General features: G+C 61.6%; 43 protein-coding genes (1 of these 43 running past the window's edge). 19 read left to right on the top strand and 24 right to left on the bottom strand.

Features of this window, described 5'->3' with window-relative positions; all coding sequences use genetic code 11:
• The 5 genes from dxs to CXQ93_RS16995 form a co-directional block, all read right to left on the bottom strand.
• Positions 1 to 246, bottom strand: the 5' end (the start) of a protein-coding gene (gene dxs, locus CXQ93_RS17015) for a 1-deoxy-D-xylulose-5-phosphate synthase (RefSeq protein ID WP_104111616.1). The gene continues 1,746 nt to the left of window position 1, outside the view; the window shows 246 of its 1,992 coding nt (coding positions 1-246); its start codon is at positions 244 to 246; its stop codon lies off the left edge, out of view.
• 393 nt (positions 247 to 639) lie between these two features.
• On the bottom strand, positions 640 to 3,468 hold the full coding sequence (locus CXQ93_RS17010; RefSeq protein ID WP_104111615.1) for an aconitate hydratase: 2,829 nt from the start codon (positions 3,466 to 3,468) through the stop codon (positions 640 to 642).
• A 68-nt stretch (positions 3,469 to 3,536) separates the two neighbouring features.
• Positions 3,537 to 6,110 (bottom strand): cation-translocating P-type ATPase, encoded by a 2,574-nt coding sequence (locus tag CXQ93_RS17005; protein ID WP_258069088.1) that lies wholly within the window; start codon positions 6,108 to 6,110, stop codon positions 3,537 to 3,539.
• 8 nt (positions 6,111 to 6,118) lie between these two features.
• The gene (locus CXQ93_RS17000) at positions 6,119 to 7,552 is read right to left on the bottom strand and encodes a class I SAM-dependent RNA methyltransferase (protein WP_104111614.1); all 1,434 of its coding nucleotides are present in this window, start codon (positions 7,550 to 7,552) and stop codon (positions 6,119 to 6,121) included.
• A gap of 5 nt (positions 7,553 to 7,557) precedes the next feature.
• On the bottom strand, positions 7,558 to 9,528 hold the full coding sequence (locus tag CXQ93_RS16995) for an APC family permease (protein ID WP_104111613.1): 1,971 nt from the start codon (positions 9,526 to 9,528) through the stop codon (positions 7,558 to 7,560).
• Positions 9,529 to 9,822: 294 nt separating this feature from the next.
• Here CXQ93_RS16995 and CXQ93_RS16990 point away from each other — a divergent pair, with 294 nt between their 5' ends.
• Positions 9,823 to 10,494 (top strand): TrkA family potassium uptake protein, encoded by a 672-nt coding sequence (locus CXQ93_RS16990; RefSeq protein WP_104111612.1) that lies wholly within the window; start codon positions 9,823 to 9,825, stop codon positions 10,492 to 10,494.
• 2 nt (positions 10,495 to 10,496) lie between these two features.
• Complete coding sequence (locus CXQ93_RS16985) at positions 10,497 to 11,153, top strand: TrkA family potassium uptake protein (protein ID WP_062290079.1); 657 nt, start codon at positions 10,497 to 10,499, stop codon at positions 11,151 to 11,153.
• Here CXQ93_RS16985 and CXQ93_RS16980 read toward each other — a convergent pair.
• The 4 genes from CXQ93_RS16980 to dut are packed head-to-tail and all read right to left on the bottom strand — an operon-like array spanning position 11,150 to position 13,617.
• Positions 11,150 to 11,920, bottom strand: coding sequence for a DUF3159 domain-containing protein (locus CXQ93_RS16980; RefSeq protein WP_256939865.1), 771 nt, complete (start codon positions 11,918 to 11,920; stop codon positions 11,150 to 11,152). The two genes, CXQ93_RS16985 and CXQ93_RS16980, sit on opposite strands and share 4 nt — an antisense overlap.
• Positions 11,921 to 12,259 (bottom strand): OB-fold nucleic acid binding domain-containing protein, encoded by a 339-nt coding sequence (locus tag CXQ93_RS16975; RefSeq protein WP_104111611.1) that lies wholly within the window; start codon positions 12,257 to 12,259, stop codon positions 11,921 to 11,923.
• Between the two features lie 2 nt (positions 12,260 to 12,261).
• Positions 12,262 to 13,053 (bottom strand): DUF3710 domain-containing protein, encoded by a 792-nt coding sequence (locus CXQ93_RS16970; protein ID WP_104111610.1) that lies wholly within the window; start codon positions 13,051 to 13,053, stop codon positions 12,262 to 12,264.
• A 45-nt stretch (positions 13,054 to 13,098) separates the two neighbouring features.
• Positions 13,099 to 13,617, bottom strand: coding sequence for a dUTP diphosphatase (gene dut, locus CXQ93_RS16965; RefSeq protein ID WP_258069087.1), 519 nt, complete (start codon positions 13,615 to 13,617; stop codon positions 13,099 to 13,101).
• A 117-nt stretch (positions 13,618 to 13,734) separates the two neighbouring features.
• Between dut and CXQ93_RS16960 the strand changes: the two genes are divergently transcribed.
• The gene (locus CXQ93_RS16960) at positions 13,735 to 14,217 is read left to right on the top strand and encodes a DUF3093 domain-containing protein (protein WP_104111608.1); all 483 of its coding nucleotides are present in this window, start codon (positions 13,735 to 13,737) and stop codon (positions 14,215 to 14,217) included.
• Between the two features lie 137 nt (positions 14,218 to 14,354).
• On the opposite strand, the gene CXQ93_RS16955 is transcribed toward CXQ93_RS16960, so the two are convergent.
• Positions 14,355 to 14,651 carry a DUF4193 family protein gene (locus CXQ93_RS16955; protein ID WP_104111607.1) on the bottom strand — a complete coding sequence of 99 codons (297 nt, stop codon included), beginning with the start codon at positions 14,649 to 14,651 and terminating at the stop codon, positions 14,355 to 14,357.
• 307 nt (positions 14,652 to 14,958) lie between these two features.
• Here CXQ93_RS16955 and sepH point away from each other — a divergent pair, with 307 nt between their 5' ends.
• Positions 14,959 to 16,293, top strand: a complete 1,335-nt coding sequence (gene sepH, locus CXQ93_RS16950) for a septation protein SepH (protein ID WP_104111657.1) — start codon at positions 14,959 to 14,961, stop codon at positions 16,291 to 16,293.
• 36 nt (positions 16,294 to 16,329) lie between these two features.
• On the opposite strand, the gene CXQ93_RS16945 is transcribed toward sepH, so the two are convergent.
• The 3 genes from CXQ93_RS16945 to CXQ93_RS16935 form a co-directional block, all read right to left on the bottom strand.
• Positions 16,330 to 17,664: an alkaline phosphatase family protein gene (locus tag CXQ93_RS16945; RefSeq protein ID WP_104111606.1), complete on the bottom strand. Its 1,335-nt coding sequence runs from the start codon at positions 17,662 to 17,664 to the stop codon at positions 16,330 to 16,332.
• Positions 17,600 to 18,289, bottom strand: coding sequence for a DUF5998 family protein (locus CXQ93_RS16940; RefSeq protein WP_062290100.1), 690 nt, complete (start codon positions 18,287 to 18,289; stop codon positions 17,600 to 17,602). Before CXQ93_RS16940 ends, CXQ93_RS16945 begins: the two co-directional genes overlap by 65 nt.
• Positions 18,290 to 18,378: 89 nt before the next feature.
• Positions 18,379 to 21,054, bottom strand: a complete 2,676-nt coding sequence (locus tag CXQ93_RS16935; protein ID WP_104111605.1) for a GNAT family N-acetyltransferase — start codon at positions 21,052 to 21,054, stop codon at positions 18,379 to 18,381.
• An 81-nt stretch (positions 21,055 to 21,135) separates the two neighbouring features.
• Here CXQ93_RS16935 and CXQ93_RS16930 point away from each other — a divergent pair, with 81 nt between their 5' ends.
• Entirely contained in the window at positions 21,136 to 23,796 is a 2,661-nt protein-coding gene (locus CXQ93_RS16930) for a DNA topoisomerase (ATP-hydrolyzing) subunit A (protein ID WP_104111604.1), read from the top strand.
• Between the two features lie 123 nt (positions 23,797 to 23,919).
• Complete coding sequence (locus CXQ93_RS16925) at positions 23,920 to 24,438, top strand: DinB family protein (RefSeq protein ID WP_104111603.1); 519 nt, start codon at positions 23,920 to 23,922, stop codon at positions 24,436 to 24,438.
• 5 nt (positions 24,439 to 24,443) lie between these two features.
• On the opposite strand, the gene CXQ93_RS16920 is transcribed toward CXQ93_RS16925, so the two are convergent.
• Positions 24,444 to 25,433: a GNAT family N-acetyltransferase gene (locus tag CXQ93_RS16920; protein ID WP_258069086.1), complete on the bottom strand. Its 990-nt coding sequence runs from the start codon at positions 25,431 to 25,433 to the stop codon at positions 24,444 to 24,446.
• Between the two features lie 32 nt (positions 25,434 to 25,465).
• Positions 25,466 to 26,212 (bottom strand): GntR family transcriptional regulator, encoded by a 747-nt coding sequence (locus tag CXQ93_RS16915; protein WP_104111602.1) that lies wholly within the window; start codon positions 26,210 to 26,212, stop codon positions 25,466 to 25,468.
• A 106-nt stretch (positions 26,213 to 26,318) separates the two neighbouring features.
• On the opposite strand from CXQ93_RS16915, the gene CXQ93_RS16910 reads away from it, so the two are divergent.
• The 4 genes from CXQ93_RS16910 to CXQ93_RS16895 are packed head-to-tail and all read left to right on the top strand — an operon-like array spanning position 26,319 to position 31,964.
• Positions 26,319 to 27,077 (top strand): LamB/YcsF family protein, encoded by a 759-nt coding sequence (locus CXQ93_RS16910; protein ID WP_181036198.1) that lies wholly within the window; start codon positions 26,319 to 26,321, stop codon positions 27,075 to 27,077.
• Between the two features lie 58 nt (positions 27,078 to 27,135).
• Positions 27,136 to 28,488, top strand: a complete 1,353-nt coding sequence (locus tag CXQ93_RS16905) for an MFS transporter (protein ID WP_104111601.1) — start codon at positions 27,136 to 27,138, stop codon at positions 28,486 to 28,488.
• 2 nt (positions 28,489 to 28,490) lie between these two features.
• Positions 28,491 to 30,197, top strand: coding sequence for a carboxyltransferase domain-containing protein (locus CXQ93_RS16900; protein WP_104111654.1), 1,707 nt, complete (start codon positions 28,491 to 28,493; stop codon positions 30,195 to 30,197).
• A gap of 3 nt (positions 30,198 to 30,200) precedes the next feature.
• Complete coding sequence (locus tag CXQ93_RS16895) at positions 30,201 to 31,964, top strand: biotin carboxylase N-terminal domain-containing protein (protein WP_104111600.1); 1,764 nt, start codon at positions 30,201 to 30,203, stop codon at positions 31,962 to 31,964.
• A gap of 399 nt (positions 31,965 to 32,363) precedes the next feature.
• Here the strand turns inward: CXQ93_RS16895 and cydC are convergent, their stop codons facing one another.
• The 3 genes from cydC to CXQ93_RS16880 all read right to left on the bottom strand — a co-directional run bounded on the left by cydC (position 32,364) and on the right by CXQ93_RS16880 (position 38,510).
• On the bottom strand, positions 32,364 to 35,747 hold the full coding sequence (gene cydC / locus CXQ93_RS16890) for a thiol reductant ABC exporter subunit CydC (RefSeq protein ID WP_181036197.1): 3,384 nt from the start codon (positions 35,745 to 35,747) through the stop codon (positions 32,364 to 32,366).
• 7 nt (positions 35,748 to 35,754) lie between these two features.
• A complete protein-coding gene (cydB, locus tag CXQ93_RS16885; protein ID WP_104111598.1) occupies positions 35,755 to 36,855 on the bottom strand; it encodes a cytochrome d ubiquinol oxidase subunit II in 1,101 nt (366 codons plus the stop codon).
• Between the two features lie 68 nt (positions 36,856 to 36,923).
• Positions 36,924 to 38,510: a cytochrome ubiquinol oxidase subunit I gene (locus tag CXQ93_RS16880; RefSeq protein WP_104111653.1), complete on the bottom strand. Its 1,587-nt coding sequence runs from the start codon at positions 38,508 to 38,510 to the stop codon at positions 36,924 to 36,926.
• A 199-nt stretch (positions 38,511 to 38,709) separates the two neighbouring features.
• Here CXQ93_RS16880 and CXQ93_RS16875 point away from each other — a divergent pair, with 199 nt between their 5' ends.
• Together CXQ93_RS16875 and CXQ93_RS16870 are read left to right on the top strand one after the other, a co-directional pair.
• A complete protein-coding gene (locus CXQ93_RS16875) occupies positions 38,710 to 39,084 on the top strand; it encodes a BlaI/MecI/CopY family transcriptional regulator (protein WP_062290118.1) in 375 nt (124 codons plus the stop codon).
• 53 nt (positions 39,085 to 39,137) lie between these two features.
• Complete coding sequence (locus CXQ93_RS16870; RefSeq protein ID WP_104111597.1) at positions 39,138 to 40,088, top strand: M56 family metallopeptidase; 951 nt, start codon at positions 39,138 to 39,140, stop codon at positions 40,086 to 40,088.
• Positions 40,089 to 40,147: 59 nt separating this feature from the next.
• Here CXQ93_RS16870 and CXQ93_RS16865 read toward each other — a convergent pair whose 3' ends face one another.
• The gene (locus tag CXQ93_RS16865; protein WP_104111596.1) at positions 40,148 to 42,268 is read right to left on the bottom strand and encodes a type IIA DNA topoisomerase subunit B; all 2,121 of its coding nucleotides are present in this window, start codon (positions 42,266 to 42,268) and stop codon (positions 40,148 to 40,150) included.
• A gap of 192 nt (positions 42,269 to 42,460) precedes the next feature.
• Between CXQ93_RS16865 and CXQ93_RS16860 the strand changes: the two genes are divergently transcribed.
• Entirely contained in the window at positions 42,461 to 42,685 is a 225-nt protein-coding gene (locus CXQ93_RS16860) for a hypothetical protein (RefSeq protein ID WP_062290121.1), read from the top strand.
• 305 nt (positions 42,686 to 42,990) lie between these two features.
• Here the strand turns inward: CXQ93_RS16860 and CXQ93_RS16855 are convergent, their stop codons facing one another.
• The 4 genes from CXQ93_RS16855 to CXQ93_RS16840 form a co-directional block, all read right to left on the bottom strand.
• Positions 42,991 to 44,250, bottom strand: coding sequence for an RNA polymerase sigma factor (locus tag CXQ93_RS16855; RefSeq protein ID WP_104111595.1), 1,260 nt, complete (start codon positions 44,248 to 44,250; stop codon positions 42,991 to 42,993).
• Positions 44,251 to 44,552: 302 nt separating this feature from the next.
• Positions 44,553 to 45,839 carry a DUF4192 domain-containing protein gene (locus tag CXQ93_RS16850; RefSeq protein WP_104111594.1) on the bottom strand — a complete coding sequence of 429 codons (1,287 nt, stop codon included), beginning with the start codon at positions 45,837 to 45,839 and terminating at the stop codon, positions 44,553 to 44,555.
• 145 nt (positions 45,840 to 45,984) lie between these two features.
• Positions 45,985 to 47,343 carry a nitrate/nitrite transporter gene (locus CXQ93_RS16845; RefSeq protein ID WP_104111593.1) on the bottom strand — a complete coding sequence of 453 codons (1,359 nt, stop codon included), beginning with the start codon at positions 47,341 to 47,343 and terminating at the stop codon, positions 45,985 to 45,987.
• A gap of 4 nt (positions 47,344 to 47,347) precedes the next feature.
• Positions 47,348 to 48,337, bottom strand: coding sequence for a proteasome assembly chaperone family protein (locus CXQ93_RS16840; RefSeq protein ID WP_104111592.1), 990 nt, complete (start codon positions 48,335 to 48,337; stop codon positions 47,348 to 47,350).
• 226 nt (positions 48,338 to 48,563) lie between these two features.
• Here CXQ93_RS16840 and CXQ93_RS16835 point away from each other — a divergent pair, with 226 nt between their 5' ends.
• The 5 genes from CXQ93_RS16835 to CXQ93_RS16815 all read left to right on the top strand — a co-directional run bounded on the left by CXQ93_RS16835 (position 48,564) and on the right by CXQ93_RS16815 (position 54,731).
• Complete coding sequence (locus CXQ93_RS16835) at positions 48,564 to 50,087, top strand: leucyl aminopeptidase (RefSeq protein ID WP_258069085.1); 1,524 nt, start codon at positions 48,564 to 48,566, stop codon at positions 50,085 to 50,087.
• Between the two features lie 241 nt (positions 50,088 to 50,328).
• Positions 50,329 to 51,711: a dihydrolipoyl dehydrogenase gene (gene lpdA, locus CXQ93_RS16830; RefSeq protein ID WP_104111590.1), complete on the top strand. Its 1,383-nt coding sequence runs from the start codon at positions 50,329 to 50,331 to the stop codon at positions 51,709 to 51,711.
• Between the two features lie 141 nt (positions 51,712 to 51,852).
• Positions 51,853 to 53,586, top strand: a complete 1,734-nt coding sequence (gene sucB, locus CXQ93_RS16825) for a 2-oxoglutarate dehydrogenase, E2 component, dihydrolipoamide succinyltransferase (protein WP_104111589.1) — start codon at positions 51,853 to 51,855, stop codon at positions 53,584 to 53,586.
• 155 nt (positions 53,587 to 53,741) lie between these two features.
• Positions 53,742 to 54,095: a hypothetical protein gene (locus tag CXQ93_RS16820; protein ID WP_104111588.1), complete on the top strand. Its 354-nt coding sequence runs from the start codon at positions 53,742 to 53,744 to the stop codon at positions 54,093 to 54,095.
• 207 nt (positions 54,096 to 54,302) lie between these two features.
• Positions 54,303 to 54,731: an OsmC family peroxiredoxin gene (locus CXQ93_RS16815; RefSeq protein ID WP_104111587.1), complete on the top strand. Its 429-nt coding sequence runs from the start codon at positions 54,303 to 54,305 to the stop codon at positions 54,729 to 54,731.
• A gap of 118 nt (positions 54,732 to 54,849) precedes the next feature.
• Here the strand turns inward: CXQ93_RS16815 and CXQ93_RS16810 are convergent, their stop codons facing one another.
• Complete coding sequence (locus CXQ93_RS16810) at positions 54,850 to 56,784, bottom strand: protein kinase (protein ID WP_104111586.1); 1,935 nt, start codon at positions 56,782 to 56,784, stop codon at positions 54,850 to 54,852.
• Positions 56,785 to 56,845: 61 nt separating this feature from the next.
• Here CXQ93_RS16810 and lipB point away from each other — a divergent pair, with 61 nt between their 5' ends.
• Positions 56,846 to 57,613 (top strand): lipoyl(octanoyl) transferase LipB, encoded by a 768-nt coding sequence (lipB, locus tag CXQ93_RS16805; RefSeq protein WP_104111585.1) that lies wholly within the window; start codon positions 56,846 to 56,848, stop codon positions 57,611 to 57,613.
• Positions 57,614 to 57,671 lie beyond the last annotated feature (58 nt).

Genomic DNA, 57,671 nt, shown 5'->3' with positions numbered 1-57,671 from the left:
AGTCACCAGCTTGTGAACGTAGGACTGGTGTCCGGTGTCAAAAACGATGCTGTCCCGCGGAGAATCAAAGATTCGGTGGATGGCCAGAGTCAGTTCAACAACGCCCAGGTTTGGGCCCAAATGGCCACCGGTCTGGGACACGTTAGCGATGAGGAAGTCCCTGATTTCTTGGGCCAGCTCCTCCATTTGTTGCTCACTGAGCCGGCTCAGGTCACGCGGGTGCGTGATGGATTCTAAAAGTCCCATGGGTTACCTCCTGGGTGCACGGTCAACGTCTAACAATATCGCGTCCGCGGCTCTTCGCGAGGACACTTTTGACGAGAAATGCCGCCGTTTCTGGTTTTCGCTAGGGAACAAACCCTAGCGAAAACCAGAAACGGCGGCATTTCTCACTTACAACCTGCTCCACAGTGATGAACCGCACGCGCCGGAACGAGCCGAACACGTTGGTCCCACACTCTGATCTCGCCGGAAACGTTGGGCCCACGCGCCGAATCTAACCGACCACGTTGGGCCCACACGCCCGAGGGCCCTAACTCAAGACGCGCCAGCGGCTTGAGTTAGGGAGGGCGTGGGTGGGCCCACGCCCGCCAGGTTCCCAAAAATCGCGTCAGCGATTTTCGGGCCGGCGGATGGGGACTAGTTCCCTGCGGAGATCTGGCGCAGTACGTACTGCAGGATGCCACCGTTACGGTAGTAGTCTGCTTCACCGGGGGTGTCGATGCGCAGAACGGCATCGAAGCTCACGGTGGTGCCGTCTTCTGCAACTGCTGTGACCTTGAGCGTCTTGGGCGTGGTGCCGTTGTTCAGCTCGGTGACGCCTTCGACGGAGAACGTCTCGGTGCCGGTGAGACCCAGTGATTCGGCATTGGCGCCGGCCGGGTACTGCAGGGGCAAGACGCCCATGCCGATGAGGTTGGAGCGGTGGATGCGCTCGTAGCTCTCGGCGACAACTGCCTTCACACCCAGCAATGCGGTGCCCTTGGCAGCCCAGTCGCGTGATGAGCCGGAGCCGTATTCCTTACCAGCCAGAACTACCAGCGGAGTGCCAGCAGCCTGGTAGTTGACGGATGCATCGTAGATGTACGCCTGCGGTCCGTCAGCCTGGGTGAAGTCGCGGGTGAAGCCACCTTCAACGTTGTCCAGGATCTGGTTGCGGATACGGATGTTCGCGAAGGTTCCGCGAATCATGACCTCGTGGTTTCCACGGCGTGAACCGTAGGAGTTGAAGTCCTTGCGCTCCACACCGTTAGCCAACAGGTACTGTCCGGCCGGGGTTTCCGACTTGAAGGAACCTGCAGGGCTGATGTGGTCGGTGGTGACCGAGTCGCCGAGCTTGAGCAGGACGCGCGCGCCGGCGATGTCCTGAACCGGATCAGCTTCTGCCTTCATACCCTCGAAGTACGGGGGCTTACGGACGTAGGTGGACTTGGGATCCCACTCGAAGACGTTGCCTTCGGGAGTTTCCAGAGCCTTCCAGCGATCGTCGCCATCGAAGATGGTGGCGTAGGAGTTGGTGAACATCTCGCGGTCAATCGAGGCGTCCATGACTTCCTGGACCTCAACCGGGTTCGGCCAAATGTCAGCAAGGAAAACATCGTTGCCATCGGCATCCTGGCCAAGTGCATCGGTGTCGAAATCGAAGTCCATGGAACCGGCCAGGGCGTAGGCGATGACCAGCGGCGGTGAGGCCAGGTAGTTCATCTTGACGTCCGGGTTGATGCGGCCTTCGAAGTTACGGTTACCGGAGAGAACAGCTGTCACGGACAGGTCGTTTTCAGCGATGGCTGCTGAAACTTCGGTGTCCAAGGGACCGGAGTTACCGATGCACGTGGCGCAGCCGTAACCAACAGTGTAGAAGCCCAGCTTTTCCAGGAACGGAACAAGCCCTGACTTCTCGTAGTAGTCAGTGACAACCTTGGAGCCCGGAGCCACGGAGGTCTTGACCCACGGCTTGGACAACAGACCCTTGTTGACGGCGTTGCGAGCCAGAACGGCTGCAGCGAGCATCACCGAAGGGTTGGAGGTGTTGGTGCAAGAGGTGATCGAGGCGATCGAGACTGCACCGTGGTCCAGCTCGAACTCAACGCCTGATTCGTTCTTCACATGGATCGGAGCTGACACACGGCCATTGGCACCGGCGGCAGCGGAAACCACTGTGCGCTCGGTGTCATGGGTGTGAGCACCCGGGTGAGTGAACGACGGGGCGTCGGAGGCCGGGAAGGATTCTTCCAAGGACTCGTCAACCGTGTTGCCGTCAGCGTCTGCGTCAGCGGCAACGTAGTTGTTCAGATCGGAACGGAACTGGGCCTTGGAGTTGCTCAGTTCAATGCGGTCCTGCGGGCGCTTCGGGCCTGAGATGGAGGGAACCACCGTGGACAGGTCCAGCTCGAGGTACTCGGAGAACTTGATCTCTACCGAAGGATCGTGCCAGAGGCCCTGCTCCTTGGCGTAAGCCTCAACCAGTGCCAGCTGCTCTTCCGAGCGGCCGGTCAGACGCAAGTAGTCAACCGTGACGGAGTCGATCGGGAACATGGCAGCCGTGGAGCCGAACTCCGGGCTCATGTTTCCGATGGTGGCGCGGTTAGCCAACGGAACCCCGGCAACACCTTCACCGTAGAACTCCACGAACTTACCGACGACGCCGTGCTTACGCAGCTGCTCGGTGATGGTCAAAACCACATCGGTTGCGGTTGCGCCGGCCGGGATGGACCCGGTCAGCTTGAAGCCGACAACGCGCGGAATCAACATGGAAACCGGCTGGCCCAACATGGCTGCTTCAGCTTCGATGCCGCCAACGCCCCAACCCAACACGCCCAGGCCGTTGACCATGGTGGTGTGGGAGTCGGTGCCAACCAGGGTGTCCGGGTAGGCGCGCAATACGCCGTCGACCTCGCGGGTCATGACGGTGCGGGCCAAGTACTCAATGTTTACCTGGTGCACAATACCCATGCCCGGGGGAACAACCTTGAAGTCTTCAAAGGCAGTCTGTCCCCAGCGCAGGAACTGGTAACGCTCGCCGTTGCGCTGGTACTCAATGTCCATGTTGCGCTCGACGGCGTCGGAGTTGCCAAAAACGTCAATCTGCACGGAGTGGTCAATAACCATTTCGGCAGGAGCCAAGGGGTTCACTCGGGTGGGGTCGCCACCGAGTTCCTTGACAGCTTCACGCATGGTAGCCAGGTCAACGATGCAAGGAACTCCAGTGAAGTCCTGCATGATGACACGGGCCGGGGTGAACTGAATTTCGGTGTCGGGCTCCGAATTCGGGTCCCAACCTGCCAATGCACGTACGTGATCGGCTGTGATGTTCGCACCATCTTCGGTACGCAACAGGTTCTCTAGCAAAACCTTGAGGCTGAACGGAAGGCTCTTGGCGCCTTCTACCGAGTTCAGTCGGAAAATCTCGTAATCGGTTCCGGCTACATTAAGTACGCCTTTGGAACCGAAACTGTCCACATTAGTCATCGATGGACTCCTCTCGCCACTACTTTTATCTTTGTCAAGCACGGGACCGCACGCCAGTTAGGCACGCCTTACTCACGCTCAGAAACTGCTCCGCGCTTCTTCAAGAAACGGTAGAGGAGCTCAATTGCGATGCACCCTGCTGCAGTTACCGCAATAGTAGCCGCTAACAGTCCCCCGCTGGGTATATCGAGGGCAAAGAACTTCCGGGCAAACGGCACGGCCATGACAAGAACCAATCCCAGGACCATGGCAGCGACCAACAGGGCCCGCCACTTGTCAAAAGGCCGCGCCAACGTACCCAAGACCCAGAGGGCCACCAACAAAACTGTCATGGTGACAGCCGTCTGCGCCTCACGGATCAGCAGCTCACCACTCAAAGCTGGGTTCGGGAACGCTCGGGCGAACGCGTACACAGCCATGATGCAAGCGGCCACAATAGTTCCAGACGGGATGGCGAACATGAGTGTTCGGCGAAGGAATCCAGGCTGGTATCTGCGCGCATTCGGCAGCAACGCAAGGAAGAAGGCCGGGATGCCAATTGTCATGGAGCTCACAATGGACAGCTGGCGTGGCAGGAACGGGTAGCGCCACATCAGCACGCCAATGACCACTGAAATGATGATGGCGTACGTGGTTTTTGTCAGGAACAAGTTAGCTACTCGCTCCACGTTGGCGATCACCCGACGCCCTTCAGCCACCACCGAGGGCAGGTGGGAGAACTGTCCGTCGAGCAGCACCAGCCGCGAAACCGCTTTGGTGGCAGCCGCGCCGCTGCCCATGGCGATACCAATGTCGGCATGCTTGAGAGCCAGCGCGTCATTGACGCCGTCTCCGGTCATGGCCACCACGTGATCGCGGCTCTGCAAGGCCAGCACGATGGACTTTTTCTGCTCCGGCGTGACCCGGCCCAGGACGCTTTCTCGCTCCAGCACATCGGCCAGCGCTTCAAGGTCATCTGGCAGTTCCCGCGCGTCATATCCGTCTCCGTCGAAGATAAAGCCGACATCGCGGGCCACGGCGGCCACTGTCCGGGGGTTGTCACCGGAGATGATTTTCAGTTCCACGCCCTGTTCGCGGAAGTAGGCCAAGGTGGCACCGGCGTCCGGGCGGACCCGTTCGCGGAACACCAATAGGGCCACGGGAGCCAGACCCGCCAAGCTAAATTCTTCCTCCGCGGCAAGACCCTCCGATGACGGCTTGCCCGCCTGTTCCTGCACGGTGCGGTGCGCGAGAATTACGGCGCGCAAGCCCTTGCCAGCGGCGTCGTATGAGGCCGCTAATGCTTCAGGGTGAGCCCCGGCGCCAAGCACTACTTCCGGGGCGCCCAGCACCCAGTCCCCGGCCGCAGGCCCGTGCCCAAAAGAGACGGCACTGTACTTGCGCGCACTACTGAAGTGAACTTCGGCAGTAGCCAACTCAGCAGTGGCCTGCGTGTAGGACGCGGAAAGGGCGGCAGCGGTGGCATTCGCATTGGGATGAGCACCCTGCCAAGCCAGCACCGATTCCCATCCCGGAACCGGCGTAAAGACTGTGGTGTCAGCCAATTCCATGCGGCCTTCTGTCAGCGTGCCGGTCTTGTCCAGGCAGACCATGTCCACACGAGCCAGACCTTCAACAGCTGGCAGTTCCTGAACCAGAACCTGCTTGCGAGCCAAGGATACCGCCGCCATACCGAAGGAGATGCTCGTCAGCAGCACCAGCCCTTCGGGAATCATGGCGACAATGCTGGCCACGGCACTGACCACCGCAATGCGCCACTGCCCCGAGGCAATAGCCGCAGCCCAGCCACCGTGCGCACTCATCTGGCCGTTGATGACCAACACAATGATGGGGATCAGCGCCCAGGCAATGTACAAGATGATGCGGTTGATCGAGTTGCGAATCTCGGAATTGACAAGCGAGAACCGTCGCGCCTCGGCGGTGAGCCCGGACGCGTAGGATTCGGCCCCCACAGCGTGAACTCGAGCGCTGCCATAACCGGCCACCACAGCAGAACCAGACAAGGCAGCATCACCGGGAGCCTTACTGACGGGGTCGGACTCCCCCGTTAGCAAGGATTCGTCAATCTCCAACGCCTCAGAGGACAAAAGCGTGGCATCAGCCGGAACTTGATCGCCGGTGCGCAGCAGCAGGACGTCGTCATGAACCACCTCGGCCACGGCAATGTCGGATTCCACTCCGTCTCGGAGCACCCGGGCTCGCGGTGCATGCAGCACCGCGAGCTTGTCCAAGGTGCGCTTAGCGCGGTACTCCTGCACCACACCAATGGCGGCGTTGGCCACCACAATGAAACCAAACAGCGCATCACGGGGATCCCCCACCACCAGCACCAACACCAGGCAGCACCCCAGCACCGTGTTGAACAAGGTGAAGACGTTGGCCCGCACAATGGCCCAAATACTGCGGCTGCTTTCATGCGCCACCGCATTGGTCAGTTCCGCGGCACGGCGTTCGTGAAGCTGTCCGGCGTCGAGCCCGGTCTCCGCCAAAGCGACGGCGTCCACCGGGGCCAGTGCCGCGCGAGCCGCGGCCATGGCGGCACGGCGGTGTTCCTCACGCCGCTCTGCCAAGAGGGTGCTCTTGGGCTTGTTACGCGTGAGATCTCGCCGGGGCGGCCGCTGTTTCGCTGCGCTCTGGTTCACGGAACGCCCTAGTCGGTGGTGCTGGCTTTTGCCGTTACTGGGACAAGGAGCGCCACTGTTTCCACGTGGTGCGTGTGCGGGTACAGATCGAAGGCGCGCAGCTTCTCGATCTTCCAACCGGAGTTGGCAAAGTACTTGACGTCGCGGGCAAAGGCTGCCGGATCGCAGGAAACGTAGGCAATGGCCTTGGGTGCGGTGGCAACCAGGGCCCTGACAACAGCCTTGCCGGCACCTGCGCGCGGCGGATCAAGGACGACGGCGTCAAAGTGGCGCCGCTGTCCGGCCTCAGTGTGTGATGCTCGGGATTGGGTACCGAGGATCTTCTCCACGCGGCCCTGCAGGATTTCTACCTGCTCGCTGGCGTGCAGGTTCTTGCGGGCGTCACGGCTGGTACCTGGGGAGCCTTCCACGGAGAGGACGCTGCCATCGGAACCTACTGCGTCAGCTAGCGGGGCGGTGAACAGGCCGGCGCCTGCGTAAAGGTCTGCCACATCGGCGCCGTCGTTCAGGTAGCCGCCCTGCAACAGGTAGCCGAGTGCAGCGTCCGTCAAGACCTTGGGGGCCATGCGGTGAATCTGCCAGAAGCCGTCACCGGTGACACGGAACTCGTGGTCATCAGTGGTTTCCTTGACCCAGCCACGGCCGCTGACCACTTCAATGGCACTATTTTCCGGGTTCCAGCGGGCAACCGAGGGAGGGGTGGGAAGTGCTGCCAGCGAGCGGGCGATCCGCTTGACGGCACTGCCGGCAGCCTTGTCGCTGAGTCCATGAACCGGTGCCAGCAGCACCAGAACGCCGGAGCCATTGGCGGGTGCTGCAACCTCAACACGATCAATGCCTGTGAAGTCCAAGTCCCACAGGCGCAGCTCGTCAACAGCCGGAATGGCCAGGGGCATTTCCTGGATGGGAAGAATGGTGTGCGAGCGGTGTGCGTGCATGCCCAATTTGCCGGACGGAGTGACTGCAAAACCAACACGGGTTCGCCACCCCAGGCCAGCCTGCTGATCGGCATTGCCCTTCGCATCCACATCTTCAACACCTGCACTGAACAAGGCATCCACTGAGTCGGCGGACAGGCCGCCCAAGCGTTCGAGCTGTTCCCGCACCACTGCGCTCTTCAGTTCCAGCTGTCCCTTGCGGGAGATGTGACCGAATTCGGCTCCACCGATGGGTGAGCCATGGCGGGCGGCGGCGCGCAGGGCGTCGGCCTCGGGCCAGAAGTGCTCCACGCGTTCGGGCGAGGCTTCCACAACGCGAGTGACATCCGCGCGCCAAAACTTGGCGTCGTCGTCGTTCTCGGTCAGGGCGATCTCCACCGTCTCGCCGGGAATGGCGTGGCGCACAAAGATCACGCGGCCCTCATGCCGGGCAACGCAATGGCCGCCATGGGCCACGGGACCTACTGTAACGGTGAGGCGGGTGGTACTGGTGGGCTCGCTCATAAGTTCTATTCCTGATATTTCTTTGCGTCGGTGGAGGACTTCAGCTGCCACGGCACGCTGGCAACCACTACTCCTGGTTCAAAATGCAATCGCGTCTTAATGCGCAGGGCCGTCTGGTTGTGAACCAGCTGCTCCCACCATTTGCCCACCACGTATTCCGGGATGTATACCACTATCAGATCACGCGGTGAATCCTGGCGCATGGCCTTAATATGGTCGATCAGCGGCGTCAACGTTTCCCGATAAGGACTCGCCAACACAGTCAACGGTACCGGGATGGACAGCCGCTCCCAATCCGCGATGGTGGCCTCGGTCTCCGCAGAATCCAAATCAACTGTGATTGCCTCCAGCGTGGAAGGCCTTGATGCGCGGGCAAAGGCGATCGCCCGCATGACCGGCTTACGCACGTGAGAGACCAAGATCACCGCGTGAATCCGGGCTGGCAGCGCCTTGATCGCCGAATCCGTCTCCACGGCCAGTTCCTTGGCCACGTTGTCGTAGTGTTCGCGGATGCTCCACATGATCACGAACAGCACGGCCATCGCCAAGAGCGCAATCCAAGCGCCCTGTTCGAATTTCGTCACCAGCACAATGAGCAGCACGGTCAGCGTCATGGAGAAACCGATCGTATTGATCACCCGCGACCGCTTCATGCGGAACCGGATGGCCTTGTCTTTGACAGTGAGCAGCTCCCGGCCCCAATGGCGCATCATGCCCAGCTGGCTGGCGGTGAAGGAGATGAACACACCCACAATGTAGAGCTGAATCAGGCGGGTGACATCGGCATTGAAGGCCACAATCAGCACAATGGCACCCACAGCCAGCAACAGCACGCCGTTGCTGAAGGCGAGCCTGTCGCCACGGGTGCGCAGCTGCCGGGGCAGGTAGCCGTCCTTGGCCAAGATGGAGGCCAAGACGGGGAAGCCGTTGAAGGCCGTATTGGAGGCAAACACCAAGATGGCGCCCGTGGCGGCCACGATGATGAAAAATGCAATGGAGCCGGAACCGAATATAGTGGCGGCGATCTGACTGATGGATGGATTCTGCACGTAATCAGTGGGCGGGGCCACACCGTTCAACAAGAATTCCGTGTGTGGATCGGCCACAATATGAACGCCCGTGGCGTTGGCCAGGAACAAGATGCTGGCCATCATGCCGGCGGCGATGGCGCCCAGCAGTAGCAAGGTGGTGGCCGCGTTTTTGCTCTTGGGCTTGCGGAAATTCGGCACACCGTTGCTGATGGCTTCCACACCAGTCAGCGCCGCGGCGCCGGAGGAGAAGGCGCGCAGCAACAAGAAGGCGCCGGCGAGCCCCACCAGGCCCTGGTTGAAGGCGGCCTCGGGCACAATCTCAAACTGGGCCGACTGCGCCCGTCCCAGCGTTCCCGTGGCGGCCTGAAAGATTCCGGCGGCAGTCATGGCGAAGATGCAGAACATGAAAATGTACGTGGGAACGGCGAACACGGAGCCCGCTTCCCGGATGCCGCGCAGGTTCACGAGTGCCAAAATAATGACACCGACGACGGCGATCACGGCTTGGGTGCCGTGCCAGCCAGGTATCGCTGTGGCAAGGTAATGGGCCGCAGATGACATGGACACCGCCACCGTGAGGACGTAGTCCACCAACAGCGCAGAGCCAACAGTGAGCCCGGCACGCTTACCCAGATTGACAGTGGCAATCTCATAATCGCCACCGCCGGAGGGGTAGGCGTGTACGTTCTGGCGGTAGGAGGCCACGACTGTCAGCAGGACCACCATGACGGCCAGCCCCACCCAGGGTGAGAGTGACACCGCAGCCACGCCGGCCAGTGCCAGCGTGAGCAGAATTTCATCCGGGGCGTACGCCACCGAGGACAACGCGTCGGAGGCAAAAACGGGCAGCGCGATGCGCTTGGGCAACAGCGTGTGGGACAGCTTGTCATTGCGGAACGGGCGCCCCACAAGGACCCGCTTGAACGCGTTGAAGAAATTCAGCACGCGGGTAACGCTAGCACCCCTAAGGGGTACCCGCCCGGTGCCCGGCCGCAGGGTGCTCTCATGACACACTGCATGACACACTGGAGACGCACTAAAGACACACTTGTGGAACGCGCCCACACGCGGACCGGTGAGGTCACAGTGACAGACATAAGCGCACCTCAACTTGACCGTTTGGCCCCACGGGGCGTGAAATTGGTATCCGCACGGCTTAGAAAACACGGCTTAAGAAAGCCGTGCACACCAGCAGCACCGGGGACGTTGTCTTCGTTTCTGCCACAACAGGGAGCGTCAATGGCACATTTTGTGATCATGGGTTGCGGCCGGGTGGGCGCCACCTTGGCCCATGCTTTGGAGGACTCGGGCCACTCCGTGGCCATCATCGACCAAGATGAACGGGCTTTTCGTCGTTTGCGCACAGGGTTCGGCGGCCGCAAGATTACAGGTGTTGGCTTTGACCAGGACACCCTGAAGCAGGCCGACATTGAAAACGCCTATGCTTTTGCCGCGGTCTCCAGCGGCGACAACTCCAACATCCTGGCCACCCGAGTAGCCAGGGAAACCTTCCATGTGGAACATGTGGTAGCCCGGATCTACGATCCCGGCAGAGCCGAGATCTACCAGCGCCTAGGTATCCCCACGGTGGCTGCCGTACGGTGGAGCGCCGATCAGGTGTTGCGGCGAATTCTGCCCGAGACCGCCATCAAGGGCGATTTCCGGGAACCCTCCGGACGGCTATTCCTCTGTGAACTAGCCCTGCATCCGGAGTGGATTGGCCACCATATTGTGGACATCGAACAGGCCGCCGAAGTACGGGTGGCCTACTTGACTCGTTTTGGCGAGGGCATCCTGCCCGGACCTGACACCAGCTACCAACAAGGCGACACCGTCCACGCCATGGTGGTCAGCACCCGCTCAGCCGATGTGGCACGCATCTTGGCAGCAGTCCCCGCGAAGGAGAACTAATCATGCTGGTAGTCATTGTCGGGGCTGGCAGCGTTGGCTGCTCCATTGCCAAGGAACTGCTCTCCAACGGCCATGATGTGCTCTTGATCGACCCCAAACCGGAGGTCATTGGCAAGAGCGGACTGCGGGGCGCCCGCTGGTTGGTGGGTGACGCCTGCGAAATTACCACTCTGCGCGAGGCCAAACTCGAAGAAGCTGATGTGGTGGTTTCAGCCACAGGTGACGACAAGGTCAACCTGGTGGTGTCACTGCTGGCCAAGTCCGAGTTTGGGGTTGGCCGCACCGTGGGCCGCGTCAACAACCCCAAAAACGATTGGATGTTTGACGATTCCTGGGGCGTTGACGTAGCCGTAAATACACCCAGACTCATGACGGCGCTGGTGGAAGAGGCAGTGGAAATTGGTGACCTGGTCCGTTTGCTGACCCTGCAGACAGGTGTGGCCTCGCTGGTGGAGTTCACGGTACCGGGCGATTCAAACGTGATTGGCTCCACGGTGGGCGCCATTTTGTGGCCGCACGATTCCACGCTGGTGGCGATCCTGCGCGACGAGGCTCCCATCACCCCGAGCCCTGACGATGTAGTGGAGGCCGGCGATGAGCTGTTCTTCATCACCACCATTGCCGCAGAGGATGAGCTCAGGACCCTGCTGCGAAGCTAGCTGTCAGCGTCGGCAGTAGCCTCTGCCACGGGACGGCTGACGAGCCAGGCGATCCACAGGCCAAAGGCGTACAGCGGCACACCCATGATCAGGCGCATGGCACCGAGCGCGTCCACCTGCCCGGCGAAGTACAGCGGCAGCTGTACGGCCAGCCGGGCAGCCATGACGCCGACTAAAATCCAGGTTGCCACACGGTAGGCGCGGAGCCGCTCAGGCATCTCCCGCCAGCGCACACCCTCATTACGGGCATAGCCAAAAAGCAGTCCAAGGACAGGCCAGCGCACCGCTATCGAGACCACCATGGCGGCAATATAGGCGGCATTGGTATAGAAACCCACAGTGTAAAAGTTCTCGGCTTTGCCGGTCTTCATCGCCAAAAACGCTGAAAGTGCGACGCCGGCAATTCCGGCCAGCGCCTGCGTCAGGGGCGTGCGTTGGATCAGCCGGGCAACGAGGAAGACGGCGGCCACAGCCACAGATCCCACCAGGGCTATGGTCAGGTCCCGGGTCAGTGTGAAGACCACCAAGAAGACCAAGCCGGGCAAAACACTCTCGGCGATGCCTCTGATGCCACCAGCTGCAGCTAGCAGGTCAATATGTCCATTGTCCTTGCGGGCCAACGGGTTTTTGGCTGCCATTTCCTGCGCGATCTGCGCAAAACCCCCACCGGGCTGCCCCTCCGACTGAGCTGACCGGGTTGGCTGATCTGGCTCATGTGGCTGGTTCAGCGGGTCTGAGGCGTTTTCTTCGGGGTTCTGCTGACTCAACTAGCTCTCCTGGATTCCAATGATCTCGTAACGAGGGTTGTACATGGTGGGCAGTCCCTCGAGCATGGACACCATTCCTTCAACACGCAGCCGAACGCCGGCAGAAATGCCGGGTACCCGCCGTCGTCCCAGCCACACCAGACGCAGGCGGTGGTTGCCACCGTTGCGGTCGGTGCGTCCGGATTCCCCGTCGCTCAAAATGGCCGTGTAGGTGGGCGCAACGGTGGCAGGGAGGATGGTGATGGCGTCAATGACGCCGACGCACACGGCCCGCCCGCGCGGCGGCAACTCATCAATGGGAGTTGCCGCCGGCCAGGCACCTAATTCAACGGGAGGCAACGCTAGCCGATCGTGGTGATTTCCGGGCCGCGCTCCAAGGGTGAACCCCCCTGAGCGGGACCCATATCCGGACCAGCAGCAGCCTGCGCGGCCGTTACAGCGTCCTTGGGCAGACGCAGCAAGAGCAGATCGCGGGGCGGCAACGGCACTTCGCCACGGATTACTACCACACCACGGAACAAGTCTTCCAAGGCCAGAGCGGCTTCACCGTCAACGGCTGCGGCACCACCCAGGACACCTCGGAGGAACCAACGGGGACCATCAACACCAATGAAGCGTGCAACCCGGAAGCCCTTGCTGCCGTCGTCGCTCTGCGCCGGAACCTTGGCCAGAACTTCCTTGCCAAAGGTGCCGTCAAGAATCTCGATTTCGCCACCTTGCGAACCAACTGAGAGACCAATCTGCTCGCGAATATCGCGCCACAGCGGCTCCGAGCGAGATGCTGCAAAGGCCTGCAGCTGCAGGCTGGAACCATTCAGGTCCAAGGTGACGGCAATGACGCGCTGCGTGTTTTCTTCAACTTCAAGGCGCAGTGAGAGGCCCTCTTGGGGGGTGACCATCAGGGCACCAAGATCGACGTAACCGTCGGTGTTCTCAATCTCGCTGATATCAAGGGGGCCGTGGACTGCTCGATCGTAAGCGGTATCGGCCGGATCCGGCGGCAGGTTCAACAGGGCTGTTGGGGCCTGCGTGGAATCCTGCGCCTCGTCTGCAGTTTCTGCACTTGCCGCAGCGCTATTTGCCGCAGACTCCTCAGAGCTGTTCTTGTTTTTCTTACCGAACCCAAAAGCCATGGGAATTAAGACTCCTTGTAAATGATGGACACTGCAGATCAGCCGTTAGTTGGGCGCTGGTGTATTCGTGGACGGGGAAAAACCACCGGTGGAACCGAAGCCGCCGGTGCCGCGCACCGAATCCGGCAGCTCATCCACCGCAATGAACGCTGCGGTTTCAACACGCTGAATCACCATTTGTGCAATTCTATCGCCCCGTGAGAGGGAGATGGAGTGATGCGCATCGGTGTTCAGCAGCGTTACGGAAATCTCGCCACGGTAACCTGCATCGACGGTGCCGGGACTGTTGACAATGGTCAGCCCGTGCTTGGTGGCCAAGCCTGACCGCGGGTGGATCAAGGCGACAAATCCAAAGGGCAGTGCAATGCTGACGCCGGTGGGGACCAGAGCGCGCTCCCCCGGTGCCAACACGAGATCGATGCGGCTGCGAAGATCGGCTCCGGCATCGCCGGGGTGGGCGTAGCTGGGAGGTTCGATCCCGGCGTCGAGCATGTGCAATTGCACCTGAACAACGGGGTGAGGGAGATCTACGGCAGGGTTTTCGGGAGAAGTCTGATGGGTCACAACAGGACACTCTATCGCGAAGAACTGGCCGCCACCTGCGTGCGCGCTACGTGCTGTTCATCTGCTTCGTCTGGGCCAGAAGGTGAATTACTCAGGGAAAGATGAAAAGCTGGTCCCATGTCATCTCAATCGACCCCCAGCGCCACCTCCCCAGTCACGGCTAACTACACCGAGAAGCTCTGGCCAAATTTCTGGGGCTGGGTGATTGTTCTGGGCCTGTCAGCAGCGGGAATCCTGATCTTCATTCCCATCAGCCCCTTTGCCGGATTTGTGGCTTTCGGCGTCCTGCTGCTGTTGCAGATAGTGATTCTGGTGACATCCACGCCCACCATAACTGTCACACCGGACACTCTCCAGGTTGGCCGGGCACAGATTGAGCGGAAATTTGTTGGGGAGGTGAGCATCCACCACGGTGAGGACGCAACCGCTCAGCGCGGCATCAAGCTCAACGGCTTGGCGTACCTGTGCATCCGCGGCTGGATCAAGCCAGTTGTGAAGATTGAGATCACCGACCCCGATGACAGGACGCCCTACTGGCTCACGTCCTCCCGCAACCCGGAATACCTGGCGGCTGCTCTGCGCGGAGTGGGACAGCAATAGCACTCTCGCGTCCCCCGTGAACAGAAAATACCCCGGGCATCCGTTCAGTGAACTGATGCCAGGGGTATTTTTTGCTCTAAACGGCTACTCTGGCGTGCGGCTAGACCGGCGTACGCCTGATTTGGGGGGGGAAGAATTTATCCCTCGCAGTCCTTGCAGTACTTCATGCCCTGATTTTCCCTGGCCAGCTGAGAGCGATGCCGGACCAGGAAACAGCTGCTGCAGGTAAATTCATCCACCTGTTCGGCAATGATTTCCAAAGCCAACTCGTCAGGAGGGAGTTCCCCGCCTGGAAGTTCGTAGCGCTCAGCCAGTTCGATCTCGGTGGAGTCAATGACGGCTATGGCCCGTCCTGCGGTGCTGGACTTTTCTGCGCTGGAAGGATTTCCTGGGGCGCGGGGTGCCCTGTGCTGCTGGCGAGTACCGGTATTCATGGCTGTTCTCTTTTCTTCTTGCCGCCAGAAACAAATCTGGCTTAATACAGCCAATATCTTAAAGCCTGCAGGCCGTTCTGGCAGCAGTGGCACCCGGCGAGTTCGCATCCGGCTTAAGTTTGCGGCCCCGTCATAGGGCTTCTGCTTCCGGATCCCTTCTGGCGACGTGTGGATTTTTAGGGATATTGTTCACAAAACGCACAAATATCACAGCCATCTTTCGCCACGCCTATGGCGGTAGTAGGAAAAGCCTTGCATCGGTGGCAAAGTTTTGAACTGTAATATTGAGACTTTTTTGGAGGACGGCATGGCTGATCTACGGCTAGTGGGTGTCCACGACGACGGCGAACACCTGCTGCTCAGTGGTCCTGATGGGGACAATTATTTACTCCCCCTAGATGAAGCACTGCGCACGGCCGTTGGCAGGACCAGCCAGCGCGCCCCCGGGCTGAACCAGCCAGGGGCCCGCATGACGCCCCGTGAGATTCAGTCCTTGATCCGGGCAGGCTCCAATGCCAATGATGTGGCGGAACAATCGGGCCTCTCACTTGAGCAGGTTCGCCGCTACGAGGGACCTGTTTTGGCGGAACGTGAGTATATTGCTGGCCAGGCCCGGGCGGTTCACGTAGCTGCCACTGCGCTGCCCTCTGAACTCGTCTTGCCTTCCCTTGACGATGAACCCACCACTTTGGATGAGATGGTCCGGCACCGTCTTGCTGCCTTTGGGATCAACGAGTCAACCCTGCGTTGGGATGCTTGGCGTGAGCACGCCGGCTCCTGGACCATCAGCGCTCATTTTGAGCCCGGTACCGAGTGGGCCGCCACTAGCATTGGCGAGCCGGCGCCGGCGCTGTGGCGCTTCCATGCTGGGCGCAAGTCCCTGGAGAACGCCAACCGCTGGGCACAGCAGCTCAGTGAGCTGGAGCCGCTCGACAGCCCCGTGCCGGAACGCCGGCTCAGTGCTGTTGCGGACAAGCCGTTTGACGTCGAAGCCGATGGCTCCTCGGAGGGCGAAGCAACCGCTCTGCTGGAGAGCGACGATGTCACTGAGATCTCGCCTGCGGATGCTCCGGAAGCAGAAGCCAGTTACCCCGGCCATGGCCTCCTGGACATGCTCCGTTCCCGTAGAGGTGTCCGTCTGGGCATCGACGAGAACGGCGATGACGAACTCGCAGCCATGCTGGGCACTCACGTACCGGGAGCACATCCCCGCGATGAGGCCCTCTACACAACTGGCACAGCGGCAGACACAGACACTGACACAGACACAGAGGGATCCCCGGATGGCGCGGCCCCGAGTGAATCAGTCAAGGACCGCGTCAGGAAAATGCCGTTCCTGCAACTTGCCCCGCGCCTAGCGGATGACACCACCGTGGGCAGCGTGTCCGAGGTCAGCACCGAGACCCGTGAAGTGATCCTCTCGGGCGAGCCTACGGGGCGCCTGGCGCAGATTCAGGCTCAGCCCGATCGCTCAGACGCCGCAGCAGCAGCGACTTCAGCAGCGCAAACGGCAGACTCCGAGGAACCAGGTCCCAGCGATAGTGAAGTTGCTGCACGGTTGGAGCGTAAAGCGGCAGCCAAGCCCAAGCGCTCAAGCGTCCCCAGCTGGGATGAAATCGTGTTCGGCACCAAGGGCGACTAAAGACGCTAGCGGTAGCCTCTAGCGGTTATCCACGGGTCAGCGGCGCTTGCCCTTGGCTTTCTTCGCCGTCACGGGGATGCGCAGTAGCGGAACTTCTCGTTCTGCCTTCGTGATGGAGCCGTGCTGGCCCACCACGTCCATGGCTTGGAGCCGGACGCGGCGCAAATCATAAAACGCTACGGATTCACGTGCCAGAATCAGCACATCGCCTATGCGGTTGGCAACGCTGTCAGTGACGGTGCCAAAGTAGCCTGCGGCCACGGCTTGCTCACGGGTCAAGACCCAGGCCTTGCGCCGGAAATGCTCCAGCCAGGCTGTCATGAGCCGGTCCCTGGATTCCGGTGTGGCCTCTGGTTCAAGGTACAGGTGAACCATGCGCGGCTCTCCCGCCGTGTGCCGAACGCCTTCCACCAACTCCGGAATCTCTGAATAGTCAATGCGATCCCTGCGAGGGATATCCACCATGCCATGATCGGCCGTCAATAAAATCAGGGTGTCCGAAGGTGCCGCTGCCGCCAAACGCTTCATGCCGGCGTCGAGCTCTTCCAGCTGACGTTCCCACTGCGGCGAGTCCGCACCATAGTGGTGCCCGGCCTTATCCAATTCACTCCAGTAGAGGTAGACCAGCGCCTTGGGCGTGGCGGCCAAAGCCTCAACGGCCTGCTCCACGCGGGCATGGGTGGAGGTGGCGCCGCTGAATTGGCTGCCGCGGAGGGCCGCACGCGTCATGGCAGAATCGGCGAACTTTGGCAGGCTCACGGTGGTCGCTGCCACATCGGAGGGCAGCTTTTCAAAAACAGTGGGGATGGGCTGCCAGCGCAGCGGATCAACTCCGCTGTCCCAGTTGCCCAGAAGGTTTACCACCTTGTCCTGGCGGGGGTCCAAGACGTCATACCCCACCATGCCGTGCTGTCCCGGAACTGCTCCCGTGCCCAGTGCGGTCAGGGACGTTGCGGTAGTGCTGGGGAAGGCAGCGTGCAGGGTGCGGGGGTGCTCACCACCGGAGTCGGCCGCCATGATCCCGCGCAGGAACGGCGTGTGTGAGGCACGTTGTTTGAGCAGTGACTTGCCCAGTCCGTCCACCAGCACAACACAGATGCGCTGGGCGGCCGGTAGCTTCAAGACATTCGTATAGGCCTGCGCACCAAGGACCGCGGCGGCACTGCTCAGAACATCGCCAATGCTGGCCTTGCCGTAGGCCGGTGCGGCCGGCAGATCGGACTGGCCTGCGAGCAGCGCGTCGCTGCTAAGAGTGCCGGCTGAGGAGGGAATGGTTTCGGGGGCGGTTTCGGGGACGCCCACGGCGTTATCGGCGGTAATGTGAACGGCCCAATCGTGCGCCGAAGGCTGGGAAGCGGCCAGGACCGGCATCGGGATGACCGGGAGAACCGGCCCCCGTGTTGACGGCGCGCAGTGCTCGCGCGAAGGCTTTGGCATCGGCCACGGCCTGCAGGCCCTCAGCCTCAGCGCTGATGCGCAAGGCAATATCTTCCTGGGCAATGGTGCCGGAGTAGCCATGATCGGCGTCGCAGTTGGGATCTCCGCAGGCAGCGGGCCCCATTTCCACGCGCTGACCACCGGACCAAGCAATGGACAAGGTCAGCTCTCGGGCCGGATCTGAGGGCTTGTAGTCCTGTGGCTGGGAATAAATGTAGCTCAGCACCACGGAATTAATCTGACTCACAGGGACGGATTCAGTGGAAACCTGCGCCACCATTTGCTCACCGGATTCATCCAGCTGGTGATCGTCCACGTGGGTGATGACCAGCATTTCGCTGGTCAAAACCAGTACGGTGATGTGCCGGTGCACCTCGGTACGGTCAAAGTGTGTTTCCAGATGGACTAGGTGTGACAAGGGCGCTTGGCCGTCCAACGCATCATTGACCACATCGGCAACCAGCCGGGGATAAAAACCTGACCGCTGGAGGGCGGTTTCCAAATCGCGGCCTTTGGTATTGGCCGGTGCACCGGCTCCGAAGCTGTTCATGGTCTCCATTTTCGCACTTTGCGCTCACTGTTGCGAACTGGCAGAGCTGCCACGGACGCGCCACCACGGTGCGGGCCCGCGCAGCACCCGCGAACCGTCTAGGACCGCATGGCTCGCCGGGCGCTGTCGGTGCGCTGAGCGGCGTTGCCAATGCGCACATCCACTGCCAAGACCGTGACGGCTGTGGGGCCAACCAAGATTGGCTTAAATTCAATGAGCGCCACCTCAGGATGTTCGTCCTTAAGCATGGCAACACGCGCCACCAGATCCTCCAACGACGCCACGTTTCCTGCTGGCAGTCCCTCATAGCCGAAGAGTTTCACGGCAGCCCGCGGCGCCCGAACCAACTCCGCGGTGTCCCCCACTGACAACGGCGGCACCCTATGCGCCCAGTCATCGAGCAAGTTCACCGCATCCCCGGACAGACCAAAGGACACCACAGGTCCCAGCAGCGGATCCTCAATGGCCCGCAGCGTGACAGATTGGCCCACCTCAGCCATGCTCTGAACCTCTAAATCCTTCTTCCCGTAGGGCTCAAGGTATTTCCGCATCTGCACAATGTTGCGGCGCAGCGACTCCGCATTTTCAATGTTGATCCGCACCCCGCCCAAATCAAGACGGTGCCGCAGGCTCGGGTCCAAGGTTTTGATCGCCACGGGCCAACCCAACCGATCGGCATTGGCTACCGCTTCATCCGCACTGCCAAAAGGCACCGATTCCAGCACATCAATGCCGTAATGACCTAAAAGTTCCCTCGCTTGGGCGCTGCTGAGGGTGAGCAACTGATCGTGTGAAACACCCAACAGCAACCTGTCCAACAATTCTTCGGCAGCCTGAGGATCAACTCCGGCAGGAGGCTCAAAAACCGGTGATTCAAGCGTCAGCCAGTGCGCATACCGGGTGACTGCCGCCAGCGCAGCGATGGCCGCACCAGGGCTGGAGTAGGCCGGTAGCGAATCCGCAATTTGCCGGTTGACGTGAATATTCGCATCAAAGATGCCTGTGAACACGGCAACGACAGGTTTACCGGACTCTTCCGAGCACTCCTTGAGCGTCTTGGCAATGGCCTCAATAGTCAGGCCCACCACCGGCAGCAGCGTGACAATCGCTGAATCCGCCCCGTCCGTGGCCAGTGCCGCCAGTACCGAACGCTTCAGTAATGGCAGCGCCCGCGACTGGCCAATGTCTAGCACCAGAAACGACTCCATGACGGCCACGGTCAGACCGTGCCCCTCGGCGTCATCAGCCACCACGTTGCCCAGAGCGCCGGAGTTAGCCAAGATGGCTATGCCCGGCCCTTTGGGCAATGGCTGCGAAACCACAATTTGCGCCACGTCCGCAAGCTCTTCAATGGTGTTGACCCGAACAACTCCGGACTGCCGGAGCATTGCGTCCAATGCACCCGGAGGGGCTTGAGTGGTCCGCACCGCGTGCCCCGGTGGCAACCGCAACCCCATGGAATCAGACTTCGCTACGATGACCGGCTTACTACGGGCCAGACGCCGGGAGATGCGGGAGAACTTGCGCGGATTTCCCACGGACTCCAAATACAGGGCACAGGCGGTGGTGTTGGGATCATCTTCCCAGAACTGCATCATGTCATTGCCCGAGACATCGGCCCTGTTTCCCGCGGACAGCACTGTTGACATCCCCACACTGCGCCGGCTCATTGAGGCAAAGAGCGAGACGCCCAACGCGGCCGATTGGCTGAAAATCCCCAGCCCACCCTGTGTGGGCAACACAGGAGCCATGGAGGCATTGAGCGAGACCGCGGGATCGGTATTGGCCAAGCCCAACGACGCCGGACCCACCAACCGCATGCCGTTGGCTCTGGCTTGCCGGACCAGGGCGTGCTGGCGCGCAAGGCCGCGTTCGCCGTCGTCGGCAAAACCTGCCGTAGCAACCACCAAGCCCTTCACGCCGGCCTGGCCACACTGGTCAACAACGCCAGGGACTTGATCGTAGGGCACGGCAATAATGGCCAGATCTACCGGCCCGGGCACCTCGCCAATGGTGGCATAGGGCAGCATTCCGGAAACTTCCAGGGCATCCTGGTTGACGGCATAAATGGCTCCGGCGAATTTCCCCTCCACCACATGCTCCAAGAGCTGCTGGCCAATACTCCCCCATTCGCGGCTGGCCCCGATGACAGCCACGGACTTCGGCGCCACCAACCCGGCAACGCTCAGCGCCTCGGCCCGGTGCTCACGTGATTCCATGACCGCCCGGGACTTTTCCGTGGGGTCAATGTCGAACTTGAGGGAGATCACGCCGTCGTCAAAGTGGCGATGAACCTCATAGCCGGCTTCGGAGAACACCTGCATCATCTTTCGGTTCTCCGGCAGAACCTCGGCGGAAAACTTATTGATCCCGTTCTCGCGGGCGGCTGCGGCCAGGTGTTCCAATAGGATGGATCCTAGACCGCGGCTTTGATGAGCGTCCGAAACATTGAAAGCCACCTCCGCTTCGGTGGGGTCATCCAAACGGTCATAGCGGCCAATGCCAATGATTTCCGCGCCACGGGTGATGACAAACGCCACGCGGTCGCGATAGTCCAGCTCCGTGAACCGGCGCAACTCCTTGGGCGTGAGCTTCGACTTGTAGGTGAAGAAGCGCAGGTAGATAGAGTTTTGCGATTGGGCCATATGAAACGCCTGGACGGCATCGGCATCGTCCGCTCGCATGGGACGTAAGTGGGCCGTGCCACCATCACGCAAGACAACATCGGCCTCCCAATGGGCCGGATATTCGGGCGCTAGCTCTGGCTTCACCATAGAATCACTGTACCGACATGATGCGTCTTTTGCCGCGCATGCCACCCGCAACACCCATGTAGAAAAGGAATCACCGCCATCATGGCCAAGCGCCAACCCCCAGCAGCAGATGACTTCGTTGAAAACATTGTAGATATTGATGTTTCCAATGAGATGGAAAGTTCCTTCCTGGAATACGCCTACTCTGTGATTTACTCGCGCGCGCTCCCCGATGCCCGCGACGGTCTCAAACCCGTGCAACGCCGCATTCTGTACATGATGAGCGAGATGGGACTGCGACCCGACAAGGGGCACGTCAAGAGCGCCCGCGTGGTGGGCGAGGTCATGGGTAAGCTGCACCCGCACGGTGACACGGCCATTTACGACACCATGGTGCGTATGGCTCAGGACTTCTCCTTGCGCCTGCCGCTCATTGATGGCCATGGAAACTTCGGCTCGCTCGACGACGGCCCCGCCGCCCCCCGTTACACCGAGGCCCGCCTGGCAGCACCTGCACTGGCACTGACCGGCAACCTGGATGAAAACGTTGTGGACTTTGTGCCCAACTACGACAACCAGATGATGCAGCCTTCAGTTCTTCCAGCGGCCTACCCAAATCTTTTGGTCAACGGCGCCAGTGGCATTGCGGTGGGCATGGCCACCAATATGGCCCCGCACAATCTCGTGGAAGTCATTGCCGCAGCCCAGCACCTGTTGCGAAATCCAGAAGCCACGCTGGAAGACGTCATGGCGTATGTGCCGGGACCCGATCTTCCCTCGGGCGGTCGCATTGTGGGCCTGTCCGGTATCAGGGACGCTTACGCCACAGGCCGCGGATCCTTCAAGACGCGCGCCAAGATTACTGTTGAGCAGCTTTCGCCGCGCCGTGTGGGGCTGGTTGTCACCGAGCTGCCGTACCTGGTGGGTCCGGAAAAAGTCAGGGAAAAGCTCAAGGAAGCCCGCAACAACAATAAAGTGGTTGGCGTTGCCGATTTCATTGACCTCTCCGACCGCAAAAACGGTTTGCGTCTGGTCATTGAAATCAAGAACGGCTTCAATCCGGCCGCCATCATGGAACAGCTGTACAGGTTCACCCCGCTGGAAGAATCCTTCGGCATCAATAACGTGTGCCTGGTGGACGGGCAGCCACAGACGCTTGGCCTGTTGCCGCTGCTGCAGGTATTCGTCAACCACCGCATTGACGTGGTCCGACGCCGCACAGCATTCCGCTTGGGCAAGAAGCAGGACCGTCTGCACATTGTAGAAGGCATGCTCATTGCCATCGTCGACATTGATGAGGTCATCCAGATCATCCGCACCTCGGATGAAGTGGCATCGGCCCGCGAACGCCTCATGGCTGTCTACGACCTCTCCGAGATTCAGGCCAACTACATTCTGGACCTGCAGCTACGCCGGCTGACCCGCTTCTCAATGGTGGAGCTGGAATCCGAACGCGATGATCTGCGCCGCGAAATCGAGGCCCTCGAGGCAATTCTGGCCTCGGAAGAGGTCCTGCATCAGCTGGTCTCCGATGAGCTTGGCGAGGTTGCTGCGACGCACGGCACACCGCGCCGCACAGTCCTTCTGGAATCTGAAGCCATGGCGGCCTCAGTGGCGAAGGCCCTGGCGGCCGCTCCTGGCGGAAAGGCCGGTAAGGCAGCGCCGCTGGCTCTGGAAATTGCCGATGACCCTTGCTGGGTTCTACTCAGCGCCACGGGCCAAATTGCGCGCACCAGCTCTGCCGATCCACTCGTCGAGTCCGGCGCCCGCAGCAAGCACGACGTCTTCACCTCGGTGCTGAAGTCCACTGCCCGTGCAGAAATCGGTGCGCTGACGTCACTGGGCCGGATGCTGCGTCTGCAAGTTGTTGACATGCCTGTTCTGCCTCCCACCGCAGCCTTGCCCAGCCTGGCAGGAGGCGTGGCCGCCAAGGATTTCATTACCCTGACCAAGGGTGAAACGCTGGTGGGCTTTGTGCCGCTCAATGCCGTCTTTGCCGTCGGCACGAGCTCCGGTGTGGTCAAGCGCGTCACCCCCGAATACCCCTTGAACCGTGACGACTGGGAGTACATCACTCTCAAGCCCAAGGACGTCGTGGTGGGTGCCGGTGTTGCCACGGACGACGACGATCTTGTCTTTATCACGCAAGGCGCCCAATTGCTGCGGTACAGTGCCGCCAATGTTCGCCCCCAAGGACGGACCGCCGGTGGTATGGCAGGCATCAAACTCGGAGCAGGCGATGTGCTCTTGTCCTTCGGCGTGGTCTCCCCCACCGATCCTGACGCCGTCGTGGTGACAGTGTCGGGCGGGCAAGAGGCTTTGCCGGGTACGCCGTCGGGCTCGGCCAAGGTCACTGCGCTCTCGGAATACCCAGCAAAGGGCAGGGCCACTGGTGGCGTCCGGGCTCACCGCTTCCTCAAGGGTGAAGACAGGCTGTTCCTGTCGTGGGCTGGCCATGGCCCTGCCAAGGCCTCCTCCAGTTCCGGAGTAGCACGTGTCCTTCCCGTGGAACACGGTCACCGCGACGGATCCGGTCTGGCGTTGACCGCTGGGATCGACCTAGTGGGTCCCAGCCTGTCCGGAATCGCCTCGGAGACGGCTGCCACGCAAGCACCGGGTATGGATGAATCCTCCGCCGCTGCTCCGGCGACGTCGGTCGGGACGGGCAGCACCCCGGCCACAACGATTCCGCCGGCACCCACACGCGATCCGAAGCCGATTCAGGACTCAACTCAGGAAGCGTTTGAGCTGCCGCTGGACTAACTCCCCGGCGAGTGTCCACATAACGTACGTTTGGAACCGTTTTCGGCTCTGATCCGTACGTTATGTGGACACTCGACGCCGGGCTCGGGGCCCTGCCAGGTAGCTTCGGCCTAGACTGGCCCCATGGACATCATTACCGATAAAAAAGACTGGACCTGGGTACTCGAGAGGAGCTGCCCGGACTGCGGTTTCACGGCAGCCAATGCAACCCCGGCCACAGCAGCCACCATGATTCCGGTGTTGTTGCCGCGCTGGCAGGCGGCGCTGCGGCGCCCCGACGTTGAAGAGCGCTCCACGGCCGGCACGTGGTCGGTCCTGGAGTACAGTGCCCACGTCAAGGACGTCTTTGAGGTCTCTACCGCCCGGCTGGAACTCATGCTCCGCGAAGAGAACCCCACGTTCGCCAATTGGGATCAAGATCAGGCTGCTCTGGATGGCAACTATTCGGCCCTGGATCCAGAGACTGTTTCTCAGGAATTAGTGCAGAACGGACTCGATGCGGCTTCTGCATTCGGCGCAGTTCAAGAGGACCAGTGGGACCGACGGGGGCTACGCAGCAATGGTTCGGAGTTCACTGTGGTGACGCTGACGGGCTATTTCATGCATGACATCATCCATCATCTTCACGACATCAACGCCTAGAGCGCTTAGAGCGCCTTGTCCCAAGCGACCGTCACACGCCCCGGGATAGCTGTGTAGCCTAGTTTGCCGTAGAGCCCAACGGCTCCGCTGGGGTTCTCGGTGTCCACATCCAGAGTGGCCGCGTCCATGCCGGCGGCCCGGTAACGGGCCATGGCATCAATCAGGAGCGCCGGGGCAATACCACGGCCCCGCCAAGCCCGGCGGACCCCAAGTATGTCCGTGTACCCGCAGCGCCGCCCCTCGCTGGCGGCAGCATCGGCGTCGAACATGGACATTTGGTAGCCGGCCACCTCCCCGCTTGCCTCATCCACGGCAACTGTGGACAGGTCGGGCCGGAAGCTTTCGTGGCCCAGGAAGTACTCCCACTTTTCAGGACTGCGGGATTCTGAACCCCAATGGTCCGCAAACGCCTCATTGTGGGCCAGGCGGACAGCCTCGCCCAGCCCGGAGGTGAACGGCACAACTCTCACGCCGGGCACAGTGACAGGTTCTGGAATGAAAGTGAGCGGGCGCTCCATTTCGGTGAAATACCGGACCCTGCCAAAGCCGGCAGCCGCCAGCATTGCTTCATGGGGCGTGTTTCCTGCACGGGCATAGCAACGGGCGCCGGGGCTCGCCTGGTCCTCGGCCGCGAACCGGGATCTGGACACGTCCTGCTGCCACGCCAAAACGGCGGCCCCTGCTCCCCGGCGCTGCCAGAGCGGATCAACGCCACCAAAGACAAAGCCCACGGGCCCACCCGGGCTCTTGGCCACGTAGCCGTAGGCGCGCGGCACCCCGTCCCCATCCACGCCCACTAGGGTGTTGTCCGCGGCGGGGTTGGCGGCGGAACCCAGAACCTCGGTGAGATCAGAAAGCTGGTCGTGCCAAGGCGCGTTTTCGGCCTCGGCTATCCGCACCACCAGTTCCAACCATTGGCCGGCATCCTCCGCAACCAGCGGCCGGAACGACAGTCCGGCAACGGTGGGCCGGGGCACAGCTCGCATGGAAGTCATTGACCTATCCTAGCGCCCGGTTTCCGCAGGCGTCATGCCCCGTGGATCGCTGCTTGGTCTTCCTCGGACCGGTCAAGGTAGGCCAGTAGGAGCTTGGCCGCCCTGTCCAGATCCCCGGATTCCAGCGCCACACAGATCTCCTCATTGGCGATGAGATACCCACCGTAGAAGGGCGCATCTGAGCTGGCCTTGTGGAAGGCGAGCCGCATCTCGGCCAAAATCTGGGACATGATGGCCTGCAGCCGCGGACTGTCGGCCAATGCCACTATGGCGCCATGGAAGTGCTGATTGGCGTTGCCCAGGCCCTCTTCATCATCGGCGGCTGCGGCGCGTTTCCCTTCCTCCACGGCTGACCGCACGGCGGCCACGGCTTCGGGAGTTCCGCCGCCCCGGATGGCGCTGACCTCAATGGCCCTGCGCACGGTGTACACATCATGGATGTCCTCGGCTCCCAAGCTCGCAACAAACACCCCCCGGTTCGGGTGGCGCACCACGAGCCGCTCGCTGGTCAGCTCGGCAAACGCCTCACGGACGGTGTTGCGTGAGACGCCAAGTTCTTCGGCGATGGTGGATTCGGTCAGCCGGGCGCCTGGGGGGAGCTGCCCCTCCGCAAGCTGGAGGCGCAGCTCATCTGCTACCCGTTCCGCCACTGACGGCACGGCGAGCCTCAAGCGCGCCGCAGCGCTATTTCTGGCCCCGACCTGCCCCGCAATTTTGTCTCCACGGCCGTTCTCGCCACGCAGGTACGTGCCTTCAATTGCTGCTTCTGTTCTTGCCATGCTTCAGAATCTACACGATCGTTACATCGCTGAATCGCTGGATTGTTGAACAATCGGCAAAAATAGTGCATTCTTAGAGGAACGGACCAATGAGACGAGGATCACAATGATGAGCATGGACCTGAATAGCGACGTAGGCGAGTCCTTCGGACACTGGACTCTGGGTGACGACACAGCAATGTTCGGCTCCGTTTCCAGCGCCAATGTGGCCTGTGGTTTCCACGCAGGTGACCCGAGCGTCATTCGCCACACCTGCCGGGCAGCCGTGGCAGCCGGCGTCACGATTGGTGCCCATGTGGGCTACCGAGACCTGGCCGGATTCGGCCGCCGCTTCATGGACATTGATCCCAACGAACTGGCGGACGACGTTGTCTACCAGATCGGCGCACTCCAGGCGCTGGCCGCAGCTGAAGGCGGACGGGTCCAGTACGTCAAGCCGCACGGCGGGCTCTACAACGCAATCGTCTCCCACACGGCCCAGGCGCGCGCCGTCGTCGAGGCCGTGAAGAGCGTTGACCCGGGCCTGCCGATCCTGGGACTGCCTGGCTCTGAGGTCCTACGCCTCGCCGAAGCGGCGGGCTTGCGTGGCGTGTCAGAAGCATTCGCAGACCGGGCCTACAACCCCGACGGCACCCTGGTCTCCCGCAAGCTCCCCGGGGCCGTGCTGGAAGACCCTGCCCACGTGGCGGAGCATGTCTTGCGCATGGCCACCGAATCCGCCATCCGCACGGTGGATGGCAGCATCCTCAAAATCAATGCGGAGAGCATCTGCGTCCATGGCGATTCCCCCGGGGCCGTTGCCATGGCTGCCGCGGTAAGGACGGCGCTTTCGGCCGCCGGCATCACCATCGCAACGTTCGTCTAAGCACCATCCTTATCGCCACCAACGTACAGGCAGCATCCCCGCCCACTGGAGGACACCCATGACAACTTACAACCCGGCTCCCCAATCCGGAACCAGAAAAGCCCCTGCCGGGGCCATGAAGGCCTACATCGCAAGCTTGACCGGCACGTCGCTGGAATACTACGACTTTGCCATTTACTCGGTGGCTTCCGCGCTGGTCTTTCCCAAGGTCTTCTTCCCGGGCAATGACGAATTTGTGGGCCTGCTGCTCTCCTTCTCGGCCTTCGCCGTGGGCTACCTGGCACGCCCCCTGGGCGGCGTGATCTTCGGCCGCCTGGGCGATAAGATTGGCCGCAAGCAGGTCCTGTTCATCACCCTCATGGTCATTGGCATTGCAACGGTACTCATCGGCGCCCTGCCCGGATACGCGAGCATCGGCGTCGCGGCACCCATCATCCTGGTCCTGCTGCGCCTGGCCCAGGGCATCGGCGTCGGTGGCGAATGGGGCGGCGCGGTGCTGCTCTCCAGTGAATTCGGTGACCCTAAGAGGCGCGGGTTCTGGTCCTCCGCTGCACAGATCGGGCCTCCGGCCGGCAACCTCATGGCCAACGGCGTCTTGGCTGTTCTCGCTGCAACGATCAGCACCGAAGCTTTCCTCGACTGGGGCTGGCGCGTGGCCTTCCTGGCGTCTGCGCTGCTGGTGGTCTTCGGCTTGGTCATCCGCCTCAAGCTGGAGGAAACCCCTGTCTTCAAGGCCATCAAGGCACAGGGCGATCAGCCCAAGGCCCCCATCAAAGAGGTGTTTACCAAGGAGCCGCGTGCCCTGATTGCCGCCGCCCTCTCCCGCGTTTGCCCCGACGTCCTGTACGCACTGTTCACAGTTTTCGTGGCCGTCTACGCCACAAAGGAACTGGGCATGACCACCGGCAATGTGCTCAGTGCCATCCTCATCGGATCGGCCTTCCAACTGGTGCTCATCCCCGCAGCCGGCGCCGTGACGGACCGCTTCAACAGGCGCCTGATCTATGGCCTCGCCGCAGCTGGCACGGCCCTCTACATCCCGCTGTTCTTCCTCATGATCCAGGGCCGGTCGGTGCTGATGCTCACTGTGGGCGTGGTGATTGGCCTTGCCTTCCACGCCTTCATGTACGGTCCGCAGGCTGCCTACATCACCGAACAGTTCCCGGCCCGGCTCCGCTACGCCGGCAGCTCGCTTGCCTACACCCTGGCCGGGGTGATCGGCGGCGCCGTGGCCCCACTGATCTTCACAGCCCTCTACGCAGCCACCGGCAACTGGTTCCTCATCGCGGCCTACCTCCTCACGGCCGCGGTGGTGACCATTGTTGGTCTGGCCCTCGGTAGGGACCCGCAGCCCGACGAGGAAGAGCGTCTTCTGCAGGCTTCCAGCACCCCCACGGCACAGGCAAGCTGATGATGGAGGCAGCCATGCAAGCCGCCACGGCGCACAAGGTCCGCTCGGTGCGGCCGGTGGGAAGCTGTGCGGTGCTGGCGGAGCTTTCCGGCACCCAGGACGTGCTGGCCTTGCAAGCCATGCTCCTCGCCGCTCCCCTGCCGGGGCAGCAGGATGTCCTGGCGGCTGCCGAGACCGTCATGGTCAGAGCTGAATCGCCCGCAGCAGCCCGGCGCATCGGGCGGACCCTCCTTGAGCTCGAGCTCGTCCCGCCGACTGTCCAGCAGGGTGGGCTGGTGGTCATCGAGGCCGTGTACGACGGCGCCGATCTCACCGAAGTGGGGGAACTGAGCGGCCTTGGCGCCGACGGCGTGATCGCGGCCCACACTGGCCAAATCTGGACGGTGGCGTTCGCCGGCTTCGCTCCTGGATTCGGCTACATGGTCGGGGAGAACCAGGCGCTGGAAGTTCCCCGCCGGAGTTCACCACGCACCGCCGTCCCGGCGGGGTCGGTGGCCCTGGCCGGAAACTATTCGTCGGTGTATCCACGCCGGTCCCCCGGAGGCTGGCAGCTGATCGGCCGCACGGAAGCCCTCATGTGGGACCTGAACCGTGCCGAGCCTGCGCTGGCGAGCCCCGGCCACCGCGTGCAGTTCCGCGCGGTCCGTGCCACCGTAACTCTTGCGCCGAAACCGGACACTGCCACTGAAGCGAGGCCTCAACGGCACGAGATCGCTTCCGGACTCCGTGTCCTTGCCCCTGGAATACAGAGCCTCATCGAAGACCTTGGCCGGCCGGGCCACTCCGCCCTCGGCGTCTCTGCCGCCGGGGCGCTGGACCGGGCATCGCTGCGGCGCGCCAACCGCCTGGTGGGCAACAGCGCTTCCGCTGCCGGGGTCGAAACCGTGGCTGGCGGCCTCACGGTACAGGCCGTGGGAGACCAAGTGCTGGCCGTCACCGGGGCGCCGTCGGAACTGACCGTCACCACTGCGTGGCTCGCCACCGAACCGTCCGAACCGTCCAGTCCGGCCGGCCCCGGGGACTCCCCGGAACAGCGCACGGTCCCCATGGCCACGCCGTTCGCCCTGCTGGACGGCGAAATCCTGCGGATCGGCGCGCCCGAAGCAGGGTTCCGGAGCTACCTTGGCGTCCGCGGCGGCATTGACGCCACAGCGGTGCTGGGCAGCCGATCCGCAGACACCATGTCCGGAATCGGCCCGGCTCCCCTGGCCTCGGGACAACTGCTGGCATCCGGCCAGGTGTTGGACTCCAGTGTGGTGGGCAGCCCCGAACTGCAACCCGATTTTCCAGGTGGCGGGGTGACCGTGCTGGACATCGTTCCGGGCCCCCGCGCCGACTGGTTCGAGCCAGCAGCCTTGGACTACTTGTGCAGCCAGGACTGGAAGGTCACTCCACAGTCCAACCGGGTGGGTGTCAGGCTACAGGGGACGCCCTTGCAACGCAGCCGGGCCGGCGAACTACCCAGCGAAGGAACAGTGGCGGGTGCCATCCAGATCCCGCCGGAGGGCCTGCCCGTGCTCTTCCTTGCCGACCACCCCATCACCGGCGGCTACCCCGTTATCGGCGTCGTTGTGGACCACCAGCTGGACCTTGCCGCCCAGGTGCCCATCGGCGGAAGCATCCGTTTCCGCGCCGCGCTGCCTCCAGAACGACCCTCTTCCGAAGCAACTTCCGCCTCACTGGCGGTTTCCCGAACGAAAAGCGAGTAGCTCATGCGCAAGGTCCTGATTGCCAACCGCGGTGAAATCGCCGTCCGCATTGCCCGTGCCTGCAACGACGCACAGCTGGCATCCGTCGCCGTGTACGCCGACATCGACGCCGATGCCATGCACGTTGACGCCGCCGATGAGGCCTTCAGCCTGGGCGGCAACTCCCCAGCTGACACCTACCTGAACATTGAAAAGCTGCTCAGCGCAGCGGAACGGTCAGGCGCGGACGCCGTCCACCCCGGCTACGGCTTCTTGTCCGAAAACGCCGATTTTGCCCAGGCCGTGCTGGATGCTGGCCTTGTTTGGATCGGCCCCACACCGGAGGCCATCCGCAAGTTGGGCAACAAGATCACGGCACGCGAGATTGCTGTCCGCGCCGGTGCGCCACTAGTTGCTGGCAGCGACGGGCCTGTGGCGTCGGCCGCAGAGGCGCGTGCCTTCGCCGAGGGGCATGGGCTGCCTGTGGCCATCAAGGCCGCATTCGGCGGAGGCGGGCGCGGGCTCAAGGTGGTCCGGACCATGGACGAGGTCGAGGAAGCCTTCGACTCCGCCGTCCGTGAAGCCGTTGCAGCCTTCGGTCGCGGCGAATGCTTCATGGAACGGTATCTGGACCGTCCACGCCACGTTGAGGCGCAGGTCCTGGCCGACACGCACGGAAACGTTGTCGTCGTCGGAACCCGCGACTGCTCCCTGCAGCGCCGCCACCAAAAGCTCGTGGAGGAAGCCCCCGCGCCGTTTCTCACCGAATATCAGACCCGCCAGATCTACGACGGCGCCAAGGCAGTCTGCAGGCAAGCCGGCTATTCCGGGGCTGGCACCGTTGAATTCTTGGTCGCCGCCGACGGCACTGTGGCGTTCCTTGAAGTGAACACCCGCCTGCAGGTGGAGCATCCCATCACCGAGGAAACCACAGGGATCGACCTGGTCCAGGAACAGTTCCGGATAGCCGCCGGTGAGCGGCTGCGGTTCACACAGGATCCCACGCCCCGTGGACATTCCTTCGAATTCCGGCTCAATGCCGAGGACGTTGGGCGCGGTTTCCTGCCTTCGCCCGGCACCATCGAGGAATTCAACGCACCCACCGGACCGGGCATACGCCTGGACACCGGTGTGCGCTCGGGATCGTTCGTGCCGCCACAGTTCGACTCCCTGCTGGCCAAGCTGATCGTCACCGGCGCGGACCGCCAGCAGGCGCTGCGCCGGGCACGCCGGGCACTTCAGGAGCTAAGCATCACAGGTGTGGCCACCGTCCTGCCCTTCCACCGTGCGGTGGTGCAGGCCGAGGACTTCATTTCGGAGAACGGCCTGGGCATCCACACACGCTGGATCGAGACCGACTTCGCAGACCGGATTCCGGCTGACCCGGGCTTCAGCACAGTTGCACCCGAGGGCGAACGGCGAACCGTCACCGTGGAGGTCGACGGCCGTCGGGTTGCCGTGGGCCTTCCGGCTGAGCTGTTGGAGGGCTGGGCACGCTCAGGACAGCCCCTTCCTGCCGGAGTGGACGCACTGTCAGGGTTCGACTGCGGCGCGGGCACCGAAGGAGCCGGCGACCCCGGGGAACTTCGCGCCGACATGGCCGGCACAGTGGTGAAGTGGCTTGTTGAGCCCGGCGCCAGGGTGGCAGCAGGGCAACCTGTCATTGTCTTAGAGGCGATGAAGATGGAAACCCAGGTTGCGGCCCATCGCGACGGCACCATGACCGAGCTCCGCGCCGAAGCTGGCGGCGTGGTCGCGTCCGGAGCGGTGCTGGCGCTCATCGGCTAGGGCTGGCTCCGCCCGCACCAACCCTGCAACACCACAGACCAAAGTTCATGGCGCCTTTATGGCCAGACAAGGAAATGCGGAATGAATGAACGTTTGCAGCGGGGGTCGCGGGAGCCGAGCCATTCACCGGGATTCGCAGCAGCGTGTGGTGGCTGCAACTGCTGGAAGCCATCGAGATGTCTTGGGCGTCCCCGGGGTACCGCCCCGTCACCATTCTGCGCCGGCATCGGCTGACGTCCGGTCAAGATTTGAGGGGCTTTTCCTCACGCCTTAACCGCCGGGATCCTCGCCCTTAGGCCTGCGCTGGACACCGGGAGATCCACGGGTACAACCAAGAGGTCGGACACCGCGCACTGATCGGGACGGGGCTGACCCAGGGCGGGAAACGCCGTCACCGAACTAACTCCCGGCCCCCACGGTCAGCCCGTGCGCAACCCCCAGACGGAGGTGGGTATCGGCGGCGGCTGCCAGGCCGGCGTCGTGCGTTACAAGGACCACTGCCGCGCCGGACAGAGCCATGCGCAGCTCAGCCAGCAGCTCGGCAGACTCGTCCACGCCAAGATGTGCCGTGGGTTCGTCCAGAAGTACGACGTCGGCCCCCGCCACGAGCGTTCGAGCCACCGACACGCGAGTGCGCTGCCCGCCGGAGAGATGATACCCTCCGGGGCCCACCCGGGTATCCAGACCCAGCGGCAGCTCCGCCAGCCACAGGCCCAGGCCCACGGTCTCCAGCGCTGTGGTGAGCTCAGCGTCATCGGGCGCAGCAGTGGCGGGACGGGCCAGGGCCAGGTTGGCGCGCAGGGTGGAGTTGAACAAGTAGGCGTCCTGCGGGCACCAGGCGATCTTGGCCAGCGTTTCGGGTCCGGCTGGCCGCTCGTTGAGCAGATAGCGCCCCAATTCCGGCTTTAGGAAGCCCAGCAAAACTGCCAGCAGCGTGGACTTTCCGGAGCCGGAGGGGCCGCTGACACTCCACCAGTGTCCGCGCTGCGTGCCGCCAGTGAGGCCGGTGAAAACGGGCTCAGCCGTGTTGGGGTAGCGGGCCGTGACGTCCACAACGTCCAACGACGTGACGCTTTCCGTGCCTGCGGCAGTTTCCATATCCGGATGGACGGTGGCAGGAGCGTCCAGTAGTGGCAGCGTCCGGTTCATCAAGGCCGCCAGTGCCGGGAGTGCGCTGACGGCTTCAATGTATTGGCCCAGCGGTTCGGCCAAAGCCAGCATGAGAAGTGCTGCGACGGCTGCGGCGCGGGGGTCCACGCCAGCTCCGATGGCGATGAGTGCCGCCGCCACAGAGGCCAGGGCTGTCAGGAAGCTTATGGTGCCCTGACCCAAACCGTCGGCCCAGGCGAGCCGGCGCAGCGGCTTCGCCACGGCCACATCGGCAGTGCTGAAGCGTTGGGCTTGGGACTTGCCCAAACCATTGGCCGTCAGCTGGCCTGCAGCGGCAAAGAGCGTGGTGGCCCGTTCAGCCAACCAGATTCGGTGCACAGCGGTGGCTGCCGAGGCTCGTCGCTGTGCCGCCAGAACCACTACGGGGAGCAGCACTAATGCAAGGAAGCCAAGAAGCAAGACCACGCCGGTGGCTTCGGGAACTAAAATGTTCACCGTGAACAGCACCGCGCCGTAAGAAATAATGGCTGACGGTATGGGAACCACGGCGCGAGGAACGGCGTCGCGCAGTTCATCGACGTCGGCCACCAGAGTCCCCAGGGCACCGCCGGAGCGGGTTAGCCGGCCCCAATGCACCACGGAGGAACCCAGCGAATCCCAGAGTTTCAGGCGCAATTCGGCGGCCCAGCGGAACACGGCGTCGTGGGTGAGCAGGCGCTCGGAGTAGCGCAGCACCGAGCGGCCAATGCCAAAGGCACGCACACCAACAATCAGTGTCAGCAGGTACAGGATAGGAGGTTGGGCCGCGGCCCACACAATGAGCCAGCCGGAGATGCCGGACAGGGCTGCGGCGCTGAGCGTTGCCAAGGCAGAGACCAGCACACCGGCCGCAAACCGTGATGAGCGCAGCGGCAGGTGGCGCAAGTACCTCAACTTGAAACGGGCGGGAGCTTCAGTGACACTCGCCGCCGAGGGCATGCCAACTACTGACGGGGTTGCGGAGGCCACTGCGTTTGAATCCAGGAATGTTCGGTCCGCGAGGGTGAGCTCATCACGATTCGAGGTGGTGGCCGCCGCTGACTCTTCATCCAGCCCACGCCCTCCCAAGAGGGCTGCCAAAAGGGTGTCGTGTGTCGCCACAACAACGGCTACGCTCCCCCGCAGCTGTGCCAGTTCCTGCCGCACGGCCTGTGCAGAGACGGGATCTAGATGAGCAGTGGGCTCATCGAAAAGTGCCAGGTCCACGGCTGGGTCCACAGCGATTCGGGCCAAGGCGCGGGCCACGGCAACGCGGCGGAGTTCTCCAGGGCTGCAATCAACCACCCCGCGGTGGGCCAAATGACCAGCATTGACCGAGGCGAGTGCCGTGGCAATGTCAGTCTGGCCCACGTCCAGCTGGTTCGGGCCGGCCGCATAGAGCGCCACCTCTTCGGCGACTGTCGCCTCGGTGAAGGCTGGGTGTTGCGAGACAAAGACCACCGTGTCCGAGTTGCGCACGGCCAGCTGTCCACCCACGACGGCGCCATGCTCGCCGGAAGTGGGAAGGATGCCGGCCAGTGCGGCCAGAATGGTCGATTTTCCGGTTCCACTGGCCGTGGCCAGGACCAGCGCTTCGCCCGGCGCCAGAGTTGCGCTAAAGCCTGCAACGGCCGCCTCGCTCCGCCCGGGATAGCGAACGCTGAACTCGCGGGCATCCAGCACGGAACCGGCGGCGCACGGGGCGGCAAGCTGTGAGGCGGATCCGGCGTCGAGAATGTCAGTGGTGCGGCGCAAAGCTTCCACCCCGTCCTCGCTGCCGTGGTGTGCTGCGCCGAGATCGCGCAGTGGGCGGAAGCATTCGGGAGCCAGCATGAGCGCCAGCAACCCGGCTTCCAGTGTCATATCGCCAGCGACCAATCGCACTCCAATGAACACGGCAACCACGGCAACGGAGATGGTGCTAATGAGTTCCAGGGCCATGGAGGATAGGAACGCGGTGCGCAGGGTGGCCATGGTGGATTTGCGGTACGCCTCGCAGACGTCGGCCAGAGCCTTGCGTTGCGCGGAGGCTCGGCGCAGACCCACCAGGACAGGCAGCCCGCGGGCCAGTTCAAGAAGGTGATTGGAAAGCCTGTCCAAACCGCTGGCAGCAGCCTCCACACGTTCCTGGGTGTGGAAGCCAATCAGGATCATGAACACCGGCACCAGCGGCAGCGTGAGCACCACAATCAGGGCACTGACCCAATCGGAAATGAGAATTTGGATTCCCAGCAGGAGTGGCAGCACGGCACAGCTGACCAACGCTGGAAGATACGTGGCGAAGTAGTTATCGAGCCCGTCCAGACCGCGGCTGGCCAGCATTCCTTCGGCACCCACGGCACCGCCCTGCCCGGCGTTGCGCCGGTCTAGTCGGTGGGCCACGAGCTTGGCCCGCAGTTCTTCCTTGACGCCCAATGCGGCACGGCGGGCCAGAATTGCCTGACCCCAGACAGCCACACCGAGCAGGCAGGCACCCACACTCCCCTGCACCAACAACTTGGTGCTATCGAGTTCGTGGCCACCAGCCCATTGAGCCAGTGCGTGGGCCAGGGCGCCCAGGCCCAGGACCAGGCCCACGGCCTTGAGGGCTGCCAGCCCGCCCAGGCCTGCCAAGGCCAGCTTGGTGGAGTTGCCGGGAGGGAGTGTGGGTCGCATGCCCATGTTAGGAGTCACCGCCCGGGGTTGCGGGTCCTGCCGCGCCCGCCGTTGCGGGCTCCGGGGCCTTCTTAGCGCCGTCATGTCCGACGGCGGCGGCAAAGTCGTGCGGTTCCGGCAGGTGAGCCACGGAGATGCGCTTGCGGAAAATCCAGTAGGTCCACGCCTGGTAGGCCAGCACGAGCGGCACACCAACCGCTGCAACGATCGACATCAAGCGCAGGGTGTAGCTCGAGGATGACGCATTCTCAACCGTCAAGTTCCAAAGCGGGTTCAAGGTGGAGGGCAGCACCACCGGGTAGGCGGCACTGAAGATGGCCGCAGCACCGGCCACCAGGAACACACCCATGGACAGGAAGCTAAAGCCTTCGCGGCCGGCCCTATTGGCGGCCCAGGAAACACAGGCGGCAACCACGGCGAGAGCTATGAGGAGCCAGCTGAACCATTTGCCATTCTGCAGGGCCACGGCAATGGCCCAGACGGCCATGGGCGCCAGCCCCACAGGCATCCACCGCCCCACGAGACGGCGGGCACGGTGGCGGATGTCGCCATCGGTCTTCAGGGCCACAAAGGCTGCGGCGTGGATGAGCGCAAACCCGACAACGGCAAGCCCGCCCAGGATCGCGAACCAGCTGAACCAGGCGAAGGGCCCGCCCACGCGGTCGCCGTTGGCATTCAGTGGCAGCCCCGTGGTGGTCAGCGCAAGCATGGCGCCGATGCCGAAGGCCGCAATGAAGGATCCGACGGCGATGGCCCAGTCCCACGTGGTGCGCCACGTGTCGGAGTGAATTTTTCCGCGGTATTCAAAGGCCACGGCACGGAAGATCAATGCCAAGAGGACAAAGACTAGCGGGATATACAGTGCTGAGAACAGTGACGCGTACCAGAACGGGAAGGCGGCAAACGTTGCTCCGCCGGCGGTAAGGAGCCATACCTCGTTGCCGTCCCAGACTGGCCCCACGGTGTTCAAGAGGACGCGGCGTTCCTTCTCACCACGGGCGAACGTCTTCATGAGGATGCCGACGCCCAGGTCAAAGCCCTCCAGGAAGAGGTAGCCGATCCACAGCACGGCAATGAGTATGAACCATAAAGTAGGCAGAAAATCCATGAGTAGTCCTTTAGTTCCAGCAGCTCGTCAGGGCAGGTGCGGCGCTTCGCGGGCCGGCGTCCACAGGGTCAATACGCAAACGCAAGGACATCGTCGTCCGCCTCCCCGCCCGGGCCGCGGCCGCCGTCGTCCGTCTTTTTGGTCTGGTCCAGCTCCGGCATGGCCGAGACCACCCCGCCGCGGATGTACTTAGTCAGCAGGATCACCTCCACCACGAGCAGCACGGCGTAGACGCTGGTCAATGCCACGAGGGAGAAGATGACTTCCCCGGCCGACACCCCGGGTGAGACTGCTGAGGCCGTGAACATGAACACTTGATCAATGCCTGTCATAGAGGGATTGGGTGCCACGACGAAGGGTTGGCGGCCCATCTCGGTAAAGATCCAGCCGGCGGCATTGGCACCAAACGGGGCAAGGATTCCCACGAGCGCCAGGCGCATGAGTCCCTTGGAGCGCGGAACGGTGCCCTTGCGGGTGGCCCACAGCGCCACGGCAGCGGCCGCAGCGGCCACCCCGCCGAAGCCGATCATCATGCGGAATCCCCAGTAAGTGACAGGCATGATCGGGACGTAATTGATTTCAGTTCCGGCCATGGAGCCGTACATGGGATCGTTGGGCAGGTACTTGCCGTACTTCGCTTGGTATTCGGGAACCAGGGTGTTCACGCCCTTGATTTCAGTGGTGAAATCGTTGTGCGCCAAGAAGGAGAGCAGACCGGGAACTTCCATGACGGCAACAACATCGGAGCAGTCCTTGGCCCCCAGATCGCCAACGGAGAGGATGGAGAAGCCGGTTCCGTCGTGGCAGGCAGCCTCGGCGGCGGCCATTTTCATGGGCTGCTGTTCAAACATGAGCTTGCCCGACAAGTCCCCCGAGATTGCGGAGCCGGCAAAAGCGATCATGGCCACCACCGCACCAAAGCGCAGCGATTTGATCCAGACGGAGTGGTCCTTCTTGTCGCGGCCCGGAATGGTGGCGGACTCGCCCACGATGACGCGGCCTGTGGCGTCCACCGTGTCGATGCCGTCTTTGCGGCGGCGCCACAGGTGGTACCAGGAGATGCCTAGCAAAAAGCCGCCGGCTACGGCCAAGGCTCCAGTGATGGTGTGGAAGAACGCCACGAGCGCTGTGTTGTTGGTGAAGACAGCCCAGGCGTCAACCATGACGGGGCGTCCGTCGAGCATTTCCACTCCCACGGGGTGCTGCATCCAGGAGTTGGCAACGAGGATGAAATACGCCGAGACAATGGATCCTGCCACAGCGATCCAGAGGCAGGCCAAGTGAACCTTGGCGGGGAGCTTTTTCCAGCCGAAGATCCACAAGCCTAGGAATGTGGATTCCACGAAGAAGGCCAGTAGGGCCTCCATGGCCAGAGGGGCTCCGAAAACATCACCCACGAATCGGCTGTATTCGCTCCAGGCCATGCCGAATTGGAACTCCTGGACAATGCCTGTGGCCACGCCCATGATGAAGTTGATCAGGAACAGCTTGCCCCAGAACTTGGTCATGCGCAGATAGGCCTCGTTGCCGGTGCGGTGCCACCTGGTCTGCAGAATTGCCACGAGTGTACCGAGCCCAATAGTGAGCGGCACCATCAGAAAGTGGTAAACCGTCACTATTCCGAACTGCCATCTGGCTATGTCCAGAGCTTCCACAATTTTCCCCTCGTCCACGAAATACATTCACGCTGAGCAACACTTTCTACATCATGTAGAAGTTTAAGTTCTACCCTGTGTAGAACATTGCTGTCAAAAGCTGTATATTTAGTCACGTACGCATACTTGGCGTAGTCTGAGTTTTTTTTGATGATGTGTTGATAGTTGTGGTTAACATGCAGTTAAGTAGAGGATTTTGATGGCAACGCTTGGAGATTTAGAAAGAGCCGTCATGGACCTGCTGTGGAAGCATCAGGAGGCCATTACGGCCAATACGCTGCGTGATTTGCTCTCGCAGCGGACCTCAGAGGACAACGTGGAATCGCGCCCGCTGGCTGTCACCACGGTCCTGACCGTGCTGTCGCGGCTGGAGAAGAAGGGCTTGGTTGAGCGTGAACGCGCCTCACGCCCGCACCGCTACCGCGCCGTCACGAGCCGCGAAGAGCACACGGCCGAGCTGATGCTCGAAGTTCTGGGCTCTGCCCCGGACCGCGAAGCCGTCTTGGCGCGTTTCATTGGCACCGTGAGTGCTGGTGAGGCGCAGACACTGCGCGAGCTTCTGGGACGCTCCTAACATTTGCAGGCACGGCTGCCCGGACCGGCGCCGAAGACGGTAAGTTGTAAATCATGTTCTGGACGTCGTGGCTGCTTGCCGCCCTAGCCGTGGTCTTGGCGTGGCCCGTGCCGGTTTTTCTTTCCCGCGCTACGTGGCCGGCCCGGGCACCCTTTGCTGCCATGGTGTTGTGGCAGTCCATCGCCCTAGCTGGTGGACTGTCCATGATCGGGGCGATGCTTTGCTATGGGCTGGTGCCGCTGGGTGAGAACCTGGCGAGCGGCCTCCAAGGCCTGTTCCGGGTTTTTTTAGGGCAGGAATCGCTGGACACTTTGGGCGTATTGCATGCCTTCGCCCTGAGCGCCGCCGCCCTACTTTCGGCTCATCTGGTCTTCACGCTCTGGCTCACCTACTTCCGCATTCAACGCCAACGCCGCCGCCACCGGGACCTCCTGAACGTTCTCAGCTCACCCTCCAGCGACCGACCGCGCACCCTGGTCATCAACCATCAGGCGCCAGTGGCCTACTGCTTGCCCGGGGGTTCGCGCTCCGTCACGGTCCTGTCCGAGGGTTTGCTGGAGCTGCTCTCCCCCGAGGAACTGCGTGCTGTGTTGCTGCACGAACAAACCCATCTGGCCCAGCGTCACCATCTGCTGCTGTGGGCCTTTGCCGCATGGCGCTCTGCGCTGCCGTGGCTGCCCACCTCAAAACTTGCGCAGCAAGCGGTGTCTTCGCTGATAGAAATAATGGCCGACGACGTGGCCTTGCGTTCCGTCGACAAGCCCACCTTAGTGACAGCCATCGCCTTGGTGGCCAGCGGCTCAGCTCAAGTTCCGGCAGATTCATTGATGGCCGGTAACGGAGCACAAATTGATACGCCCGGCACCACCTCTGCCCGGCTCAGCAAATTACTGAACCCTGCACCGGCGCTCTCTGCCATTGCGCAGGGCCTGATCATGGCCGGGGCCCTGTTGCTGCTCGCCATCCCCACGGCGCTGCTGCTAGTGCCGGGCATCATGCCCTAAGCGCACCGGACTCAACACAGCCGCCCACACCCACTAGACGGCAAATGCCAGAGCATGCATCAGGCGTCGATGCGGTCCTGGTCCAAGTGCTCGCTACCGGCCACAATGAATTCCTTACGCGGAGCCACGTCGGATCCCATGAGAAGTTCAAAGGTGTGTTCGGCCCGGTCCGCGTCAGCGCTGGTCACTCGGCGCAGCATGCGGTGGCGCGGGTCCATGGTGGTCTCCGCCAACTGGTCGGCGTCCATTTCGCCGAGGCCCTTGTACCGCTGAATGGGGGTCTTGTGCTTCTTGCCAGCCTTGTCCAGCTTGGCCAGCAGCGTGTGGAGCTCGTTTTCGGAGTAGGTGTACACCATCTCATTGGCCTTGGTACCGGAGTTGATGATCTCCACCCGGTGCAGGGGCGGGACAGCGGCAAAGACGCGTCCGGCGTCGACCATGGGGCGCATGTAGCGGAAGAACAAGGTGAGCAGCAGTGTGCGGATGTGGGCGCCGTCAACGTCGGCATCGGTCATCAGGATCACCTTGCCGTAGCGGGCCGTGGACAGGTCAAAGCTACGGCCCGAACCGGCTCCCACCACCTGGATGAGGGCAGCACATTCGGCGTTGGCCAGCATGTCACCCACGGAGGCCTTTTGCACATTCAGGATCTTGCCACGGATGGGCAGCAACGCTTGGAAGTCTGAGGACCGCGCCATCTTCGCCGTACCCAAGGCGCTGTCCCCCTCCACGATGAACAGCTCACTCTTGGCGACATCGGTACTGCGGCAATCAGCCAACTTAGTAGGCAGGGACGAGGTCTCCAGCGCGTTCTTGCGGCGTTGGGTTTCCTTGTGTACGCGGGCCGAAATGCGTGATTTCATCTCTGAAACCACTTTTTCAAGCAGCTGGGCGGACTGGGCCTTTTCGGCGCGGGCCGTGGATTCCAGGTTCTCCTTCAGTGCCTTCTCAACCACCTTGGCCACGATGGCCTTCACGGCTGGGGTACCTAGGATTTCCTTGGTTTGACCCTCGAATTGCGGTTCAGCCAGCCGGACAGTCAAAACAGCTGTCATGCCCGCCATGACATCGTCTTTTTCAACCTTGTCGGTACCGGCCTTGAGCTTGCGGGCGTTGGTCTCGATGACTTTACGGAACGTCTTCAGGAGCGCCTGCTCGAAGCCTTCCTGGTGGCGGCCGCCCTTGGGCGTAGAAATGATGTTGACGAAGCTGCGCATGGTGGTGTCGTAACCAACACCCCAGCGCAGGGCAATGTCCACTTCACAGTCACGTTCCATGGGCGTGCTTTCCAGCCGGCCTTCAGCGTTCAGGACCGGAACGGTTTCCGTGAATGTGCCGTGGCCTTGAAGGCGCCAGATGTCTGTCACTGCCCCACCCACGGACAAGAAGTCTACAAATTCCGAGATGCCACCATCGTGGTGGAAGATCTCTTCATGCGTGGCAAATTCCCCCGGGGTCCCGGGCAGCCGGCGTTCGTCAACCACTTTGATTTTCAGCCCGGGAACCAGGAATGAGGTTTGCCGGGCACGGGCCACGAGTTCCTCGTAAGAGAACTTGGCATCTGCCGTGAAGATTTGACGGTCGGCCCAGTAGCGAATGCGCGTGCCAGTCTTACCGCGCTTGGTGGTGCCAACAATGTCCAGGCTGGACTCGTTGGTGAACGGCTCGAACGCAACGTCGGGACTCAGTGTCCGTCCCACATCCTTGAAATGTCCAGGTTCGCCGCGACGGAAGCTCATTTGGTAGGTCTTGCCGCCACGGTCAACCTGTGCGTCCATGCGGGAGGACAGCGCGTTGACAACGCTGGCACCCACGCCGTGGAGGCCACCTGAGGCGGCGTAGGAGCTGCCACCGAACTTGCCGCCGGCGTGAAGTTTGGTCAGAACAACTTCCAGGCCGGTGAGACCGGTTTTCGGTTCCACATCCACGGGGATGCCGCGACCGTCGTCGTGAACCTCTACAGAAGAGTCCCTGTGAAGGAACACAGTGATGTTTTGGCCGTACCCGGCCAACGCCTCATCGACGGAATTATCAATGATCTCCCACAAGCAGTGCATCAGTCCGCGAGAGTCGGTGGATCCGATGTACATGCCTGGACGCTTGCGCACAGCCTCCAGCCCCTCCAGAACAGAGAGATGGCGTGCACTGTAATCGGAACTCTGGCGTGCCACTGTGGACATACTCCTTCAAGGTTTGGATCGGCCTGACAATATCTAAGGTTAATGGCTGAGGGCGGGTAGTTGTTACAGGCTTGCCGTTCGCCAGGGCATCGGGGCGGCTACGCGGTTAGCGAAAGTACCCGGCGTCGATGGAAGTAAGTGGGCCTAAGAGTGGTTGTATAAAGTACATAAGAACTTACGAAGGAGGCCATCATGACAACCACGACAATCAGCAGCCCAGAGCTGACTACCCTTGATCGCTGTGACCGTTGCGGCGCACAGGCATATGTGCGCGTAGTTTTGGAATCCTCCGGCGGCGAGCTGCGCTTCTGCGGCCACCATGCCCGCGCAGTAGAGGCCACGTTGAAGCCCTTGTCTTCACAGTGGCACGACGAGACCAGCCGGTTGACCGAAAAGGCGCCCGTTTCAGTCGACTAACGCCAGTTTGATCAATAACGCTTGACCGAGAAGGGGTTCTGGATCACCAGAGCCCCTTTTTTGGTGCCCTTTACGCTCTCAGGCACCCTTTTCCGGCGTCGAGTGTCCACTTAAGGTACGTTTCCAGCGGTTTTGGGGCCTGAAACGTACCTTAAGTGGACACTCGACGGACCGGGCGGGCACTCGCAACACGCCTACAACAAACAGGCCCGCCCTCAAATCGCGCAAACCCTCACGTTCGAGGTGCTTGTCGCGGTATTTGGGAGCGGGCCAGTTCAGTGTGAAATGCAGATGCGAATCAGTTGTTAGTCCAGGTAGTCGCGCAGCACCTGTGAACGTGACGGGTGACGCAGCTTGGACATGGTCTTAGATTCGATCTGACGGATACGCTCACGCGTAACACCGTAGACCTTGCCGATTTCGTCTAAAGTCTTCGGCTGGCCGTCGGTCAGGCCGAAGCGCATGGCTACAACGCCAGCTTCACGCTCGGACAAGGTGTCCAAGACAGAGTGCAGCTGCTCCTGCAGCAGTGTGAAGGACACTGCATCGGCGGGAACAACGGCCTCGGAGTCTTCAATCAAGTCGCCGAACTCGGAGTCGCCGTCTTCACCCAACGGGGTGTGCAAGGAGATGGGCTCGCGGCCGTACTTCTGAACCTCGACAACCTTTTCCGGGGTCATGTCCAATTCCTTGGCCAATTCCTCAGGTGTGGGTTCGCGACCTAGGTCCTGCAGCATCTGGCGCTGCACGCGGGCCAGCTTGTTGATGACTTCAACCATGTGCACCGGGATGCGGATGGTGCGAGCCTGGTCGGCCATGGCTCGGGTGATGGCCTGACGGATCCACCATGTGGCGTACGTGGAGAACTTGAAGCCCTTGGTGTAGTCGAACTTCTCAACAGCACGGATCAGGCCCAGGTTACCTTCCTGGATGAGGTCCAGGAAGAGCATGCCACGGCCGGTGTAACGCTTGGCCAGGGAGACAACCAGACGCAGGTTGGCTTCCAGCAAGTGGTTCTTGGCGATCTTGCCATCGTGGACGATGCGCTTGAGGTCACGCTCGAGCTGCGTGTCCATAGCGTCGGCACCAGCTTTAAGCTTTTCCGTTGCAAACAAGCCAGCTTCAATGCGCAGGGCCAAGTCAACTTCCTGCTCAGCGTTGAGCAAGGCAACCTTACCGATTTGCTTGAGGTAGTCCTTGACGGGGTCAGCGGTAGCACCAGCTGACATGACCTGCTGAACAGGTGCATCATCATCGTCAGAATCTGAGTAAACAAATCCGGTGCCAGTTGCGACTGGACGCTCCGGTGCCGAGTCTTCTTGCTCGTCCTCTTCAACTACTCCATCAGCGACAGGCTCGTCATCAGACTTGCCCTTGCCACGGCGGGCGGGAGCAGCTTTCTTCGGCGCAGCCTTGGCTGCGGGCGCATCGTCACCGGCAGCAGCTTTTTTAGCGGCGATGGTGGCAGCGCGCTTCTGTGCTGGTGTCAGTGGCACAGATACTGACGAGGCGGGATCCTCAGTCTCTTGGGTTGTGGAGACGTTGCTCTTAGCAGTAGCAGACACAGAAAACCTTTCTTACGGCGGTCTGTGGAGTTACCTTCGGGCAACACCACTATGACCCTGTCAAGTCCGCGTTGCTTGGCGCATCACATTTACTTGGAGGGTCACAGGGTATAACTCCTATGAACACGGCATTGTTCCCGCCGCCCGAATGCGTATCCATCCGGCTCAATTCCAAACAAGTGTTAATACATCAACACGGACCCCACCGGGTCTTACCTCCAGTGTCTCACGATTTAGATACCACTTCTTGCCTACGCCACGCCACGGGGCGGTACCCGGGTGCAAGAAAGATCACAGCCAAACTATGCGGCTTCGTCACGATGGGATTCTTGCGGCTGCTCTTCTCGGTGCCATGCTGTTGTGCGGTCTTTGGCACAGTCGGCCACATGTCCAGCGGATAACAGCTGATCTAGTAAAAATGCCAGTCTGTAGCCGGGCTGATGCACAAGGCAGGCCTGAAAGTACTCCCCGGCCCAGCTTCCCCGCCCCTTGCACCATTGAATCCAGCCCAAGATGCACAGGACAGGCGCTTTCTCGGGCGAGTCGCTGGCCCGAGCTAGAAAGTGCAGGAATGGTTCTGCCCCATCAAGTCTTTCCCAATCAAGCAGGTGGGGTTGTTCCCCTGGAATTCTCGGCGCCGTACTGCCTACCAAAAAACTGCTGAAGTCATAGGCCGCTTCTTGGATGAGTTCCTCAGTGGCCAACTCCATCCGTAGGGGCTTACCTGCCGCTTGATTGCCGCCATACCAGTTCACCGGATAGGCGGTATCTTCAGTGTCGGATCCACTGAGCCATAGTCCAACGGCCCCAGCGAGGGCATACTCGCCCGATGTTGCCAAGAGCATGATGACGCAGTCGCGCACAGTTGGATCGGCGAGACTGGCCAGCAGGAATGCGCACATGTGCGCATCCGGGGGTTTGGGCCAGAGTTCAACACTGAATTGCCACGCTTGCAAGGTGGCCGTCAGCTGGTCCTGGCCACAGCCGTTGCGGCCCAGCGGTCCTCTGGACTGTTCCCCGGCGGCAACTACTTCAGCAACAAAATCTACGTCACGGACGGCCGTCAGCTGGCGCACCTGGTCTTTGGGCGCCTCGCCGATCATGCTGCCGCGGAAGACAAACTCGGCGTTGACAAAGCTCTCCCTGATGGAGACGTTGCTTTTGCCCGGCCACGGACAACACTTGGCGTCGGTGCAGGCAAGCGACCGCCAGTTCTCTGTGCCTATGTACCAAGCGTCCTGTACGGGCAGTCCGTGGGCCGCAAATGCCTTGCGAAACGCCCTGAACAATTTTGCGTGCGGCTGGTCGTTGGGGTTGAGCCAATCGCGGCGGCCAAAGATGGCGATGAGGCAGCCATCACTCGTCTTGTCATTGGCCAGCTGAGTTGCCGCAATGGTGGCAAAGTGTTCCGTGTCCCGGGCGTCGGCTTCCTCAGGAGGAAGGTCTAGGCGCATGGTGGCCTGAAGCTTTTTGCCCATCATGCCGATACAGACAACGCTGGATTCGGGCCAATATCCCACCATGTGGGGAATGAATGCCAGGAGATCCTCACCGGCACTGACTTTGATTGTTTCTAATGGTTTGCTCATAGAACAAGGCTGCTTTGGAACAGGCCCAGTATCCAGAGCATTTCTGGATAATTGCCATATCTGTGGATAACAGGGGCCCGGATCCGCATGAGCAGCCTGGAAATTTTTCCAAACTCACCCAGACGACCACAATCCACGCCCCAAATTACTGCTTGCGTTTGCTCTTTTCGGCGCGAATCTCATCCCGGTATTGCTGCCGACGCCGGCTGCGGTCGGCCAACGCTACGCGCAGTGGCGGAACGGTTTCGCCTCTTTCCGCCATGGAGGTCCGCACCTTGCGGCGGGTCCTGATAACGGCAGCGATTCCGATCCCCAAGACCAGGAATTGGAAGGAGAACGCCACACGGAAGGCGTCTAGGGAGTACAGCCCGTCTTTGGAGAAGCCGGCCCCGTTCAGGAGGTCAAGGACCAAACCCACCATGTACATGGTCACCAGGGCGGCAAAGAATCCACCCACATTCACGATGCCGGTGGCTGTACCCACTCGATGGGAGGGATTGAAGGTCCTGGCAAAGTCGAAGCCGATCATGGAAGCGGGCCCACCGAGGGCAAGGACCAGAATAAGAAGTACCAGCAGCCACAGCGGGGACGGCCCGGACTGCAGCAGCACAGCAGCCCACACCGCAACAATGGCAATGGTCACCATCAGCACCATGGTGGACCTGCGAAGCGGGTGCTTACCCACCCAGCTACCCAAGAACGGTCCGCACGCGATCCCGACCACAACAAACAGGCTCAACAACACGCTGGCCGTGGACGTATCCAAACCTTGGCCCGAGACCAGGAAAGGGTAGCCCCATGTCAAGACGAAAACGGTGCCGGAGAACTGGGTAGCAAAATGGCTCCACATGCCCAACCGCGTTCCGGGTTGACGCCAGGCAGTGGTCAGATCGGCAGCAGTTTCCTTCATGCCGTTGCGGATCACAGGTGCCACGGTGCCGGCGGGGGCGTTCCGCAGCAGTGCCGCGGACAGCACACAGGCAAGAACCCCCAGGGCCGCCAGGCCCACAAACGCTGGGCTCCAACCAAATGCATGCAGCACATAAGCGAAGGGGGCAATACTGATGAGCTGGCCAATCTGACCCAGTTGGCCCGTCATCTGAGTCAGAATGGGTACTCTACGGGTTGGAAACCACAGCGGGATCAGGCGGATGACGGCGATGAACGTCATGGCATCGCCGGCGCCAACAAAGATGCGCCCCACCACGCCGCCGGGGATGGACGTTGCAGCAGCCAATTGCAGTTGCCCTACGGCCATCAGTGCGGCGCCTGTGGCGATCATGATGCGGGGACCGAAACGGTCCACCATCATGCCCACGGGGATTTGCAGCACCGCGTAGACCACCAGCTGAATCACCGTAAAGGCTGACAAAGCCGCAGCAGTGGCGCTAAAGCGCTCGGTTGCCACCAACCCCGCTACGCCAAAGGATGTTCTGTGCGTGATCGCAATCAGGTAGGCAAATATTCCGACGCCCCACACCAACCATGCACGTTTACTATCCACGTAGTTACCCTAAGCCACCCTCGGGCCCGCTCTTGCTTTGTGTCTCGGTCTCGCTCTGGGATCCGCCGTCGCGGCTGGCCAGGTACGCTTCAACAGCGGCACCCAGCTCATCGGCGTCGGGCAGTTCGTCATTGTCCCCAGCGAGCAAGGACTTTCGAGAAATTCCTTCCGTGTGTTCGTCGTAGCGTTTCTCGAGGTTTGTGACGACCGCGGCCACCTCACTCGAGGCTTCCACCTGCTCAGTGATTTGGCGTTCCACAGCCCGGCCGGCCTCGCGTAAGCGTTCACTGGGCAGCATCAGCGAGGCTGCGGCTCCCAGAAATTCCAAACCGGCGACGGCGGCGGGCGGATACTCGGCGTCGGCCAAGTATTGCGGGACGTGGATGGCGTAACCCACCACATTGCGCCCTGCCTCGGCCAGCTTAAGCTCAAGGACGTGGCCAATGGCGGCCGGGATCTCCATGGTGGCCTTCCACGCAGAGATGCCCTCGATAAGCTCGGGCCGGTTACCGTGCACCGTAGCGCCTATTGGGCGAGTGTGCGGGACAGGCATGGGAACCGATTGCACCCATGACACAAGATTCACGTCAAGACGCTCGATCAGGCCCAAAACGGCACTGCTGAAGCGCTCCCACTGCAGGTCCGGCTCGTTGCCGTACAGGAACAGGAACGGTGTCCCAAGGGCATCCGTCATGCGGTACAGCACCAGCGAGGGAGCCTTGTAGTCACTCAGGTGATCCTGGGCGAACGTGATGCGCGGTCGGCGTGAGCGGTAATCAATGAGCTGGTCAATATCAAAAATGGCCACAGGCTCGTGGTCAAGATGATCCACCAGTTCACCGGCAATTTGCGTCACCACCTGGCCCGCGTCGGAGAAGCCGGTGAAGGCCATGATGAGATTGGCACCGCGAAGATCCTCGGCGGCCAACAGCTCCTCATTCAGGGCATACAGGGACTCGGGGGCGTGGAACGGGGTGAACTCGAATTTTTTCATGGTCTTCCTCAGCAGCTTATGACTCTGATCTGCATAACACCGCAGGCCCCCTGAAACATTCCGCAGGCACCGGCTGCTAGGCGCTGTCGGCTGGATGGTGGCGCCTAGGCAGAGGGCCCACCGGCCGCCAAGCCAAGTAGCTGGCAGGAAATCGCAGGGCGTTAGGGATACGATCGAAAGCAGTAACTACAGTTCATCAACACCCCATAGTGAGGACATCATCTCCGTGACTGCCAAAGAACCCATCACCTTCCGCGTCATCAGCTCCGACTTGGCGAAAGCATCCTCTGACGCACTCGTTATCGCGGTGGCCAAGGGTGCAGACGGCCCCGTCATCCTCGATGCGCCGCTCTCCCCCGCCGCCCTCACGTCCTTGAAGGCGTCACTGTCCGCTTTGGGCGTGACCGGCGCGGCCGATCAAGTCCTCCGCCTTCCCGGCCTCCCGGACACTGGCGCAAAGATTTTGGTCTTGGCCGGCGTTGGCAGGGTCTTGGGTTCGGCAGTCACCGAGGAAGCGTTGCGCCGCATGGCGGGTGCCACCATTCGCCAGTTGGCTGGCCTTGGCCATGTGGTCATCGCTGTACCTACGACGTCGGTCAGTCAGGTTTCCGCCCTTGTCGAAGGTGCCGCTCTGGGCGGGTACCAGTATGCCAGCCTGCATTCCTCGAAGGCCGGCAAGCAGGCGCCTGTCTCCAAGGTCACCATCTACTCAACGCTCGCCAAGGATCCGGAGCTGGCAGCGGCACTGGAGCGCGCCTCCGTGGTAGCCAAGGCCGTCAATGCCACCCGCACACTGGTCAACGAGCCACCGAGCGTCCTCTACCCGGCCACCTTTGCCGAAGCCGCCAAGGACTTGGCAAAGGGCCTGCCCGTCAAAGTCACGGTTTTCGATGAGAAGAAGCTCCTCAAGGACGGCTGGGGCGGCATCATGGGCGTCGGCCAGGGATCTTCACGCCCGCCGCGCATGGTCAAGGTCGAATACAAGTCCGAGCGCTCCGTAGCGGACCTTGCCTTGGTGGGCAAGGGCATCACCTTTGACTCCGGTGGCATCTCCATCAAGCCCGGGGCTGGCATGGTCACCATGAAGTGCGATATGGCCGGTGCAGCAGCCGTGCTGAACACCGTGCTGGCCGTGGCCGCACTCGGCTTGCCCGTCAACGTCACCGGCTGGCTCTGCATTGCTGAGAATATGCCTTCCGGCACGGCTATCCGGCCCTCGGATGTCCTCACCATGTTTGGCGGCAAGACCGTTGAGGTCCTGAACACTGACGCCGAAGGCCGCTTGGTCATGGCTGACGGTCTGGTAGCCGCCTCTGCGGAATTCCCCGATGTCATCATTGACGTGGCAACCCTCACCGGCGCTCAGGTAGTAGCTTTGGGCCACCGCACAGCGGGCGTCATGGGTGATGAAGGCGTCAGCGCAGCATTGAAGGCCGCCGCAGACCGAGCCGGAGAACTAGTCTGGCCCATGCCGTTGCCCGAAGAGCTGCGCCCCTCCCTAGACTCCCCCGTTGCCGACATGGCCAACATCGGTGAGCGCATGGGCGGCATGATGACGGCTGCAGTGTTCTTACAGGAGTTCATTGGCAAGGGCAAAGACGGAGAAACCATCCCCTGGGCCCACCTTGATATTGCCGGGCCCGCCTTCAATGAAGGCGCCCCGTACGGCTACACACCCAAGCAGGGCACCGGCATGGCGGTCCGCACCTTGGTCAGCTATGTGGAAGACGTTGTGGCCCGCAGCGCATAAGGCTGCCCCAATGTGTCAACGTGTCACCGTCACAGCGGAAGTGAGTATCACCACATTCGCCAGAGTGTGACTGCTGTGACGGTGCACTATGGCACAACTGACGTAAGGTAAATCCTGAAAGTATTTATCTTTGACTTCGAAGAAGTTTGGAAGTTCTCACAGAACTCTCAGGCTTCTTTCAAAAAATGATGAGATGACGCGCCAAAGCGTGCGCGTCACCCGAACGCGAGGGAGCGTCTAAGTGGCCGAACAGGCAGCTGGGCAAGAATTCGATATTTTGGTTCTCGGCGGTGGCAGCGGCGGTTACGCAACTGCACTCCGTGCAGTCCAATTGGGCATGACCGTTGGTCTGGTGGAGAAGGGCAAGTTGGGCGGCACGTGCCTGCACAACGGCTGTATCCCCACCAAGGCTCTGCTGCACGCAGCAGAGGTAGCTGATCACGCACGTGAAGGCGCCTCCATTGGCGTCAACAGCCAGCTCAACGGCATCGACCTGGTAGGAGTGAACAAGTACAAGGACGGCATCATTGCCGGCAAGTACAAGGGTTTGCAGGGTCTCATCAAGGGCAAGGGCGTCACTGTCATCGAGGGTGAAGGCCGCCTGACCGCAGCCAATACCATCACGGTGAACGGTGTGAACTACACCGGCAAGAACATTGTTCTGGCCACCGGTTCATACTCCCGCAGCCTGCCCGGCCTGGAAATTGGGGGCAAGGTCATCACCTCCGACGAGGCCCTCGGCATGACGGAACTACCCAAGAGCGCCATTGTGCTCGGCGGCGGGGTCATCGGCGTCGAATTTGCTTCCGTCTGGAAGTCATTCGGCGTAGAGGTCACCATCATCGAAGGCATGGCCTCACTGGTCCCCAACGAAGACGCATCCATCATCAAGGTTCTTGAGCGCACCTTCCGCAAGCGTGGCATCAAGTTCAACACCGGCACCTTCTTCCAAGGCGTCGAGCAGAATAACGACGGCGTCAAGGCCACTTTGGTTGATGGCAAGACGTTCGAAGCCGATCTGATGCTCGTCGCTGTTGGCCGTGGCCCGTCCACCGCTGGCATGGGCTTTGAAGAAGCTGGCGTCACGATCGATCGCGGCTTCGTCATCACCAACGAACGCCTGCACACCGGCGTTGGCAACATCTACGCAGTGGGCGACATCGTCCCCGGCATTCAGCTGGCTCACCGCGGCTTCCAGCAAGGCGTCTTTGTTGCTGAAGAAATCGCCGGCATGAACCCGGTTATCGTCGAAGACATCAACATTCCCAAGGTCACCTACTGTGATCCGGAGATCGCGTCGGTGGGTTTGAACGAGAAGCAGGCCAAAGAAAAATTTGGTGGCGAGAACGTCGAAACCATCGAGTACAACTTGGCGGGGAACGGCAAGAGCGCCATCCTAGGCACCGGCGGCATCATCAAGTTCGTCCGTGAAAAGGATGGCCCCGTGGTGGGTGTTCACATGATCGGCAGCCACATCGGTGAGCAGATTGGTGAAGCCCAGCTCATCGTGAACTGGGAAGCCTACCCTGAGGATGTTGCTGCTCTGATGCACGCACACCCCACACAGAACGAAGCTTTGGGAGAAGCGGCCATGGCTTTGGCCGGACGCCCGCTCCACGGCTAGCAAGAAAAATAGTGCACCCGGCGTTCGCGCCGGGTGCACTAAGCTAAAAACACTTTTAGAATTCATAAACTTTTTTGCTGTGTATGCCCCCAGTGGGCAGCACCAGTAAATGCAGCGCATAAGAAGGAGAACGGGGACGAAATGTCTGAATCCGTGAACTTGCCAGCCTTGGGTGAAAGCGTCACCGAAGGAACCGTCACACGATGGCTCAAGCAGGTCGGGGACCGCGTCGAAGTTGACGAGCCCCTACTGGAGGTTTCCACCGACAAGGTTGACACCGAGATCCCGTCGCCCTTCGCCGGCATCCTGGAAGAAATTCTGGTACCCGAAGATGAGACTGCCGAAGTTGGCGCTCCGTTGTGCCGCATAGGCACCGGCGCAGCCGCTCCAGCCGAGGCTCCCGCAGCTGAAGCTCCGGCTCCCGTTGAAGCTCCGGCCGCTCCGGTCGAGGCACCTGCCGCTGAAGCTCCGGCCGCTCCGGCCGAGGCCCCTGCTGCGCAAGCTCCTGCTGGCGATGCCCACGAACTGGTTCTGCCTGCATTGGGCGAGTCCGTGACCGAAGGTACCGTCACCCGCTGGCTCAAGGCTGTTGGCGACTCCATCGAGGTCGACGAGCCTTTGCTGGAAGTATCCACCGACAAGGTTGACACCGAGATCCCCTCCCCCGTGGCTGGCGTCTTGCTGGAGATCCGCGTTCCTGAGGACGAGACCGCTGAAGTTGGTGGCGTTCTGGCACTGATCGGCGCCGCTGGTGCAACTGCTCCGGCAGCCCCCGCACCGGCTGCTGCCCCGGCACCTGTTGCAGCTCCGGCTCCGGTTGCCGCACCTGTTGCAGCTCCGGCTGCTGCGCCTGCAGCACCTGTTGCCACTCCCGCTGCTGCGCCTGCGGCCCCTGCTGCTGCCCCGGCTGCTCCCGCAGCAGCCCCCGCCGCGGCTGGATCAGAGTCCAACTATGTGACGCCCTTGGTTCGCAAGCTGGCCAAGACTCACAACGTTGACATCGCCACCGTCACCGGCACCGGCGTTGGCGGACGCATCCGCAAGGAAGATGTCGTCGCTGCCGCAGAAGCCGCCAAGGCCGCAGCAGCCCCGGCCCCGAGCGCATCCGCCGCTCCCGCAGCCAAGGCTGCTGCCGCCGTCGTACCGTCTTCATTGCGCGGCACCACTGTCAAGGCACCTCGCATACGCCAGGTCATCGCTCGCCGCATGCGCGAGTCGCTGGAAGCTTCCACGCAGCTCACGCAGGTGCACGAGATCGACATGACGCGCATCGTCAAGCTGCGCACCCAGGCCAAGAACCAGTTCCAGGCCACCAACGGCACCAAGTTGACCTACCTGCCGTTCATTGCCAAGGCTGTCACCGAAGCACTCAAGGTGCACCCCTCGGTCAATGGTGAATACAACGAGGAAACTCAGCAGATCACGTACCACAACGCCGAGCACCTCGCGATTGCTGTGGATACCGACAAGGGCCTGCTGGTTCCTGTCATCTCCAACGCAGGCGATCTGAACCTTGCTGGCCTAGCCGGCAAGATCGCCGATGTTGCCTCACGCACCCGCAGCGGCAAGATCGGTCCGGACGAGCTGTCCGGCGGCACGTTCTCCATCACGAACATCGGCTCCGTTGGCGCACTGTTCGACACCCCCATCATCAACCAGCCCAACGTTGCCATCCTCGGCACCGGCGCGATCGTCAAGCGCGCAGTGGTTGTTGCTGACGCTGACGGCGATGACACCATCGCCATCCGTCACATGATGTACCTGTGCCTGACGTACGATCACCGCCTGGTGGACGGCGCGGACGCTGGCCGCTTCCTGCAGACCTTGAAGGCTCGCCTGGAAGATGGCGCGTTTGAGGCTGACTTGGGCCTGTAATACGCACTTGCAGTGAATGTTCGACGGCGGCCGGTGACTTGAATTTTCAAGTTGCCGGCCGCCGTTGTTATGTCATCAAGAGCTCACGTGTCGGCTTCGCCACATTAGGCGGCCCTTGATAGACACTGTGTCAGTAAGTTACCTAAGCTTGGGTCATGGACTTCTTACATTTAGTGCTCGTGTTCTTGCATATTCTTGGTGCTGCCGCGATTGTGGGCGGCTGGCTCGCTGCCTTCAAGACGCCCACAGTTAGCCAGTGGCAGTGGATCGGTGCGATCGTTCAGCTCGTCACCGGCCTGCTGCTGGTTGGTCTGGCCGAGATGGGCGATGGCGACGTCAACCACATGAAAATCGGCGTCAAGCTGCTGATCGCCTTGGTCATTGCCGTGGCGGCCTTCATTGGCCGCCGCAAGGTCAAGAACAACCAGGACGTTTCAAAGGGTATCGCCCACGCCGTCGGTGGCATGGCGTTCATCAACGTTGCCGTTGCGGTTTTCTGGGTCGCATAACTCAGCGTCCTTCACGAGCCCGCGGTCGTGGCGGCTTAGATTACTTCTAAGCCGCCAAGACCGCGGGCTCATGTTCGTTAAAAGTCAAGGCACGAATTCTTCTCACCGTACGGGTCCCCACTAGGTGCTGCGACCGCATAGGGTGGAGATGTATGCCACGGAAACTCGTGGCATCTACATTTTTTCAATTCTTCACAAGGAGTGAACATGGCAACAACTCGTAACGCCCATGCAGGCTGGGTCGGAGACCTTCCCACAGGCGCAGGTCAGGTCACCTTGGACAGCTCAGAACTGGGCGGCTTTGACATCACGTGGAAGGCTCGCACCGAGGCTTCCGAAGGTAAGACCAGCCCCGAAGAACTCATCGCCGCAGCACACTCCTCGTGCTTCGCCATGGCCTTCTCGCACGAGCTGGCCGGCGCCGGCTTCGCTGCTGACTACGTCAACACCAGCGCAGCCGTCACGTTCGTTCCCGGCACCGGCATCACCGGCAGCCACCTGACGCTGGCAACGAAGATCCCGGGCATCAGCCAGGAAGACTTCGAGAAGATCGCCAACGGCGCCAAGGCCGGCTGCCCCGTGTCAGCCGCACTGGCCGGCGTCGAGATCACGCTCGAGGCAACGCTGGAGGCGTAGTCCCCAACTCCTCCCCATTACCTGGTCGCTAGCGACCAGGTAATGGGGTCCCTCGAGGGCGTGGGTCCAACCACCCGCTAACGCTTGAATAGGTGGCAGTTGCACTTGCAGCTGCCACCTATTTTTGTGCCCCGGGCTTTTCCGGATTCTTCGCATCCGGCACGGGCTCGGCTTCTAGGATTTGCTGAATGGTCCATCGGGAATCCGTTGTGACAAGGACGAATCTCAGATCTTGCCGCTGTTGCGCAGGATGGTTGTGCACCACCACCCCATTGGCGTCCTGCTCGGCGAAGGGGCTGGTGATGACGGTAGCTTGCACTGTGGTGGAGCCGTTTCCTTCCGCATCGCCCCCGGAGACCGGAGTCCCGGACTGATTGCCGTGCACTTTTTCTACTGTGAACTCCAGCCCCGTAAAACCATGACCGGCAGCGTCCAACGCGGTGACGATGGCAGTGTCTGCCGCTAAAGCCGGAGACCCTTCGGCGTTGATGTGGTTCAGTAGCTCCTGATCATTATTCGAAAGCGCAAAAGACCGGGTCCAGGCAAGCGCGCCGAGGGCCTCCTGCGGCGATGTCGCCATGAGCCCTCGTTGGATCTTTGGTGGGAGTGCCGATGCCCAGGCGGGTGGTAGCGGTGTTGTTTGAGTCAGGGACTCTGAACTGCCCGGACCCGGCGGGGAAGCGCTCTCATGGTCTCCGGTTCCAGACCAGCCACCGGTGGCCACGGAAATTCCCAGCACGGCAGCCCCCAACCCCAGAATCCCAATAATCCAGGCAACTGCCCGTCCATGGACTCTGCTGGACGAACCTGGGATCCCGACATTTGGCCTCTCGGCCGTATTGAGGCCCGGCCGTTGCGCTGCCCGATCAGCGGCGACTGGTTCAGAACGCCGGGCCGAGCGTCTGCCGGAGTGCCTTCCTGCGCTACGAGGACTGTCCTCACTCCCCCACAACGGCGCCAGACCCTTGACCTTTCTCCTCCGGCCAAACCAACCAAGCCGTTTCATGGGTATGCCATCGGCATCAACGCCACCTTTTCGGCCCACGAATCTGCGCCAGTTCCCGCGCCCATTCCCGCGCCCATTCCCGCTCCGATTCCCGCTCCGATTCCCGCTGCGAACCTTCTGCTTGCGCTGCACACCGCGCCTGGTGGGCAATTCAGGGAGGACGCTGGGATGCACCGCGTTCGCCAGGATGATCGATTCGGCCCGAGCACTGCGAAACACGGCTTGGGCCAAGGCAGCTGCGGCGGGTCGCTGCAAGGGATCCTCCTGCAGACCGGCTTCTAGTGCTGCCACCAGCTCACGGGGAATATCAGCAATAAGGCTGGCCAGTGGCGGACGCTCGCGGGTGATTGGAGGGGGTTGTCCCGTCAGGGCGAACCACCCTACCGCCGCTAGTGCATAGACATCAGATGAGTCATCACGCCGCCTATCCGAGGGACAGTAGAAGCCCGGCGTGCCAGCTAGCTCCCCCGGCGCCTGTCCCAGCAATCGGCTGCAGCCGAAGTCGGCCAGGAAGGGCTTGCCGCTGGCACTAATCAGGACATTGCCGCTAGAGACATCCCCGTGAACAGCACCTCGCCCATGCAGGAACGCCAACAGCTGCCCGATCGGCGTCAAAATAGTGACGACTTCACCCACAGACAAGGGCCCGCGTGCACGCACAATTTGGCCCAAGGAACCGCCCGCTGCGAACTCCATAATGAGGACCAGCTCCCCGCGATCATCCACCATGAGCCGTTGAACAGGGATGAGGTGTTCGTGCCGGAACTGCGTAATGAGCTGCCATTCTTGCGTGATTTGACTCTCATTATGACGTGACGGGTCGCCGACCCGAACACCACCTTCAGAGACAGTCTCCGGCGTCAAAAACTTGGCCGCCACAGCGCCCGATCCATCATGCGGGGTCATGAGCCACACTTGTCCCTGCGATCCGCCACCTAAACTGCGTACGGGATCAAAGCCGGAGATGCGCGGGGGCCAGTGCAGAAGTGCTGATTTGCTAGCCGGGCTACCAAGTGAGCTGCCAAATGAATTGCCAAAGACGTCCATATATAAGTAGTAGTCCGCTTTTGGAATTCCTGCTCAAAGTTATCCACAGGCGACGTGGGTGATGTGCAATTCGGATTTAGGCGAACATGCTTCGTCCTCTACAGTGTCCTCTATGAGTGTTGAGTTCACAGAAGTTGGATTAGCCCCACATTTCGTTGACTATGCCGCTGCGTGGGATCTGCAGCGCAACGTCCATGCCGGCGTCGTCGCTGGCAGTACAGCGAACACCGCGCTATTGCTAGAGCATGCGGCTGTATATACGGCCGGAAAGCGGACTGAAGACCATGAGCGCCCCTTTGATGGAACGCCTGTCATCAACGTGGACCGCGGCGGCAAGCTCACCTGGCACGGCCCGGGCCAGCTTGTCATGTACCCGATCGTGCACCTGGCCGACGCCCACAGCATCCGCGCGTATGTTTCCGCCCTCGAGGACATCATCATCGAAGTTCTGGCTCATTTCAAGCTCGACGGCGTTCGCGTCGAGGGCCGTGCTGGCATCTGGATTCTCGCCGATGACAAGGGACCAACGCGCAAAATTGCCGCAATCGGCATTCGCGTCCATGACGGTGTCACCATGCACGGCATCGCCATCAACGCCAACAACTCCCTAGCCCCGTACAACCAGATCATCGCCTGCGGCATTGCCGATGCTGGTACCACCACCATGCAGGCAGAGACAGGGCAGGACATTACGCCTAGCGATCTGCTTCCGTTCTTGAAGGTTGCCACGGACCGCTTCCTGGCACCCCTCATCACCCAAATTGCGCCCCACGATGATTCACCCGCCGACGCACGTTCCTCGGTCAGCTCAGAAGGAGGACTTTCATGACGTTGGTACCTGAGGGACGTAAGTTGTTGCGGATTGAGCAGCGTAATTCTGCTGTTCC

The sequence above is a fragment of the Arthrobacter sp. N199823 genome (genome assembly GCF_002929705.1).
Lineage (GTDB): Bacteria > Actinomycetota > Actinomycetes > Actinomycetales > Micrococcaceae > Specibacter.
This window is presented reverse-complemented; position numbering and strand designations above follow the sequence as displayed.

Coding starts and splice junctions, on each gene's coding strand:
- CXQ93_RS16990 (WP_104111612.1), top strand. CDS start 9,823: ATGGCACATTTTGTGATCATGGGTTGCGGCCGGGTGGGCGCCACCTTG.
- lipB (WP_104111585.1), top strand. CDS start 56,846: ATGTGCAATTCGGATTTAGGCGAACATGCTTCGTCCTCTACAGTGTCC.
- CXQ93_RS16935 (WP_104111605.1), bottom strand. CDS start 21,054: ATGGTGAAGCCAGAGCTAGCGCCCGAATATCCGGCCCATTGGGAGGCC.
- CXQ93_RS16840 (WP_104111592.1), bottom strand. CDS start 48,337: ATGAAAAAATTCGAGTTCACCCCGTTCCACGCCCCCGAGTCCCTGTAT.
- CXQ93_RS17010 (WP_104111615.1), bottom strand. CDS start 3,468: ATGACTAATGTGGACAGTTTCGGTTCCAAAGGCGTACTTAATGTAGCC.
- CXQ93_RS16900 (WP_104111654.1), top strand. CDS start 28,491: ATGGAGGCAGCCATGCAAGCCGCCACGGCGCACAAGGTCCGCTCGGTG.
- CXQ93_RS16910 (WP_181036198.1), top strand. CDS start 26,319: ATGATGAGCATGGACCTGAATAGCGACGTAGGCGAGTCCTTCGGACAC.
- CXQ93_RS16815 (WP_104111587.1), top strand. CDS start 54,303: ATGGCAACAACTCGTAACGCCCATGCAGGCTGGGTCGGAGACCTTCCC.
- CXQ93_RS16810 (WP_104111586.1), bottom strand. CDS start 56,784: ATGGACGTCTTTGGCAATTCATTTGGCAGCTCACTTGGTAGCCCGGCT.
- CXQ93_RS16960 (WP_104111608.1), top strand. CDS start 13,735: ATGTCATCTCAATCGACCCCCAGCGCCACCTCCCCAGTCACGGCTAAC.
- CXQ93_RS16940 (WP_062290100.1), bottom strand. CDS start 18,289: ATGGAGACCATGAACAGCTTCGGAGCCGGTGCACCGGCCAATACCAAA.
- CXQ93_RS16905 (WP_104111601.1), top strand. CDS start 27,136: ATGACAACTTACAACCCGGCTCCCCAATCCGGAACCAGAAAAGCCCCT.
- CXQ93_RS17000 (WP_104111614.1), bottom strand. CDS start 7,552: ATGAGCGAGCCCACCAGTACCACCCGCCTCACCGTTACAGTAGGTCCC.
- CXQ93_RS16820 (WP_104111588.1), top strand. CDS start 53,742: ATGGACTTCTTACATTTAGTGCTCGTGTTCTTGCATATTCTTGGTGCT.
- CXQ93_RS16875 (WP_062290118.1), top strand. CDS start 38,710: ATGGCAACGCTTGGAGATTTAGAAAGAGCCGTCATGGACCTGCTGTGG.
- CXQ93_RS16915 (WP_104111602.1), bottom strand. CDS start 26,212: ATGGCAAGAACAGAAGCAGCAATTGAAGGCACGTACCTGCGTGGCGAG.
- cydB (WP_104111598.1), bottom strand. CDS start 36,855: ATGGATTTTCTGCCTACTTTATGGTTCATACTCATTGCCGTGCTGTGG.
- CXQ93_RS16930 (WP_104111604.1), top strand. CDS start 21,136: ATGGCCAAGCGCCAACCCCCAGCAGCAGATGACTTCGTTGAAAACATT.
- CXQ93_RS16895 (WP_104111600.1), top strand. CDS start 30,201: ATGCGCAAGGTCCTGATTGCCAACCGCGGTGAAATCGCCGTCCGCATT.
- CXQ93_RS16860 (WP_062290121.1), top strand. CDS start 42,461: ATGACAACCACGACAATCAGCAGCCCAGAGCTGACTACCCTTGATCGC.
- CXQ93_RS16945 (WP_104111606.1), bottom strand. CDS start 17,664: ATGCCGGTCCTGGCCGCTTCCCAGCCTTCGGCGCACGATTGGGCCGTT.
- CXQ93_RS16970 (WP_104111610.1), bottom strand. CDS start 13,053: ATGGCTTTTGGGTTCGGTAAGAAAAACAAGAACAGCTCTGAGGAGTCT.
- sepH (WP_104111657.1), top strand. CDS start 14,959: ATGGCTGATCTACGGCTAGTGGGTGTCCACGACGACGGCGAACACCTG.
- sucB (WP_104111589.1), top strand. CDS start 51,853: ATGTCTGAATCCGTGAACTTGCCAGCCTTGGGTGAAAGCGTCACCGAA.
- CXQ93_RS16925 (WP_104111603.1), top strand. CDS start 23,920: ATGGACATCATTACCGATAAAAAAGACTGGACCTGGGTACTCGAGAGG.
- cydC (WP_181036197.1), bottom strand. CDS start 35,747: ATGCGACCCACACTCCCTCCCGGCAACTCCACCAAGCTGGCCTTGGCA.
- CXQ93_RS16955 (WP_104111607.1), bottom strand. CDS start 14,651: ATGAATACCGGTACTCGCCAGCAGCACAGGGCACCCCGCGCCCCAGGA.
- CXQ93_RS16870 (WP_104111597.1), top strand. CDS start 39,138: ATGTTCTGGACGTCGTGGCTGCTTGCCGCCCTAGCCGTGGTCTTGGCG.
- CXQ93_RS16850 (WP_104111594.1), bottom strand. CDS start 45,839: ATGAGCAAACCATTAGAAACAATCAAAGTCAGTGCCGGTGAGGATCTC.
- CXQ93_RS16985 (WP_062290079.1), top strand. CDS start 10,497: ATGCTGGTAGTCATTGTCGGGGCTGGCAGCGTTGGCTGCTCCATTGCC.
- CXQ93_RS16865 (WP_104111596.1), bottom strand. CDS start 42,268: ATGTCCACAGTGGCACGCCAGAGTTCCGATTACAGTGCACGCCATCTC.
- CXQ93_RS16920 (WP_258069086.1), bottom strand. CDS start 25,433: ATGACTTCCATGCGAGCTGTGCCCCGGCCCACCGTTGCCGGACTGTCG.